The organism is Candidatus Zixiibacteriota bacterium, from assembly GCA_035380245.1.
Taxonomy (GTDB): Bacteria; Zixibacteria; MSB-5A5; order GN15; family FEB-12; genus DAOSXA01.
In genome coordinates this window covers 519,043-576,713 of sequence record DAOSXA010000003.1, presented here as the reverse complement: position 1 = coordinate 576,713, position 57,671 = coordinate 519,043, and the positions used below count along the sequence as shown (strand labels likewise).

Annotated in this window: 45 protein-coding genes (2 of these 45 only partly in view); 30 read left to right on the top strand and 15 right to left on the bottom strand. The window is 52.8% G+C overall.

What is annotated here, in order from left to right:
• On the bottom strand, nt 1–506 hold the 5' portion of the coding sequence (locus tag PLF13_12720; protein HOP08144.1) for a pitrilysin family protein. The gene continues 901 nt to the left of window position 1, outside the view; 506 of the gene's 1,407 nt are visible here — the first part of the coding sequence; the start codon lies at nt 504–506; its stop codon lies off the left edge, out of view.
• Complete coding sequence (locus tag PLF13_12715; protein HOP08143.1) at nt 503–2,035, bottom strand: pitrilysin family protein; 1,533 nt, start codon at nt 2,033–2,035, stop codon at nt 503–505. Before PLF13_12715 ends, PLF13_12720 begins: the two co-directional genes overlap by 4 nt.
• A 223-nt stretch (nt 2,036–2,258) precedes the next feature.
• Here PLF13_12715 and PLF13_12710 point away from each other — a divergent pair, with 223 nt between their 5' ends.
• Nucleotides 2,259–3,440, top strand: a complete 1,182-nt coding sequence (locus PLF13_12710; protein ID HOP08142.1) for a hypothetical protein — start codon at nt 2,259–2,261, stop codon at nt 3,438–3,440.
• Between the two features lie 2 nt (nt 3,441–3,442).
• Here PLF13_12710 and PLF13_12705 read toward each other — a convergent pair whose 3' ends face one another.
• Together PLF13_12705 and PLF13_12700 are read right to left on the bottom strand one after the other, a co-directional pair.
• Nucleotides 3,443–5,569, bottom strand: coding sequence for a T9SS type A sorting domain-containing protein (locus PLF13_12705; protein HOP08141.1), 2,127 nt, complete (start codon nt 5,567–5,569; stop codon nt 3,443–3,445).
• Nucleotides 5,566–9,255: a S8 family serine peptidase gene (locus PLF13_12700; protein ID HOP08140.1), complete on the bottom strand. Its 3,690-nt coding sequence runs from the start codon at nt 9,253–9,255 to the stop codon at nt 5,566–5,568. Before PLF13_12700 ends, PLF13_12705 begins: the two co-directional genes overlap by 4 nt.
• 486 nt (nt 9,256–9,741) lie before the next feature.
• Here PLF13_12700 and PLF13_12695 point away from each other — a divergent pair, with 486 nt between their 5' ends.
• The 9 genes from PLF13_12695 (at nt 9,742) to PLF13_12655 (ending at nt 24,962) form a co-directional block, all read left to right on the top strand.
• Nucleotides 9,742–11,247, top strand: a complete 1,506-nt coding sequence (locus PLF13_12695; protein HOP08139.1) for a polysaccharide biosynthesis C-terminal domain-containing protein — start codon at nt 9,742–9,744, stop codon at nt 11,245–11,247.
• Nucleotides 11,248–11,300: 53 nt separating this feature from the next.
• A complete protein-coding gene (locus tag PLF13_12690) occupies nt 11,301–12,734 on the top strand; it encodes an O-antigen ligase family protein (GenBank protein ID HOP08138.1) in 1,434 nt (477 codons plus the stop codon).
• A gap of 54 nt (nt 12,735–12,788) precedes the next feature.
• Nucleotides 12,789–14,753 (top strand): hypothetical protein, encoded by a 1,965-nt coding sequence (locus PLF13_12685; GenBank protein HOP08137.1) that lies wholly within the window; start codon nt 12,789–12,791, stop codon nt 14,751–14,753.
• Nucleotides 14,754–14,766: 13 nt separating this feature from the next.
• Nucleotides 14,767–16,119 carry a phenylacetate--CoA ligase family protein gene (locus PLF13_12680; protein ID HOP08136.1) on the top strand — a complete coding sequence of 451 codons (1,353 nt, stop codon included), beginning with the start codon at nt 14,767–14,769 and terminating at the stop codon, nt 16,117–16,119.
• Nucleotides 16,116–17,306, top strand: a complete 1,191-nt coding sequence (locus PLF13_12675) for a glycosyltransferase family 2 protein (GenBank protein HOP08135.1) — start codon at nt 16,116–16,118, stop codon at nt 17,304–17,306. Before PLF13_12680 ends, PLF13_12675 begins: the two co-directional genes overlap by 4 nt.
• On the top strand, nt 17,299–18,414 hold the full coding sequence (locus tag PLF13_12670) for a glycosyltransferase (GenBank protein HOP08134.1): 1,116 nt from the start codon (nt 17,299–17,301) through the stop codon (nt 18,412–18,414). Before PLF13_12675 ends, PLF13_12670 begins: the two co-directional genes overlap by 8 nt.
• Nucleotides 18,411–19,538 (top strand): glycosyltransferase, encoded by a 1,128-nt coding sequence (locus tag PLF13_12665; protein HOP08133.1) that lies wholly within the window; start codon nt 18,411–18,413, stop codon nt 19,536–19,538. The genes PLF13_12670 and PLF13_12665 overlap by 4 nt, the downstream gene beginning before the upstream one ends.
• 404 nt (nt 19,539–19,942) lie before the next feature.
• On the top strand, nt 19,943–23,470 hold the full coding sequence (locus PLF13_12660; protein HOP08132.1) for a hypothetical protein: 3,528 nt from the start codon (nt 19,943–19,945) through the stop codon (nt 23,468–23,470).
• 136 nt (nt 23,471–23,606) lie between these two features.
• Nucleotides 23,607–24,962 (top strand): replication-associated recombination protein A, encoded by a 1,356-nt coding sequence (locus PLF13_12655; GenBank protein ID HOP08131.1) that lies wholly within the window; start codon nt 23,607–23,609, stop codon nt 24,960–24,962.
• A gap of 89 nt (nt 24,963–25,051) precedes the next feature.
• Here PLF13_12655 and PLF13_12650 read toward each other — a convergent pair whose 3' ends face one another.
• From PLF13_12650 to PLF13_12615, 8 genes are all read right to left on the bottom strand, one after another.
• A complete protein-coding gene (locus PLF13_12650; protein ID HOP08130.1) occupies nt 25,052–25,813 on the bottom strand; it encodes a GDSL-type esterase/lipase family protein in 762 nt (253 codons plus the stop codon).
• Between the two features lie 36 nt (nt 25,814–25,849).
• A complete protein-coding gene (locus tag PLF13_12645) occupies nt 25,850–26,404 on the bottom strand; it encodes an acyltransferase (protein HOP08129.1) in 555 nt (184 codons plus the stop codon).
• Between the two features lie 155 nt (nt 26,405–26,559).
• On the bottom strand, nt 26,560–26,805 hold the full coding sequence (locus PLF13_12640; protein ID HOP08128.1) for an acyl carrier protein: 246 nt from the start codon (nt 26,803–26,805) through the stop codon (nt 26,560–26,562).
• 135 nt (nt 26,806–26,940) lie between these two features.
• Nucleotides 26,941–28,923 (bottom strand): asparagine synthase (glutamine-hydrolyzing), encoded by a 1,983-nt coding sequence (asnB, locus tag PLF13_12635; GenBank protein HOP08127.1) that lies wholly within the window; start codon nt 28,921–28,923, stop codon nt 26,941–26,943.
• Nucleotides 28,924–28,988: 65 nt separating this feature from the next.
• Complete coding sequence (gene nadE, locus PLF13_12630) at nt 28,989–29,954, bottom strand: NAD(+) synthase (GenBank protein HOP08126.1); 966 nt, start codon at nt 29,952–29,954, stop codon at nt 28,989–28,991.
• Nucleotides 29,955–30,191: 237 nt separating this feature from the next.
• A complete protein-coding gene (locus tag PLF13_12625) occupies nt 30,192–31,076 on the bottom strand; it encodes a homocysteine S-methyltransferase family protein (protein HOP08125.1) in 885 nt (294 codons plus the stop codon).
• A 24-nt stretch (nt 31,077–31,100) separates the two neighbouring features.
• The gene (locus PLF13_12620) at nt 31,101–31,946 is read right to left on the bottom strand and encodes a hypothetical protein (protein ID HOP08124.1); all 846 of its coding nucleotides are present in this window, start codon (nt 31,944–31,946) and stop codon (nt 31,101–31,103) included.
• The gene (locus PLF13_12615; protein HOP08123.1) at nt 31,943–33,112 is read right to left on the bottom strand and encodes a Xaa-Pro peptidase family protein; all 1,170 of its coding nucleotides are present in this window, start codon (nt 33,110–33,112) and stop codon (nt 31,943–31,945) included. The genes PLF13_12620 and PLF13_12615 overlap by 4 nt, the downstream gene beginning before the upstream one ends.
• A gap of 165 nt (nt 33,113–33,277) precedes the next feature.
• Between PLF13_12615 and PLF13_12610 the strand changes: the two genes are divergently transcribed.
• Nucleotides 33,278–33,703, top strand: coding sequence for a DUF5684 domain-containing protein (locus PLF13_12610; protein ID HOP08122.1), 426 nt, complete (start codon nt 33,278–33,280; stop codon nt 33,701–33,703).
• 59 nt (nt 33,704–33,762) lie between these two features.
• Here the strand turns inward: PLF13_12610 and PLF13_12605 are convergent, their stop codons facing one another.
• Both PLF13_12605 and PLF13_12600 read right to left on the bottom strand, forming a co-directional pair.
• Complete coding sequence (locus PLF13_12605; protein HOP08121.1) at nt 33,763–34,527, bottom strand: citryl-CoA lyase; 765 nt, start codon at nt 34,525–34,527, stop codon at nt 33,763–33,765.
• Between the two features lie 23 nt (nt 34,528–34,550).
• Nucleotides 34,551–35,360, bottom strand: coding sequence for a hypothetical protein (locus PLF13_12600; GenBank protein HOP08120.1), 810 nt, complete (start codon nt 35,358–35,360; stop codon nt 34,551–34,553).
• A 268-nt stretch (nt 35,361–35,628) separates the two neighbouring features.
• Here PLF13_12600 and PLF13_12595 point away from each other — a divergent pair, with 268 nt between their 5' ends.
• The 19 genes from PLF13_12595 (at nt 35,629) to PLF13_12505 (ending at nt 56,862) form a co-directional block, all read left to right on the top strand.
• Nucleotides 35,629–36,363, top strand: coding sequence for a cobalamin biosynthesis protein CbiA (locus PLF13_12595; GenBank protein HOP08119.1), 735 nt, complete (start codon nt 35,629–35,631; stop codon nt 36,361–36,363).
• Between the two features lie 23 nt (nt 36,364–36,386).
• Nucleotides 36,387–36,620, top strand: a complete 234-nt coding sequence (locus PLF13_12590; protein HOP08118.1) for a 4Fe-4S binding protein — start codon at nt 36,387–36,389, stop codon at nt 36,618–36,620.
• A 25-nt stretch (nt 36,621–36,645) separates the two neighbouring features.
• Nucleotides 36,646–37,743, top strand: a complete 1,098-nt coding sequence (gene vorB / locus PLF13_12585; GenBank protein HOP08117.1) for a 3-methyl-2-oxobutanoate dehydrogenase subunit VorB — start codon at nt 36,646–36,648, stop codon at nt 37,741–37,743.
• A 7-nt stretch (nt 37,744–37,750) separates the two neighbouring features.
• Entirely contained in the window at nt 37,751–38,518 is a 768-nt protein-coding gene (locus PLF13_12580; GenBank protein HOP08116.1) for a thiamine pyrophosphate-dependent enzyme, read from the top strand.
• Nucleotides 38,515–39,078 carry a 2-oxoacid:acceptor oxidoreductase family protein gene (locus PLF13_12575; protein ID HOP08115.1) on the top strand — a complete coding sequence of 188 codons (564 nt, stop codon included), beginning with the start codon at nt 38,515–38,517 and terminating at the stop codon, nt 39,076–39,078. The genes PLF13_12580 and PLF13_12575 overlap by 4 nt, the downstream gene beginning before the upstream one ends.
• A complete protein-coding gene (nuoE, locus tag PLF13_12570; GenBank protein HOP08114.1) occupies nt 39,075–39,539 on the top strand; it encodes an NADH-quinone oxidoreductase subunit NuoE in 465 nt (154 codons plus the stop codon). The genes PLF13_12575 and nuoE overlap by 4 nt, the downstream gene beginning before the upstream one ends.
• A 58-nt stretch (nt 39,540–39,597) precedes the next feature.
• Nucleotides 39,598–41,397, top strand: coding sequence for an NADH-ubiquinone oxidoreductase-F iron-sulfur binding region domain-containing protein (locus PLF13_12565; protein ID HOP08113.1), 1,800 nt, complete (start codon nt 39,598–39,600; stop codon nt 41,395–41,397).
• 10 nt (nt 41,398–41,407) lie between these two features.
• Complete coding sequence (locus PLF13_12560) at nt 41,408–42,184, top strand: 2Fe-2S iron-sulfur cluster-binding protein (protein HOP08112.1); 777 nt, start codon at nt 41,408–41,410, stop codon at nt 42,182–42,184.
• Nucleotides 42,181–42,618, top strand: a complete 438-nt coding sequence (locus PLF13_12555) for a 4Fe-4S dicluster domain-containing protein (protein HOP08111.1) — start codon at nt 42,181–42,183, stop codon at nt 42,616–42,618. The genes PLF13_12560 and PLF13_12555 overlap by 4 nt, the downstream gene beginning before the upstream one ends.
• Before the next feature lie 287 nt (nt 42,619–42,905).
• On the top strand, nt 42,906–43,244 hold the full coding sequence (locus tag PLF13_12550) for an STAS domain-containing protein (protein ID HOP08110.1): 339 nt from the start codon (nt 42,906–42,908) through the stop codon (nt 43,242–43,244).
• A gap of 81 nt (nt 43,245–43,325) precedes the next feature.
• Nucleotides 43,326–43,748 carry an ATP-binding protein gene (locus tag PLF13_12545; GenBank protein HOP08109.1) on the top strand — a complete coding sequence of 141 codons (423 nt, stop codon included), beginning with the start codon at nt 43,326–43,328 and terminating at the stop codon, nt 43,746–43,748.
• A 26-nt stretch (nt 43,749–43,774) separates the two neighbouring features.
• On the top strand, nt 43,775–46,030 hold the full coding sequence (locus PLF13_12540) for a SpoIIE family protein phosphatase (protein ID HOP08108.1): 2,256 nt from the start codon (nt 43,775–43,777) through the stop codon (nt 46,028–46,030).
• Nucleotides 46,023–46,598 carry an NUDIX domain-containing protein gene (locus PLF13_12535; protein ID HOP08107.1) on the top strand — a complete coding sequence of 192 codons (576 nt, stop codon included), beginning with the start codon at nt 46,023–46,025 and terminating at the stop codon, nt 46,596–46,598. The genes PLF13_12540 and PLF13_12535 overlap by 8 nt, the downstream gene beginning before the upstream one ends.
• Nucleotides 46,595–48,037, top strand: a complete 1,443-nt coding sequence (locus PLF13_12530; GenBank protein ID HOP08106.1) for an ATP-binding protein — start codon at nt 46,595–46,597, stop codon at nt 48,035–48,037. The genes PLF13_12535 and PLF13_12530 overlap by 4 nt, the downstream gene beginning before the upstream one ends.
• Entirely contained in the window at nt 48,030–49,373 is a 1,344-nt protein-coding gene (locus tag PLF13_12525; protein ID HOP08105.1) for a sigma-54 dependent transcriptional regulator, read from the top strand. The genes PLF13_12530 and PLF13_12525 overlap by 8 nt, the downstream gene beginning before the upstream one ends.
• Nucleotides 49,374–49,503: 130 nt before the next feature.
• Complete coding sequence (locus PLF13_12520; protein ID HOP08104.1) at nt 49,504–51,291, top strand: BamA/TamA family outer membrane protein; 1,788 nt, start codon at nt 49,504–49,506, stop codon at nt 51,289–51,291.
• 14 nt (nt 51,292–51,305) lie between these two features.
• Nucleotides 51,306–51,956: a DUF4390 domain-containing protein gene (locus PLF13_12515; protein ID HOP08103.1), complete on the top strand. Its 651-nt coding sequence runs from the start codon at nt 51,306–51,308 to the stop codon at nt 51,954–51,956.
• Nucleotides 51,957–52,062: 106 nt separating this feature from the next.
• A complete protein-coding gene (locus PLF13_12510; protein ID HOP08102.1) occupies nt 52,063–53,871 on the top strand; it encodes an ATP-binding protein in 1,809 nt (602 codons plus the stop codon).
• A 9-nt stretch (nt 53,872–53,880) separates the two neighbouring features.
• A complete protein-coding gene (locus PLF13_12505) occupies nt 53,881–56,862 on the top strand; it encodes a tetratricopeptide repeat protein (protein ID HOP08101.1) in 2,982 nt (993 codons plus the stop codon).
• Between the two features lie 394 nt (nt 56,863–57,256).
• Here the strand turns inward: PLF13_12505 and PLF13_12500 are convergent, their stop codons facing one another.
• Nucleotides 57,257–57,671, bottom strand: the 3' end of a protein-coding gene (locus PLF13_12500) for an efflux RND transporter periplasmic adaptor subunit (GenBank protein HOP08100.1). The gene runs 1,895 nt beyond the window's last position; 415 of the gene's 2,310 nt are visible here — the last part of the coding sequence; its start codon lies beyond the right edge, outside the window; the stop codon is at nt 57,257–57,259.

The window sequence follows — 57,671 nt, the reverse complement described above, 5'->3', positions numbered from 1 at the left end:
TGGCGAAGAATTTCATTCTCCAGATTCGACAATTCCATGGCGGTCTTGGTCGAATCGAAATCAGGTTTCATAAGAACGTCGGCGAACAAGACGGAGACCGAATCAATATCTTCTATCAGACAACGCATACCGAAACTCAGGCGATCCGATGATGCGTTGGCGCTGATATCGGCAGCGACAAAATCGAGCGCCTCATCGATTGCGTCAGGAGTACGACCGCCGGCGCCGCCAGAGCGCATGGCACTGGTCATAACTTCAGAAAGACCTGCCCGGTCGCTTGGATCATAGATCGTGCCGCCGTGAAAAAGGGCGCGGGCTGTAAAAATCGGGATCTCATCGTTAGGGAGAAAGAAAACGACCAAACCGTTATCAAGCTCCCAGCGCTCCGGTTGAGGAGGAGTGAATTCCTGCGGTTCGAACTTCATATCACGCGGATCGACCGCCTGAACCGCCATGCACAACAGCAACGAAGCGGTGAAAATTAATAGAATAGTCAAGCGTTTCATAGCTCACCCCCTTCGCTTACGGGGATCAATACCGCTACCGTGCGATTCTCCCTGGTCAGATACTTGGAAGCAACCGCCATGATATCCTCCGGAGTAACCTGTCCCATCCGCTCCAGCAACCGTTCGGCATAATGATAATCGTGCGCCAGATTCTGGGCGCTGCCAAGTTGCATGGCCAGACCGAGATTGGAATATGCGGACCAGATTTCTTCGGCCCGCAAACGATTTTTGATCTTCTGAAGCTCGTGCTCGGAAACCGGTTCACGACTCAGCCGGTCGGTCTCCTCGTAGAGCGCCGCCTCTACCTCATCGCTGGTAATGCCGTCCTTGGGAACAGCATAGAGGCAAAATAGCGGTGCATATTTGTCACCCAAAGGTGCGCCGGGGAAAACCTCGTAGGCGACATCCAGACATAACTGTTTATCGAGAACGAGTGACTTATAGAGCCGGGAGGTGCGACCATCGGCCAAAATCGACTGCATTACCCGGAACGCCGGTTCATCGGGATCATCGAAAGCAGTCGCATGATAACCTATATATAGTTCAGGATTGGCTTCGTATTCCACTTCCACACGCCGTTCACCGGTCTGGATCGGTTCACGAGTGTGAATCGGCTCCGGTTGTCGACCGGCGGGGATATCGCCAAAGTATTGATTGGCCAGCCTCTTAACCTCGTCCAGTGACACATCACCGACAATTACCGCCGTAAGACGCTGGGGAATGTAATAGGTATGGAAAAAATCTCTGAGGTCGGAGCGGGTCAGGGCGCCTGTTTCTTCGGGCCATTCCCAGAATATCTGATATGGATGGGCAATGAAGGCGGTGCCGATCAATTGCTCGAACAACTTGACTTCGGCCGAGTTTTCGACCGACAGGCGACGTTCCTCGATAACGACCGCGCGTTCCGGGAAAAACTCTCTTAAAGCCAGATGTTTAAGCCGATCCGACTCCATGTTGAACCACAGTTCTAGGCGATTGGCTGGTAACGATACGAAATACGATGTGACATCGTAACCGGTAGTGGCGTTGAAATCGGCTGCACCGTTGGCGGTGTAGACACGGTCGAATTCATTCTGGATAACATAAGCGGAACTGAGCTGCGTGACCGAATCCAAAGCCGCCTGCAAGGTCGCGATTTTCTCTTGTAACACCGGCAAATTCTCGGGATTGTTGGCCCTGATGTACGGTTCCTCGCAATTGGCTTGCTCAATGAGCGCCCAAATCGAATCCTCCTGTGCCATCAAAACAGCCTCGGCAGCGTAGTTCGAAGTCCCCACCGTTTCCGATCCCTTGAACATCATGTGTTCCAGGAGATGAGCACTGCCGATATTGCCGGTTTTTTCATAAGCGGAACCGACTTCAGCACAAATGAATCCGGAAAAGACCGGAGCGGTGGAGCGTGTCACCACCAGAAAAGTCATGCCGTTATCCAGCTTGAAATGCTGGACATCGACGGCGAATTCAGCGGCTTGAACCGACACGAAACAAGCGGTTATCGAAGCCGCGAGAACAAGCATCCATTTACTCATGCAAATCCTCTCTGATCATAGGTGGCGGCCTGGGCGGCAGTCAGGCCGTCAGGTCGTTGCTTTCATACATCTATCAACGAAAGCACCGAAAGATAGATTCAATAGTCGGTCAACGAAATTGAAATGTTGCCGGTAACGGGAAGTCTTGCAAAAAAACGGGATGTTGCCGATATTGAGGGTGTATCGCATCAAAAAGGTCAAATATGGAAAGAAATGTCCTGATATGATCAACAAGCTGCTTTTAACATGTCTACTTGTAACTGTCATAGCCGGCACAACCGCGGCTGCGCCTGTCGTTATTAATTTTCAGGGTCGATTGACCGACGATGCCGGGGATGCCCTGCCTGACGACTCCTACAACGTCGTGTTCGGTATCTACGAGGACTCCGTCGGCGGCGCCCCCCTCTGGTCGGAAAATACCGAAGTGATTTCACACCAGGGATTGTTCGCCCATCTCCTGGGTTCGGTCAATCCCTTTCCGGACGGGCTTTTTGCCGAATATGACCGGCTATATGTACAAATAACAGCGGAGTCGATCATTCTGGAACCGCGAAGCCCGATCACGGCCGTACCGTATGCAACCGTTGCGGGCGACCTGGCCGCTCGTTACGACAATGATTCGATTTTCATTGCCCTAAATCCTGACGCTCACAAAGTCAACCTGTACGCCGAAGACGGTCACGAGCGGGCGATCATGAAAGCCAACGACATCGGCGGGCAGTTGCTCCTGATGAAACCTGAAGACGAAATCGGCATCGGTCTCCATGCCGGATTAACCGGCAACCAGGCAGTGATCCTGCCGGATTCTTCGGTCAGTTCCGAAGAGACATTCAATGAGCCGGGGCTGACGGTCGACCTCGAGGTCACACCGGTCACACTAATCACGATGGAAATGACCGATTTGGCGGTAGTAGAGATCGAAATTCCCGAGGAGGGGTATATCGTTCTCGAAGGGAAATGCTATGTCGAACTCAGTGGAACCACGGGACCGAATGTGGCACTGATTCAGATTGACGAATACGAGGGCGGCAGTTCTCAATTCCCATACTATGCCCTGGCAGGTTTGGGCGGCTATGTCAACACCGCCATTAACTATTTCCCTATTTATGTTACCCGAGTTTACTACAAAGATGCCGGTCAATATGAGTTCCGTCTGGAAGGACGAGCGAACTACGCCGCACCGGCCCTGGCGCGATCCTGGGATCATGTTCTGACCGCTCGCTATTATGCAACCGATTACGGCCCGGTTAACAAAATCACAGAAAACCCTGCCGAAGCAAACGGGACATCGGGAATCGAAGTCATAGACCCACAGAATCCATCAGTCACGAAAACCGTCTATAAAATTGACCTCAGGGATCAGGCAAAAGCTGAAAAGCAGAGTCCGACCATCGACAACGACTGAGATTATTTGAGCAGCATCATCTTGCGGGACTGGACATAATCCCCGGCCTGCATGCGATAAATATAAACCCCACTGGCGAGCGGATCCCCCCGGACGGCGGAGGCATCCCAATAAACGGTCTGACGTCCCGCACTCATCTTATTATGCAGGATAACCGCGACTCGCTGCCCAAGCAGGTTGAACACTTCTATTTTTACAATAGCGGCTTCCTGCAACTCGAAGTCGATTGCCGTGATCGGATTAAACGGATTGGGGTAGTTTTGCGAGAGATAGAACCGATCCGGCAACTCAGGCGGTGGTGAGACCGAATCCTCTTTATTCAAGTAATAAACATGTACCGAACTGCCTGACGAGGTGACGACCACATTGGAATCGGCTGCGATATATGAACCGGCGCGACCGCCGTACGTGACTAATTCCGGATAGTTTCCCTCCAGCTCATAAATCGCAAAGCCGTTCCGGCCGACAGTCAACAGCCGGTCGTTGTCGATAACCGACCGCGTCACCGGCAGTTTGAGCTGCACGACTGTGTCTCGTGACAACTGTCCGGTTTCGCTGCAGGAGAGATAGTTCATTTTATCGTCATCGAAATATACAACCTGCCCTCCTATTTTCACCAGATCGGTTGCCGGCACCGCCAGAGTAACCTGGCCGGCATACTGAACATCCTCGCCGTCAAGAATGCGATAGGCAACAATAGTCCGTTTCTCGGTCGAGACAATCAGGAACGAATCGATTACGGTAGCATCGAATATCCCCTGATACATCGACCAGGCGGCATCGAACATCACTGCCGAAGAATCGATCAAGGCATAGGTGGAGACATCGCGTCGACTGGTTACCACCACCGCCGATGAGGAGTCGTTCCAGTGATCACGGAATTCTATCGACAGCGGATCAGGATGTCGCAATGAGATTGAATTTTCCAAGTAGTATTCATCACGGGAAACGGCATTCGATATTATTCCGAGCTTGTTGGGGCCATCGAACAGAGCCAGCAGACTGTCACCGTTGTGATCCATGGAGGCAATCCCGCCCAGGCCGTCGAAAAGAGTAAATTCGTATACGGGGCCGTCGCAGAGATCAAAGGAGAACACATCGATCGGATTGTCGGTGCCGCCCGTGAAGAGCTTACCGTCGATTATCTCCAAGCCGGTGATCGGTCCCGGACGATACATCACCTTCTCCACCATGGCGCTGTCTAGATTGATTGAGACCAGTCCGCCATAACGATCCGGCGTCACATAATGGCGATTACCGACCAGGCTAATAATATCACCGTCGGCTTTGATTTCATCGAGTGCGATATCAACCACATCGGTGGAGTCAGAACGATTAACCAGTCTGATGTTACGCTCGTCGACAATCACGAACAGGTCGTAGGTGCACCTCAGGTCCACCGCACTAACGGTATCGGTTACCCATTGGGTAATCCCGGAGCCGGCTCGGCCGAACTCCCCGATCCAGATTCCACCGTTAGTCTCCGACAACAGCACCTCTCCCTCAAACGGTCGAAAGCAGTTCAGGCGGAAAGGCGTATATAGATAATCGCGTTCACCGGTAAAACCGTTTTCATCGACCACTTCGCGATAAATACCATTGTACTCGTCCAGCGCCATGAGCGTATCGCCTACCATTTCTAATTGGGACACCAGAATCGGTTTCATGGTGGAATCGACGAAATGGTACGAATTAAACGACGATCCGGAATAACGCCAGATACCCTCGAACCAGTTCGAAGTATAAATCGAACCCAGAGAGTATTCGAAATCATCGAAAGTCCAGTCGGTATGAAATGCCCCGATTCGCGAGAGTTCGGGCAACTCCGCCAGGTTCAGCACAATGAGGCTGTCACCGGTCGTACGGACAATAAGGGTATCTCCATAAACCTTCATTTTTGAGGGGGACTGATCGAGGAATAACTCATTGATATGCACGAACTGATCCAACCCGACATTGTACTCCAGCACCGCGACACCATCAGTGGAAATAGCCAGCACATAGGATCCGACTGATCGTACGGCTTTAAAGTTATTCCATAACAAGGTATAGTCAGGAGTTGTCCCGATCTGCGCTGAAGCAGAAACCGTCAGCGCCAGCAGTAATATGATAAGCATCAGGCGCTTCATTTCAGCAACATCATCTTCCTGCTCATAATCGAGCTGTCTGTCAGGAGTCGATAAAGATAAATTCCTGAAGCCAATTCCCCGCCGTCAAAGACAGCTTCATGCTGTCCGGCCGGAAGTTTTTCATCGATCAATGTCGCGACTTTTTGTCCGAGGATATTGAACACTTCCAGCCGTACTTCCGATCCTCGGTCGAGATTGAAACGGATCGTCGTACTCGGATTGAACGGATTCGGATAATTCTGCGCCAGAGAAAGTTTCCGGGGCAATGTCGAAGGAGCATCGTCGACATCCGTCCCCGGTCCCAGGAGTCGCAGAATTCCGGAATTGACATTATCTACCAGCAGCTTGGTGCGATTGCGTCCCTCATCGTAAGAGGCATCGAAATCCCACACCAGCATCTGCTGTCCATCGGAAACGAGCATCAACTCCACCAGACCATCCCCGTCCAGATCATCGACTACGGGCGAATAACGCGATGAAAACACCTCGCCGGGTCGGGCCGGTGTGGTAACCGGCCAGTCCGGTAATAAATTGACTTCATGGTCAAAAATATAAACTCTCTCCTGACCGGTACTGGGGAGAATATAGCCGGACCTGAAAATAATCTCGGGATATTCATCACCGGTAAGATTGGCTACCATTGGCGTGGCAAAGGTGACATCATCGTAGAACACTTCACCGTAAGGACGACCGTCACGAGTGAGATATGCGGTGCCGTCGGCGTTGAATATATACATGGAGCCGATGTCGTATTCAAAGAAGGTACAGAGAATTTCCGGGACACCATCGAGATTCAAATCGGCAACCACCGGATAAGAGGCGATCCATGACGCTACATCCGGCAGTGCTATCGGGAAACCGGGGACATCGATTATGCCGTTAGTCTTGGCATAGATATGCGGAACGCCGGTGGTATCGCTACCCAGAATGATTATTTCCGGTAATTGATCGCCGTTAAGATCAGCCAGCGCCGTTCCGTGAACATCGACCACTTTCTGTTGAATAGGCGACAAAGCATCAAATGCCGGTTGACCGGTGCGACCGTCGAATATAGCCATTCCCGAATAAGGATATGGAGAAGTGTATGAAGCAATCAATTCCTGAAGTCCGTCGCCGGTAAGATCACAAGCGCTGACAAACGGCGATGCGAAACCGCCCAGGGAGTAATAGTCGGAAGCTCGCGGATCAAGTGAGGCAAACAGGCCACCTAAGGAGAAGAAATAGCTGGAACCGTCGAACTCATAAGCAAGTACCTGTCCGATACGATTGATAATGACAATAGCCGAGTCCTCATCAACACCAAGCCGGGTAATGGTCGGGTTCGGGAAACCATAACCGTAAGGAATGCGACCGGTGTAGCAGAGAACGGGCCAACCCTCGACCGTGGAACCGTCGGGATTATAGGCGTGAATACCGTCGGCCGATGTGAACACGATCTCTTTTTTACCATCGCGGTCAATATCATAAACGACCGGCACACAGCGAACATTCTCACCAGCGAGGACAGGGAATCCCGCCCGTACCTCACCGTTGGCCTCGAACACCATCAGACCGCGTGAAGTGGCAATGATCAGTTCCCGGATTCCATCTCCGTCCAGATCGTCACACACGGGACTGACTGCGCCCAGACCGGCCAGGTCACGGGGCCAACCCTGAGCGAATGCCGAAGAAACCAGGATACCGACGGAATCGGTCAGGATATCCTCTCCAAAATATCCGTTCAGGTAGATATCGAAGTTTCCGGTGTCCACACCACTGACCGCCCATTCAACGAACAGAGAGTCGAAATACTCACCGGTGGAGGTCATAAGCGTTTTAAGTGTTTCACCCTGTTTCCGGTATTGAACCTTGACCGAATCATAGTCGGGGCCATAGGCATCGCCGATGATGGAAACACTGTACTGCATTTCATAACCCTCGATGGGACTGGATAAAACCAGTCCTCGACCACGGACGTGGATACAATTGGTTACTACGACCGAACCGAATTTATCGGTCAGACGGAACTTAATGTACCCTTGCAGTGAGGGATCGTTGAAAGTGTATATGAGTGAATCGACCGGCAATTCATCGCCGGTGGCCAGAAACTGCCAGTCATCGGAATCGAGACCAATAGTATAATCAAGTTGCCACGAGCCGGTGTAACCGACAACCGGGGCGATTTTCACCGGAATATCACCGGTGTATCGATTCCTCAGAACGGGAGAAGTAAAATGAAGGCCTCCTCCCTGTACCAAAGACAACGATTGTGCCACATTCAAATAACCGTAACCGCTGATCGTGTCGGGACCATACAAAGTATCGCCGACATTCCAGGGATCAACCAGATCATCGGCTCCATAGCGAAGCGCCTCTTCGATCGCATCGAGCGTAAGACCGGGATGTATACCGAGCATAAGCGCCGCTGCCCCGACCACCACCGGTGTTGCCATGGAGGTGCCGTCGGCCAGGTAATAAATGTGATCCACGATGCGGACGCCGGGTTCATAAGCTTCAGCGTACATATCGGTCCCGGAAGCCCGAAGTGAGAGAATGTCCCGGCCCGGAGCGACCACGTCAATATGAGCGCCGTAAGTTGACCAGGTCTCCTGATAACCGTCGGAGTTACCGGCCGCTACGACGAAAGCTGAATCGTAAGCCGCCGGATAGTATCGCTCGTTGTCGCCGGTGTTGCCCGGAGCGATACCGACAAAAACACCGTTACGACGGGCAAACGAAATCGCTTCACGCAACACCGCCGATTCGAACGGCGTTCCCCAACTGATATTGATTGCCTGGGCTCCGGCGTTAACGGCATATACAATTCCGGCCGCTCCCACCGAAGTGGTGGCATTGGGTCGAATTTTAACCGGCATTATCACAGCAAATGGGGCAATACCAACCACCCCGGTGCCGTTGGCGTTGGCGGCGATAATCCCCGCAATATGAGTGCCGTGACCGTGAGTATCGGTCGGGTCGTTGTCGCCCACCGGATCGAATAGTGAGGTCACATCGCCCGATATATCATAACCGCAGGTATCATCGATAAAACCGTTGTGGTCGTCATCCACGCCGTTGTTGGGAATTTCGTCCGGATTTATCCAGATGCGTCCCTCCAGTTCGGGATGCTCAAGATCGGTGCCCGAATCCACCACCGCCACCACCACCCTGGTAGTTTCAGCGGGCGGATCGTCATATACCGGACGCAGGTTGATATCCGCCCCCGGAGTACCGGCTTTGATTACCTGGACATCATTGTATTCGCCATCGTTACGTTCGATTCCGAGATAAGGCTGCCCCTCGTTATTGAGATACCATTGATCGGGGAAAAGATCATCGGTGGGCAGATCGAAAAACTCGAGATAATAATCAGGTTCAACCGACTCAACCCTGTCCGCCCCGATTAACTCGGCGACTTCTGAAGCGTTGAGACTGAGATCGGGCGACTGGAACTGATAAAAACGCTCGAATACCTCAGCTCCGTCCAGAGTCGGCTGGACTTTCAGACGGCTTAACGGGCTGAGTTTCTCGCCGGCGGACAACGCCATACGGGAAGGATCGACTTTGACACCCGGTTTGAACTTGATGATAAACTTCCCCGGCACCGGTCCGACCGGATCAGCCGCCTGGGACATAGTTATCGGTAAACACACCAACACGGCCGGAATTACAATGGCAATGAGTAGTCGTCCGAAAACGGTTGGCATAAATCCTCTATTTATATTCGCAGGAAAACCTGCCCGGCGATCAAAGGGTTCCCTCCCGGTTCCAATACAGAGACGATCAAAGGTGACGGTTGTGTAATCGTCTCTATCAATTAAGATACTATAGGGCAAAAAGTTGTCAAGGCTCAACCAATTGCGGATGGGGGATTGTTGACAAACCTCAATCGCGGCGGAGACAAGCCCCGCCGCTACGCGTTCAAGAGCCCTAACCTCACATAGCGGGCGGCCTTGTGTCGTCCGTATTACAGTTGTTTTTGCTGAATATCCGAGCGTATGACTTTTTCAACACTCCCATTGGTCGGGGGCAAGAAACGGGGTGTCGAACAAGTTGTTCCATACGGCGTTGTTGGAATCAAATGGGGTAATTCCAGCAATCTTTAGCTTTTCAAAGGTGGACTAAGTCTGTTTCTTGGCCGCATGATCCCGACGAAGCTTCCGATACTATAAACAGTTGGGAATCTTCATTATATGAGTACAGTTGTTAAGCAATTAATCAGAAACGTGTTCACCTCCTGGGCCGGCATGGCGGTAACGCTGGCTATTACGTTTCTTTTTACACCGTACCTGATCGACCAACTGGGTAAAAGCCAGTACGGGATTTGGTCGTTGGTATTTTCTCTCATCGCCTATATGAAGCTGGCTGATGCCGGGATGAACCAGGCTGTCGCCAAATATATCCCCCAATACTATGCCACCGGTGATTATGACCAACTCAACCAGGTGGTCAGTTCGGCAGCACGAATCTACACCGTTATCTCATTGCTGATCGTAGCGTTGTCGGTCGGGCTGGCGTTTGGCGTGCTTCAGTTTTTCCAAATCGAGCCCCGGTACCTTGAAGTGGCTCGGATTACCCTGATATTGATTGGGACCAACCAGGCTGTCACCTATATCTTTATCCCGTTTGCCTCACTGCTGCCTTTTCACCGAGCCGACATCGTTAACTACTTCGAAATCGGCGGTATGTTGATTCAAACGCTGTTAATCGTAGTAATGCTCGAACTGGGATTGGGACTGACAGCGATGGCCGGGGTGGTTCTGGTGGTAAATATCATTTCGCATTGTTGGCGTTATCAGATTCGTCGAAAGAAATTCCCGATGGTTAAGTTCTCGCGAGCGGCTATTACCGGCGAGAAAACCCGGGCATTGCTGACATACGGCTCCTATTCGCTGTTGATCGTGGCAGCCTGGATCGTAATCTTCCAGACCGACAACATCGTTATTGGGAAGTTTCTCTCGATGGAAGCAGTTGCGGTTTATGCAGTCCCGGCGGCTATTGTGACACAGTTGCGGAATACGATCAATGCTATTGCCGTACCGATTGTGCCGACCATCAGCCATATCAATGCCCAACAAGATGACCGCCAGGTAATGGAAATATATCTGCGCTCAACCCGGTATCTTTATTATCTCTCGGCTTTGATCTGTGTCGGAGCGCTGATTTTTGGCGGACCGTTCATTCTTCTCTGGGTTAAGGATGGTTTCACGGAATCGATCACCGTCCTGCAAATTTTAATTGTCCCGGCCGCCATTTATCTGCCCCAGATGATTGCCAACTCGGTCCTGTTCGGGGTCAGTCGACACAAGGTCCTGTTTTATATCCTTACTGCCGAGGGCGTTTCCAATATCGCCTTGTCCTTGATTCTGGTGGGGCATTACGGAATCATAGGAGTCGCGTTGGGAACCGCGATACCACAGTTCCTGATATACCTGTTCATTTATCCCAAGGTATTCTACCGGACCATGAACAGCCCGGTAACACCGTTTTACTTGACCGCGCTCAAGTCGGTTGTAATATCGACCGTGATTGCCCTGCCGGTCTCCCTGGGCATGCGTGCTCTGTTACGACCGGAGCATTGGGCTTCGCTGTTTGCCGATGTAGGGATCGTGCTGCTCGTAGCGGTGATCGGATTTTTCGGTCTGATTCTGGAAACCGAAGACCGTGATCGGATTCTGAAAAAGCTGCGGCTGAGGTAATGGTGTGTACAAGAACCGTATGAACATGTCAGGTGAATCGGACCGGGTGTATCATGGGTGAGATCGGACGCCAATACGTTACCAGTAAAGGGCTGTTGATAACAGCTCTGGTTCTGATCTGTGTAATAGGCGGTCTCGGGGTGATTTTCCCCCCGCACATTTACCCCCTCGCAGTGGTCTTCGGGGCCATGGCGGTGTTTTTCATGATGTACAGCCCGATGTCGGCGCTGTTGATCTATTTAATCTTCTTCCTGGCCTGGCCTCAGGAATGGGCTCCTTATTTCAGCTATTTACCCGGTTTTACCGAGCGGATTATCGGTTTCATGGCCATCGGCAGTATGGCCCTCTCGTTCATGTTTCGCCAGCGATCCACTTTTCACCTGGGCTTGCCCGGTTATGGCATCCTGGTCTTTTTTGCCGCCATGGTCCTGACGATGATCTCCTCGTACTATATGACCGCCACCAAGGACGCGCTGGTGGATCTCTTAAGGTTGATAGTTGTATTTATCCTCGTCGTGAATATCGTGGAGACTCCGAAGCAATTACGCTGGGTAGCCCACTTGTATTTCTTCCTGATCATCGTGATGGCAGCCATGTCGATTAACAACTACTACCACGGCGGCTATCAATATCGTATGGGAATCATGCGTGCGATCGGTCTTGGAGGATCGTATGCCGATCCGAACGCTCATGCTGCGACTCTGACCTATGCCGCGCCCCTCATTTTCTACTTCATGAAGGATGCGGCCAATCGCTGGCAAAGACTGCTGCTTGCGGGCGGGTCGGTAATTATTCTGGCCAATATCGTGCTGACCGGATCACGTACGGCCATGGTAGGAGTGCTGTTTCTGGCAGCCGTGGTCATTGCTCGCTCCAAACGTAAGTTCGCCTACACCGCCGTAGCAGTAGTCGGTCTGATGATCGCCGTAATGCTCATGCCCGATCAATATGTCGGGCGTTTCGAATCGACTACTGATTTATCGTCGGAAACCAGTTCGGCCGAATCGGCTCGTGGGCGGATCGAGGGATTGGAACATGGTTTCAAATTGTTCCTGATGCATCCCATTACCGGGGTGGGAGCAGGCTGTTATCTCATTGCACGCGGAACGGAATTCGGAGTCTGGTTCCAGTCACACAATATGCTCGGTGAACTTATCGCCGAAGGCGGCATTGTCGGGTTTTCGGCCTTTTGCTTTTTCACCTATGCCCTGCTGATAACGATCCGGCGCTGCCGAAAACGGCTCAAACGTCTGGAGAAAACCGACGACAACCGTTTCATGTCGTCAATGGTGGAAGGAATCCTGGTTTCCCTCTGGTTGTTGTTCCTGTTCGGTCTGGCCGGACACAACCTCTATCGCTACAACTGGTTCTTTTTTGCAGCGTTCGTGGTAGTGATCGACCGGGAACTGGATCGACAGGAGGCTGCAGCGGAAAAACAAGTTGAACCGGCGCCGTCCGACAACGATCTTCATCCACAAGTCGAATAGATTAGTATCGCACGGATGCGGGTCAGGATTACATAAAGGGAGTTTATCCGATTCATGGGAGATGTTGTCTCCTCGATATTCTTTTTTATCTTTCACTTCACCGCCGTCAGTCCCGGTCTGGTGTTCGCCTGGGTGCAATTTCGCACCGGTAAGATCGAAAATCCGGCTGCCGCGCTGGTGTTGGGATATGCGGTCGGATATGCGTTTGAGATTCTGATCCTGACCCTGTTCATGTATCTGAATTTTCCGGTCTGGATTCCGTCTCTGATAGGAGTATTAAGCTGGACAGCGCTGTTGATCGGACGAAAAAGCGGTGGCCGAACAGCTTTCTCTCCGGGGGACAACCGTGTCGGGTACTTATTCGGTCTGGCCGGTGTGTTGTTGACAGTGATTGTTCTCAGCCGGGTTGGCCGAATCGAGGATGGATATCATATCTACACGACCCTGTTCGTCAACGATTACTTCAACCACATGGCAGTTCCGGCGGCACTGGCTAAGCAGGTCCCCCCGACCAACATCTATTATAACGGTCCCACCGCACACTATTACTGGTTTTTCCATATCGTACCGGCGGCCTTTCACCGCCTGACCGGGTTGAACAGCGACATTCGCCTTATTTTGGGTATCCTGGCAAGCTGCAACATCATCATGCTTTTTGCCGCTTTGCAGCAATTGTTAACCGCAAGTAAAGTGTCTCGCCGAGCCGTCAACTGGACTTTGGCGTTGGTGTTTATCGGCTACAGCTATATGGATTTGTTCATTATCGGGCGGGCGTTCGGCAACATGATCGGCATTACCGATTTGATCCCGGCCACAGGCAAATTCTGGCCAAAAATTGAGGCGTTTTCCGGTCTGTCGCACAGTTATGTCAGAGACTTTTTCGTCGAGCCCCATGCTGTTGCGGCCACTTTACTGGGAATCGGTACTATCCTGGTATATCTGGGTGCTCTGGGAAAAAGATCGCGTCTGATCGACGGCGCCCTGATCGGCTTGTTGGCCCTGACTTGTTTCGGCTGTGACTCGTTCATGGGGACAATTGTCGTGCTGTGGCTGATCGTAGTGAATCTGCTGGATCTCATCCGCCATCGGGATTGGAACGGCAAGTTGAAACTGGTGGCCGGGGTAGGAATCATAGCGATAGCTGGATACTTCTTCGTGTTCGGCCTGCACATGATCGGCGGTCAGGGAGGCATGTTGTCGTTCCAGCCGATGTTGGCCGTGATAGCTACCCTGCCTTTCTACCTCGCCCTCGATTATGGTCCGCTCTTTCTTTTCGGACTGGCCGGCTGGTGGCGTGTCTGGCGAGAGCGACTGAGTTTCCCGACCGTACATCTGTGGATTCTGGCCGGGATCGCGTTATTATTCGGTTTGTTCATTCGCCATGCGGTCGAACCGGATATCCTGCTGCGGAAATCGGGCAAACCGCTGCAACTGGCTTTATTGGTCGGAGCGGCGGTTTTGTTGGAAAAAGTTCTTAAGAAAAAAGGGCGGGGACGCAAGATTGTTATCGTTATGTTGATTTTCTCCGCCCCGACTCTGCTGCTCGATCTTCAGGCTTTCGGTGGATTTTTCGGCAGTCGAGGGCTTGAAAACCGTATTGCCGCCACCGACTATACCGCCCTGCGCTGGGTACGAAAAAACACTGAACCGAACGCCGTAGTGCAGGGAACACCGGGCTATCCGGGAGACTACCTTTATGATATCAATCCCGTCCCGGCTCTCGCGGAACAACCGGTCGGCGTCGGTACATTCATGTTGGCCGCCCTGTGGGGAGTAGGCAACGGACCGGCTATTGACAGAATCAAACAAGTCGAAGAAATGTTCAATGCCGACTCGATTTTACAGGTTGTGCCGGTACTCGACAGCCTCAACATCGGTTATCTCTATCTCGGACCAAAAGAAACCGAGCGATATATCCTTCGCCCGGAGTTATTCACGGCGAATGATTCATTGTTCGAAAAGGTATACGATTTTGACTCGGTGACGATCTTACGATACAGAGGCAGCACCAAACACTGAAGCCGGATACGTTATGGACCTGATCAAGACCATTGCACAAAAGATATTTATTCCGCTTTCCTGGCATCGAGAGGGATTCGCGATAAAACCGACCTGGGCGGCTCTGGAAGAATCCCAGTATTGGCCCAAAGAGAAACTGCTGGAATTACAATGGAAGCGTCTTGCCCATATCATAGACGAAGCATATCGGTATGTTCCTTACTACCGTGAGAAATTCGACGAGCACGGCATCCGTCCCGAGGATATCAAGTCTCCCGACGATATCAAGAAACTCCCGATTCTGACCAAACAGGATATTCGAGAGAATATCGACCGGATGATTTCCGAACGGTTCCGGGGAGAACGTCTGATCCCCAAAAAAACCGGCGGTTCCACCGGGGTGCCGCTCAAACTGTTTTGGAGTGTCGCGGCGACCACGGCTAAGAAAGCGGCTACGATGCGCCACGATGCCTGGACCGGTTATCGTTTAGGCGAGAAGCTGGCCATTCTCTGGGGAGCCGAGGCCGAGGATGCCACTCTCCGCTTCAAGATATACAACAAGTTGACCTCGCGGCGCATTGCTCTCGATACGTTACAAATGGATGAAACCACCACGATGGCCTTCATCAACCGGTTGCGGAAATTCGGCGCCAAGTTCTTATTCGGACATGCCCATTCCCTTTATATTTTTGCCCTGTTCGTAAAGGAACACGGCCTGACCGATCTACCGACCGAGAGCATTCTGTCAACGGCGGAGGTCCTCACCGAAAACGAACGAGCGGAAATAGAACGGGTTCTGCAAGCACCGTTGTTCGACCGTTACGGCTGCGAGGAATTATCCATTGTGGCCTCGGAGTGTGAAGCGCATGAGGGTATGCACCTCCATGCCGAGGGACTCTGGGTTGAGACCGACGGCGCCGATGAAACCACTCCGGCCGACCTGATTATCACCGACCTGACCAACGAAGCGATGCCGCTTATTCGTTATCGGCTGGAGGACATGGCCACGGTTTTGAAGGGTGACTGTCCTTGCGGACGAACTCTCCCCCGGCTTGGGAAACTTTACGGCCGACACACCGATTTCCTTTACACCCCGGACGGAAGAATGCTCTCCGGAATTTCGATCATGGTTAACCTGGCAATAGAAATCCCCGGTATCTGGCAGGTTCAGGTAGTGCAGGACAAACTCGACCACCTGCTTTTCCGGATCGTTAAAACCGACAAGTTCGGTGAGTACAGCCTGAAGCAACTGGCCGAAGCTGTCCCACAGTTTTTCGGCCGGGGAATGACCTATGACGTGGAATATGTCCCGGAGTTATCGCGCACGCCACGGGGGAAATACCAATTTTCGATCTGTCAGATCGATAAACCGGGTCGTATGATATGATTTTCCTGACCTGGTTGATAATTGCTTTAACGGCCCTTCTGATTGCAGGGGTGGTTTATCTGTGGTTATTGGCGCTCGTGGGCTGTACCTCCGTACGACATCCGGAGAAATCCGAGAAAACATACCGTTTTCTGACCATCGTACCGGCATACAACGAAGGTGAACACCTGATTCCGACGCTGAAGAGTCTGGCTCAAATACAATCATCACACAGCAATCGGGTCGTGGTCGTTGCCGACAACTGTACCGACAACACGGCCGAGATTGCCGCCGGTCATGGCGTGGAGGTATACGAACGCCACGACCTCGACAGACGCGGTAAAGGCTATGCCATCGAATGGATCATCGAACAAGTCGGCCTGGAAAACTCGGACTTTGTCCTGATCGTGGATGCCGACACCATCGTCGATCAAAATATCCTGGAGGTCCTCGCCGTAACCTTCGAGAAAGGCGCAGCGGCAGTACAGACGGGTTATTACTTCGTACCCGATAAAAAAGCCTCGCCCCTGGCTCTACTGCAATATATGGCCAGCCTGGTGGAAAATCGTCTTTTCTACGAAGCCCGCTCACGACTCGGCTTTCACGGGCTGTTGCGAGGAACAGGCATGGCGCTTCGCTCGAAGATGCTGGCCCGCCTGCCGTGGGATTCTCATTCCATAACCGAAGATGTCGATTATGCGGTCAAGATCATTCTGGCCGGACAACAAGTAGCTTTTACCGCGGCCACTTCGGTCTACAGCACCGCCACTGTCGACTACGATCAAGCAGCGACCCAGAAAAAGCGCTGGGCCTCAGGAACGTTCGCTCTCATTGCCGACCATTTCCCGGCGCTGTTCCTGCGAGGGTTGGCCTTCCGCCCCAAACTTATCGAACTGGCCGGAGCATTACTGCTGCTTAGCCGCCCCCTCATGATCTATCTAGCTTTTGTTTTGATGCTGTTGTCACTGGTCTTAACGAAACCCCTCGGATGGCTCCTCGCCGGGATCAATCTGGCTGCTATGATAGCCTTGATAGTGTATCTGTTGCTTGGGGCATTTCTTATGGAAGACCGCTCACGGGCCTTGCGGGCAATCGCCGCAGCACCCGCTTACGGCTTCTGGTTCATCGGCGTGCAATTAAAATCGCTGCTGGGATTACGCAAATCATCCTGGGAGCGCACGGAAAGGAAATCCGACGCCGATGACTAAACACCGGGTTCTGCATCTGCGTGCGGGGAGTTTCTTCGGCGGACCGGAACGGCAGTTGCGACAGCACGCCCAAAGCATGGCTGACTCCGATTTCGAATTGACCGTGGCGGCTTTTTCCGAGGCAGGACAACGACCGGCGTTCCTCGATGAATTAGCCGGAGCGGGGATAAAAGTTGCCCATCTGCCGACCTCGAGTTCTTACGATATTAGCGCCTTTGGTCTTCTGCGCCGATTCGTGGATGAAAACAATTTTGACATCGTCTGTACCCACGACTACAGGACACGTTTCATCACCCGTTTTGCCCGGTTACGACCGGGAGTGCGTTGGCTTGCGGTTTCACGCGGCGGGACTTCCGAAAATCTGAAGGTCTCTTTCTTCAACGCCATCGATCGTAAACTGATTCGCGCTGCCGATAAAATCGTGGCGGTGTCGCATGATCTGAAGGAGCAGATGCTTCGGTCGGGTATCCCCGAAAACAAAATAGTCGTGATCCAAAACGCCATAGATGCCGAATTCCATGCTTCCCAGCAACCGGTCGATCTCCGGAAGCGGTTCAACCTGAGCGACGACTCCATAATCGCCGTCGCCGCCGGTCGCTTCAGTTCCGAAAAGGGGCAAAGATATCTGATTGAAGAAGCCGTAACCGCATGTCACACCGTGCCTCACCTGCATCTGATTCTTTTCGGTAACGGCCCCGATCTCCAGGAAATGAAAGACTTATCCCTGCAATTGGGCATTGCCGGGAGGATCACTTTCCCCGGCTTTGAGAAGAATTTCACCCCTTGCCTTAAGGGCGCCGATATTCTGGTCAATCCTTCCCGCTCCGAAGGACTCCCTAACATTGTCATGGAAGCAATGGCGGTAGGTCTTCCGGTCATAGCAACGGCTGTCGGAGATGTACCGAAATTGATTCTTCCGGATCAAACCGGTATCCTGATCGAATACGGTCAACCGGAGGTGCTGAGTCGAGCCTTGATTAAACTGGCTGAGGACAAACGGCTGCGTACTGATCTGGCCAAAGCGGCCGGCAAGTATATTCGCGAGCGGTTTTCAGTCGAAAGACAAACAGCCGAATGGACAGCTCTGTACCGGGAGATGCTTCAATGATAAAGATCGCTTACGTCATTGACACAATCGTCTCACCGCGAGCCGGCAGTGAAAATCAACTGCTCAAAATCCTGGCTCATCTGGATCGCGCCGAATTCGAGCCACACCTGATCACCTTACGTGAAAGCGAATGGCTTAACCGGAATAAACTTCCCTGCGCCTATTTCAACGTGGGGATCAGCTCTATCGTTTCGCCCGGCTTCATTCGCGCCCGAAACCGCTTTGCCGAATACTGCCGGAATAACCGGATCGACCTGCTCCAGTCATTTTTTATCGACAGCAATATGTTCGCGGCTCTCTGCAGCAGGAAGGCCGGAGTAAAAGCAACCATAGCAGGACGGCGGAGTGTCGGAGCCGGGTATTGGCACAGTCCCAAAATGGTGCGGATATTCAGGTGGCTGAGCAAGCGTACCACCCATTACGTCGCCAACTCCCGGGCCGTAGCCGAGGAAACGATCAGGGTCGAGCGGGTTGCCCCGAACCGGGTCAGCGTTGTGCCCAACGCAATCGATATCGAACGTTTTTCACCTCCATCGCCGGAGCAAATCACAACTATACGTCGGAAATGGGGTGTCCCAGTCAACGCCATCGTTATCGGCGCTGTGGCCAATCTCAGGCCGGTGAAAAATATCCCTTTCCTGATCGAAGCGGCGGAACCGTTGATCAAAAAACACGATGATCTTTATTTCGTGGTGTTAGGCGAAGGAGATCTCCGACCAGACCTGGAACAGATGATCCAGGTGAAAAACCTCAGCGGAAGATTCCTGTTGCCCGGTTCCTCAACTGCGGTCGAACGCGACCTGTATGCCTTCGATATTGCCGTTCTCTGTTCTCACGGCGAAAGTCTTTCGAATTCATTGATGGAATATATGACTTGCGCTCGGCCATCGATTGCCTCGAACGTCGGCGGCAACCGGGAATTGCTCACCTCCGATTCGTTGGGCTTCCTTTACGAACCGGGTCACCACGAGCAGTTCGGTGCCATTGCCGAACGACTTATCACCAACCCTGACCTTCGTAAACAGGTGGGAGCAACAGCTCGGGCAAGCGCCTGCGAGCGATTTTCATTGCAGCCCGTTATGGCTCAGTGGGAAAACCTCTATCGGCGACTGATTGATCCTTAGTATTGCCTGTAAACAGTAAGTGCCATGAACTTCATATAGAGGGAGTAACTCTCCTGGAGAATCAGGGAATGCTTGCCTTGATCCTGCACAATTCGAACGACATCAAGCCAAACTTTAATCATGCCACATATCAGCATGACATACATCGCCTTACGAGCGACACCTCATCGAACAATACAACTCTGATCGTTTCTTGAACAACCGGGCCAATAACCGGCTTCCGTGGCGAATCTCTAATGAGTTGACCAATGGCCGGTTAGCGGTAAAGTGCCGATATAAGCCGAAAGGTATGGTTTTTGTTGTATTGCAGAGGCCAACAAGGTATAAAACAGGGGTATGTGAAGGATCGATATATATGAGGGGACCCTTCACAGCCATAAAATAGTAATCTGTGGGGACTGATAATGATCAGCACTAAAATTAGAATCAGGACCAGACCTGCCCGATATTGGCAATCATTTCTTATCGCGGCAGTCTTGACCTTAACAGCGGCCTTCTCTGCATCAGCCGATCCGGACCTGACTCCGAGTGTGAACTATTTCAACTTCGATTATGGTTCAACCGCTATGTCCGATGAATTGGACTCGATCATTGCCGGACGGTATGAAGTCCTGGTGGCCGATCTGTCCTATGGCTGGCAGTATGCGGAGAAATACAACGACCTGTACGCGCACGATCAGGATATGGAGTTCTATGTTTACCTGAACTTCAACGATCCTTACGCCGCTTCAGCCCTGTTGGATCCGGTGAATGAATTCGTCGGGCCGCTTATGGAAGCCGATGGACATGACTCCACGGCTATGTACTGGCATTCTTATGACTACACCACTACCGATTTCGGTTCCTATCAGCCCTACAGTTCAAGCGAATTCGGATCACGTCTTCTGACCTACAGCGGTACCCGGGCGTTGATAAACAACACCGATCTTAATTTCATTCACCATTTCACCACCTATGCCGACAGTATCCGCAGCAAACACACAGGTACACGTAATTACGAGATTGCCGGACTCTGGTTCGACAATATGTCGGTTCCTCAGACCTGTGGTGTGACAACCAGTACCTCGGGTCGCCATATTTACGAGGCGGCGCTGGGTGGCCCGGACGCCCAATACGGCGGCTGGACCATCTCCGCCTGGCAGCGAGCTTTTCGTGACACCGTGCTGGTGAAATACATGGCGATCCTCGGCGACAGCCTCGAGAATCGTCTTGGTCTGAAGGTCTGTATCAACGCCTTGACGTGGGCTTACGGCGATGAAGATGACTATGCCGCCGGTCTCCAATGGGCATATTTCGACGGCAGCCTGGTAAAACCGGTCCATCGTGAGTATGAGTTCGGGGTGTCTCCTCACGACCACAACCAACAGCTTCTCTACCCCGGTCCGAACAATTCGGCCACCTCGATCAATCCCGCAGTGGACGGCGCATCATACAATCCGGTTTCAATTTATGCCGGTCAGGTTGATTGCTCCCGTGAAGGTGTGGAGAACTGGTTCAATCCCGGTCATGGTTTTCTCGAATACAGTTTCCGTGAGTACTGGTACGACTGCCTGGTGACTTATTTCCTCTGGCGTTCAGCCACCAGCTTCGTGAGTTTTGCCAATGTACCGGAAACCCGCCTCGGTGTCCTGAACTGGCTCGACGGTGGAGCTTCGGACGGTAAATGTGTCGCCGCCGGTATGCCCGGCGACAGTTGTTATTGGATCGGTGCCCTCGGTGTTCGAATCGGGCGTGACGGCGCTGATCCGGCCTGGGACAACGACGTCATCGACTGGTATGCCGCATCGGTTGAATGCGATGAATGCACGATCACAGCCGGTCAGGGTAAGGACGATGTTAGCCAGAACTGGGTGGTCTTTCGCCGTACCTGGAACGGCGACGACGGCTACCGCTATATGATCCTCATGCGCCCGGCAGGTCGCTGGCAAACGACTTTTGCCGGTTCGCACAGCCCGGACATCCCACTTCTGGACGGTCCCTGGCAGCAGTTGAGTCCTGACGGTGAATGGGGTTCGGCGGTATCGAGCGTATCGTTTCAAAACGGCTGCGGCGGGATATTTCGTGCCTCCGCCGATGACTGCGCCAATCCGCCCTCGGTCCCGACCCTATCTTCACCTAATGATGGATCCGCGGTCAGCACCCTGCATCCGCAGTTGTGTATAAACAACTCAACTCCGGCCGATGGCTGCAGTGATGCACACACATATACTTATGAGATCTATTACGACCTGACGCTCACGGCCCCGGTCGACAATCCGGTTACGACCAGTGAAGGTACTGAAACATCGTGTTACACTCCGATGACAGCCCTTCCTTCCGGACATTGTCTCTGGTGGCGAGTGCGATGCAGCAACGGTACGGCCAGTTCTAATTGGGCCGGTCCGTTTTCGTTCCTGACGCCCAACTCAGCACCTCCGGCGCCGACACCGGTATCTCCGGCTAATGAGGATACTCTGTCCGCTTATCAGCCGAACCTCGTAGTCAACGCTGTGACCGATCCGGATGGGACCGACGTCGTCTATCAGTTCGAGATATCGAAATTCTCCGACTTCTCGGCGCTGGCCGGATCCGGAGTAGTAACAGATTCCGATGGCCAGGCGACCTGGCAAGTCGGAACAGCTCTGGACAATAACTCCATTTATTACTGGCGGGCTCGCGCTTACGACGGCATCGATTACTCGGCTTACAGCTCTCCCCGCTGGTTTTATGTCGAGGTCGGCGGTAATACGCCCCCCTCTCCCCCAACCGGATACAGCCCGGCCAATGGAGAAACCACCGCGGTTACATCACCTACTCTGACCGTAAACAACGGCTCGGATCAGGATGGCAATTCTCTCACTTATGGCTTCGAACTATATGCGGCCGATTCCACTACGATGCTCTGGAACACCAGCGGTGTTGCCGAGGGTTCTTTGCGGACATCTACTACCGTATCACTGACTCTGGTAACCGGTCTGGATTATGTCTGGCGCGCCAACTGCCATGACGGCATCATTGCCTCGGACTGGTCCAATTGGTATCGATTCAGCCTCAGTGAAACTGCCCCGCCTGATGAGCCGCCGGGAACTCCGGTGAACAGACTTCCGACCAACGGCGCCATCGTGTCCGGAGAACCGATCCAGCTTGAAATCGACAACTCTCTGGATCCGGACGGCGACCCGGTTTTCTACGACTTCAGGATATATTATGACGCCGCTTTGACAATCGTATCGGAAGAGATCGAGAATATCGCTGAAGGCAATGATGGAACATCCGCCATTTGTTCATTTGTTCCGGAGCACAACCACACCTATTACTGGCGGGTGCTGGCCCACGATGAAGACGGCTGGTCGCCGCCCTCGAATCAGACCAACTTCAAATACGTGTCGTTGTCGGTTAATGTCGACGAGGACGCCGCGAGTCCTTCGAGCCCGCCCAGCGGTGCGGTAATTCACACGGACCGGCCGATTCTCAAGGTGAACAACGTCCAGAATGAAATCGACAATCTGTATTATTTCGATATCTCCACGGATTCTTCGTTCGTTACACCGGTCATTTCCTCGGAGGCGGTGCCGGAGCAACTCGGCGATGTTACCGAGTGGCAGGTCCCCGAGCGTCTCGAAGCCCAGCAGCTTTATTACTGGCGGGCAAAAGCGGATGAAATGGCTTACGGTCCGCTGGCAACATTTACGATTACCGATGTCATATTCGCCTCACCGATTCCGGTGCATTTTGCCCAGGGCGAAGTCCTGACTTTCCATCTTCCGGCCGAGCCGGTCGAACTTCTTATTACTACCGCCCTGTCCGGCGAGACAGTCGAGCATCGCAATGGGTTGACCGGTGAATGGGTTTGGGACGGCACCAACCAATCCGGTCACAAGGTCGCCAGCGGCGTTTACCTTTGGACCATTGTCGGCACCGATTACGAGGGCAAAATAGTCGTTAAGCCCTGACCCTCTCGTCCTGATCATATAATATCGTTATAGAAGATTATTGGCGGGTGTCGTATGTGCGGCACCCGCTTTTTCGTGCTTCAGCGGCGGTCTGATTGTGATTGTCGGAGACGTTTCGATTAGCTATTATGGGGCAATGGATTTCTTTTCCGGACATGAAGAGTCAGTCGCCGGGGAACGACCCACAACCAAGCCCCTGGCGGACCGGATGCGCCCGCATAATTTCGACGAATTCGCCGGACAACAGAAAATTGTCGGCCCCGGGACACCGTTGCGAAGGTCGATCGACGAGGATCGAGTCGGATCATCGATCTTCTGGGGACCGCCGGGTTCGGGCAAAACCACTCTAGCGACTTTGATAGCTCACGCCACCCGGGGGCAATTCGTACCGTTCTCGGCCGTGACAGCCTCGATTAAAGAGGTCAAGCAGTTGATCTCCAAAGCCGGCGACTATTACAAGCTGTCCGGTCGACGGACCTATGTGTTTGTCGATGAGATCCATCGCTTTAACAAAGCTCAACAGGACGCCTTCCTTCCCTACGTCGAATCGGGCGACATCATATTGATCGGCGCTACCACGGAGAATCCCTCATTCGAGGTCAACTCAGCGCTGTTGTCGCGAATGCGCGTCTACGTTCTCCAGAGACTGCAACCCGAGGATCTGGCCGATCTCGTGCGCCGGGCGTTACTTGATGAAGATCGCGGTCTGGGTGCCATGAATTTGACTGCCGATGACGATGCGATCGCATTCCTCGCAGAAGCCGGAGACGGCGATGCCCGACGCGCGCTTTCGCTGCTGGAGGCAACCGCCGCCTATGTTGGAAACGGAGGACAACTGACCCTCGAGGTTTTACGCGAAGTACATCAGAAAGGATCGGCCGTCTACGACAAAAGCGGTGAGGAACATTACAACCTCATATCGGCCCTTCATAAAACGATTCGAGGCGGTGACCCGGATGCGGCGCTGTACTGGCTGGCGAGAATGCTCGAGGGAGGTGAAGACCCGATGTATATCCTGCGGCGCTTGATCCGATTCGCAACCGAGGATATCGGGCTGGCCGATCCGTACGCGCTTACTCTCGCTCTTAACGCTCGGGATACTTACCATTTTCTCGGATCACCCGAGGGTGAACTGGCTATCGCTGAACTCAGCGTTTATATGGCCTGTGCGCCTAAATCCAATGCGATCTATATCGCCTTCGGACAAGCTCGGAAGGATGCTTCGGAAAAGGGCTCTTTGCCGGTGCCGTTGAGCCTTCGCAATGCCCCCACCTCACTGATGAAAGAACTAGGGTACGGCGACGGTTACCAGTATGCCCACGACTACCAGGACGCTATCACAAGCCAGGAATACATGCCGGATAATCTTCAGGGAAGACAGTATTACCGGCCAACTGATCTGGGCCGGGAGAAGAAAATTGCTGAGTACCTGGAGCGTTTTCGCTCTTATCGACATGAGATAATGAATCAAAAGAAAAATCCGTCGGATTGATCCAACGGATTTTATATCCCTTCAGCCGGCAGACGTTTAGCCTGTTTGCATAGCGGACAGATCAGAAAACAGTAATTCCCGATAAAAAACTACTCTTCGTAGCCAAGAACTCGGCGCAGAACCGGTCTGGCCGCCTCCGAGAGGATCTCGTATCCTTTATCGTTCAGGTGTACCGCATCGACCGAGCAATCACGCGGCAGGAAGCCGTCTTCATCGGCGATCGCAGCGGCAAAATCGAGTAATGGATACCCCTTTTCCTTCGCATACTGCCTGGCCCAGTCGTTAAACTTTCCCAGAGAATCGACCACACTGAAATCGCCGATATGTGCTTCCGGCTTCCCGGCCGGAATGATGGTGCTGATTATCGGCGTGATCCCCCTGGCTTCGGCCAGTTCAGACATCATAGTCATGCCGTCTTCGAGTGTCTTCAGCGACAACTCCGGTCTGATGTTGATACTACAGAACTTGATAATGACCGCTTTGGGCTGTAGTTCGAGAACGTCGCGGTTAAACCGAGTCAGAATCTGCGGAACGAGCTGACCGCCGACACCTCGATTGATAATCGGGAATTCAGGCAAGTATTTTTTTAGATCCCAACGCTGAGTTATGGAAGCACCCAGGAAAACTACCCTGTCGGCTACGGCGCTGCCGTCGGCGATAGCTTCCTTGAGGGCGGCGTTTTCCTCGGCATAAGGAACTCCCGGCGCCGAGACATGAGTTTGCCCGGTTAACTTACGCTTGATCTCACCCAGGGGATTGCCGCCGTATTTTACATAGCTGAAATAACCCCAGACTGCAATGATGTTGATAATTATCGAGCCAAGTAAAACTAATTTCCAGAAGTTCGACATCGGTTCACTCGTTCTTTGGTGTTAACAATATCAAGATTATAAACTGACTTTGCGAGCCGGATTGCCCATGTACGTTGCGTTGTCGACCGTATCTCTTAAAACCACCGAACCGGCCCCAACCGTGCAATTCTCGCCGACATTCGCCAATACTACCGCCTGCTCCCCGATCCAGGAACCACGACCGACATGAATTCTCTGATAGGTATCGTTGGTAGTCTGGCCGTTGGCACGCTCTTCGGGAGTGCCGTGTTGATATTTACCTGACAGAAGAGATACCCGGGAACCGATCAAGACATTTTCTTCAATATCGGCACAACCCACAATCGAGTACGCCCCGACAACCGTATGGGCGCCTATGGTTGTAGCTCTATGAGCAACCATCGATCCGAGCAGAAAGCTGACATCCGGTGAGATTCTTTCGCAAACGACATAATAAAACCCGAGCCGAAGGTATTGCCCCACGATGGTCGGCACCGTTGCCACCAGCTCCTTACATTGGCTGTAGATTCGCTCACCCTTGCCGCGACACAACAGGGTTTCGAGCCAACATAATAGAATAAGCGGTGATGTTGCCAGGATTCCCAGCCCCAATAGAATTCTCTTGCAAATGATTCCCATCTTAGTCCAGGACGGTCCCTAATGTCAGATTCTCTTTCAACGCCGGAAACTACCGCTTCCACCGTTCAGACACAACCAGAAATTGGACCGGATCAACGATGCGAACCCACAGCCGGGTTTCAAAGGTGTCAGGAGGCCTTGGATTGAACGAATTTAATAAGGTTGCTGATGGAATCGAGATTGTCCGGCACGAGTTCTTCATCATTGATCTGCATGCCAAACCGCTCTTCCAGAAATCCAACCAATTCCAGAACTCCGGTCGAGTCGATTATTCCCAGTTCCAGCAACGATCCATCGTCGGTTAACTCTTCCGGGTTTTTACCCAGCATGAAGTTTCCGGCAATGAAATCTCTAAGTTCAGCGCGTATGTCCAAAAAGTCCTCCGGTCATCTGGTAGTCTCTGCTGCACTACTGTCGGCTATATTACGACAGTCAGTATAATCTATCGGCACTCTTGCGGGTTATGTCAAGCCTCCCGCGAAGTCATTTTACGATAACGCTTAAGCCATTCACGAAGTTTCATCTAACCATACCCTGTAATCCTTTCGGTCGACAGGATCAGAGGGTGTAAAATTATCAATGTACTGACTCCAAAGAAGCTGGGTCGAAAGCACCCCGATAAACGACATATTGTCCTTAAAGGACAAATGGGCATGCGATAACTTTACGCATTTGGCCCGAAGCATCTCAACCGCGTCAGGGGCAAAAATCCCCGCCTGAGCGACTTTCTCCGCACTAAGCAAAGTGTCAACATATTCCGGCGTACCCGGCCGGAAAAAGCTGTTTGAATCCGGCGCCATGTAGGGTTGCTTCACCCGCTCGATAATTTCACGCGGCAATTCGCGGCTCATAGCCTTTTTTAGCACCATCTTTTCCTTGAGACCCATCAGTTTATACCAGGGCGGTATTTTCGAGGCGAATTCCGCTACGCGGTGGTCAAGAAACGGATAACGGCCTTCCACGGCATGGGCGGCCGATACCCGGTCTCCCTGTGATGAAAGCAGGTATCCCGCCAGCAACGACCTAGCTTCGAGATATTGGGCTCGACAAAGATGATGCCAGCCAGGAAACTCCTCCGGTAAATCTATCCCGAACGCATCTACGGCATGCGATTCCCCCACCCGATTTCGGAACTCATCACAGAACAGGTCCTTGATGCGTTGGGTGGTATTGATCCGTTGCTGATGAGAATAGTAGTACCGGTTAATATCCGTCAAGCCCTTCTTGTAGAAGGTCTCCAGGTAGAACCTTGCCCTGGCCGGCGACAACGGCAGTGTGGGATAGAGCCGGCGCAACAACAGCGGTCGCCAGCTCGAATCGGGATTTCGCGCCCAAAAGCGACGGATCATGGTTTCCTTGAAAATATCGTAACCGCCGAGCATTTCATCGGAGCCTTCACCGGTCAATACTACCTTGAAGTTGTTCTGCCGAACGAGCGCCGACAGCATCAACAACGGCGTCGGAGCCGTGCGCACGATCGGGCGCTCAGCATGCCAGATCGCTTTGGGGAAGTTGGCGGCGATATCACCGTAGTCACATTGAATCTGATGATGTCTGGTTCCGAGATATTCGGCCATCTGCTTCTGATAACCGGATTCATCGTAGGCCTGATCGTGGAAAGCTATCGAGAATGTCTCCACCGGGGTATCGGTGAAATGTTTGATCAGAGCGGTCGTAGCGGACGAATCCAGCCCGCCCGATAAATATGCTCCGACAGGGACATCAGCCCGCAAACGCAGGCGAACGGAGTCAATCAGAAGCTCCTGTAGTTCCTCGGCCCAGGATGACAGCGACCGGTCAAAATCGAACTCGGTCGGAAAACTTTGTGACCAATACGAGCTTACTCGGATTTTACCGTCGGAGATAGTCAGATACTGCCCGGCCGCCAACTCGTTTATCCCCTTGAACGCCGTACGCGGGGGGGCAGTGGTCCACCAGGTGAAAATTTGATCGAGCCCGATCGGATCGATCTCCCGCGTCAATGCCGACCGGCAAAAAATCGATTTGATTTCCGAGGCAAAATAGAAAACACCATCCTTGTCGGCATAAAAAAGAGGCCGAATGCCAAGCCGGTCACGGGCGGCAAAAATCTGCTGCTTTCGGGAGTCGTAGATTACAAAGGCAAACTGACCGTTGAAACGATCGAGACACCCGGTCCCCCACTCTTCATAGGCATGAACGATAACTTCGGTATCGGACTGCGTACGGAAACGATGCCCGGCCGCGACTAATTCCCCTCGCAGTTCGAGGTAGTTGAATATCTCACCGTTGAAAGTGATCCAGAGAGTGTTGTCCTCGTTGGCAAGCGGTTGCGAGCCTCCGGCAAGATCGATAATCGAAAGCCGGGCCTGACCAAGACCGCAACGATCGCTGAAATAAGCACCGAACTCGTCCGGTCCCCGATGCCGGATCGCCCCAACCATACGCTGGATTAAGGCATGATCGGGAGGGCCTGGTTCAACCAGACGGAAATAGCCGGCAATCCCGCACATGACTCCCTATCCTCTGTTACTCCATGAAAAGCCGGAAAACTGGTGGATTATAAAAAGATTTCCGCTCACACTACCTCCAGCGGGGGCATGCGAAGATATTCCGTGGCGGTAATTTTCCGCTGGATATTCTGATAACCGCGTTCAACCTGCTCTTCGGTCAAGCCGAGTACCGGTGCGACTTCCGAGGGAGCGATATCGTTCTCCATCGCATACCAGAGCATGTCCATGTGATAAAAATCCAACCCGAAGAAAAATTCTTCCTGGGTAACTTCGGCGCTGTAAGTGTCGGTGGTCGGCTGACGCTCGATAATCTCCTGCGGAACGCCAAGATATTCGGCCAACTGATAGACCTGAACTTTGAACAAGTGAGCGATCGGTTTCAGATCGGCCCCGCCGTCGCCGTATTTGACAAAAAATCCCTGCTCGTGTTCATCCTTGTTACCTGTCCCCACTACCGCCCAGTTGCGCTTTTCGGCATGGTAGTAAAGAGTGGTCATACGCAGTCGCTGTTTCAGGTTGGAAGCAGCCACAACCTGAAGATAGGCCTTAAGCGGCATCCGCTTGACTTGTTGCTTGCCCTGGGGATCTTCGATACTGACCTGGAAGAAATTATAAGACCGCTTATCGGTGATGCTTCCCGGATTGATGATTTTCATTTTGTACGAGGAATCGTATTCCGGGAAAATCGTCCTGATAGCCTCATCGCGCCGTCGATAACAACCCATTCCGTCGAGTCCGTCGGTGATGCATTCGGTCACGGTCTCGAACCCGAATTTGTCGGCCAGCATACCGGCCAGTTGGGCCGACTCCGGCGAAGAATCCTTTTCAGGCATCATAATGCCAATGACTCGTTCCGGTCCGAGAGCACGAGCACAAAGGGCGGCGCAGACCGAAGAATCTATTCCCCCCGAAATACCGATCACGGCGCCTGTTTTTTTAAGCTTATCACTGATCTGTGAGACTACCGTCCGACTGAGTTCCTCGAACATCCGGGCAGCGTCAATCTTGAGAGCATCTTTGCTAAAGGCCAAAAGTTTATCCCCTGATATTACTAATTCCAATGGTCAAGCTAAACGTGAGTCAATCTTTCATTTAGGTCAACAAATAGTTATGCTGCATTATTCTATGAATATCGGCATTTGTAACATATGTCATTAGACTCCCCGGCCCGATGAGATTATTTATCCGGCCGAGAAGAACTCTATCATTAGACATGTAAGTTGTTTGCATTGCAGATGGGGGTATTTTAAACTTACTTAGAAAGTAAGTTACCGGTTTAGCGCTGTCGACAGAGCTCGAATATGGTCAGGCGATGCCCCGCAGCAACCGCCGACCCACGTTGCTCCGGCAGCGCGCAGACCCAGGCCATCATTAGCAAACTGCTCGGGACTGACAGGATAGTGCGCAACACCGTCTATTACCTCAGGTAATCCCGCGGAGGGCTTGGCGATAAGCGGCAGGTCACCGCTTGCTCGAAACCGCCGGATGATCTCAATCATTTTCTCCCCGGTAGGCGTACAGTTACAACCGACAGCATCGGCGCCTTCCTCGCTCAAAATGGAAAAAACCTCCTCCGGGTCGGCCTGGTCAAGCGTAACGAGATCATCACCGAACACCAGACAAACAGCTATGGGGACAGACATACCCAGGATATCAATCGCTTTTCGACAACCGCGAAGGGCGGCCTGGGCTTCACCCAACGAAACCATCGTTTCGATAAACAGAAGGTCGACTCCGGAAGTGATAAGAGCTTCCGCTTGTTCCTGAAATGCCTTTGAAACGGCCACGAAACCGTCATCGGCCATGGTCTCATACCGTTCGCCCGTAGGGCCGATATCTCCCGCTATTACGGTGTCGGTTGTTTTCGCCGATTGCAAGGCTACTTCAGCCAATTGCCGATTACAGACAGCCACCTGATCGGACTGACCATAAGCACCAAGGCGGAATCTATTAGCACCGAACGTACAGGTCAGGAGCACTCCGGCGCCGGCTTCGATAAAACCTCGTTGCACCTCGGTGACGATACCGGTATGATCGATTGCCCAGCTTTCGAGGCAGGAACCGATTGTCCAGCCTCGACGGGTCAGTTCCGTCCCGGTGCCGCCGTCGAGGATCATGGGTGTATTGAAATCGACTTCGAGTCGTTGTCGCATTAAACCTTCTCCCCCGGCATGAAACTAAAACACGGGCAGTTCACGGGACGGCGTAAAAGCATAAAACAGCTTGATACGACGCTCCTTGCCCGATCCGCTTATATCCAGAACTTTCACCAGGGCGTTGTTGCCTTCGCCGGTGACGATCCAGACCCATTGATTCACCTTGACCTCAATACGGTCATCTACCGGGCGGGAACTGATCTTTGGCAGACGTTCGGTCACTTGATCGAGGTCGCCGCCTTCGCCGACCGATTTCAGTTTGCTGTAACTGAGAAAAGCATCGAGATGGCTGGGAGAGGCAAGATAATCATGGCCGTCCTTGCTGAAGAAATACAGGTCGTTGTCAACATCACCGGCCGGGATATAAGTATTTGACTCGAATGAAAAACCGTCATGCTCACCGGCATAGCGAATGGACAACTCGATTTCTCCCTGGGGTCCACAGATCACTCGTTTTTCTTTCGTCGGTTTGGAAACCGAACGATCCGGGAAAACGATTCGAACCGAAACGTAGTAAGGCTTGCCGTTTTCGAGACCGGCGGCTTCAAAATGTTCGACACTGTCGGAGGGATCGGTATCACCGGCATAAACGGTATGATTGAACGGCTTAATCAACGACGGTAAATCGGTCCCGGGATAATTGGCGGCTACCGGATCATCGCTGATATAGATGTTGTATCCGCTGATGTTGCGATTATACTGAGATCTCCACATCACGGTAATGCTGCCGTCGTTGACCGCCGTTTGGAGATCGTACGGGTAGCAGGCAGCGTAGGGGCTGACCTCCTCCGCAGATTGAGGCGGACCGCAATGCCACAGGCCAAGAGACACGATCGACAGTATTGATAAAACGATAATCTTCTTCATAGCACATGCAACTCCATCTGTCGCGGGCAAAGGAACCTCCCTCCGGTCTCTTCAACGACGACATCCTCTTCAAGGCCGACACAGCCAATGCCGGGCAAAATGATTTCCAATTCCAGCGTGAATACGTTACCTGATTCCAGCGGAACGAGCGGTGCTTCGCCGTATCTCTCCCACATCGGACCGATCAATCCCCCGCCGTCGTGAACCGAACGACCCAGTTGATGGCCCAGGGCATGCTGGTATTCCTCGTAACCGTTATCGCTGAGCATACGACGGGCGACATCGTCGATCTCAAAGCCCTTGATACCGGGACGACACAACCGAGCGGTTTCGGTAATAATATCACGCACCTGATTGAAGGCCTCGATCAACTCAGGCGGAGGTGTCGCTTCGTTGGAACGACGAAAATAGACCAGCCGCTGAAGATCGCTGCAATAGTCGTTCAGGCGCACACCGAAATCAACGTGTAACAGGTCTCCGCCCGACAGTCGGGCATCGGTCGGCAAACCGTGACCGGGAGCACTCTTGTCGCCGGCGTTGACGATAGTCGGGAAAGAATTGCATCCGCCTGACTCAGAAATCAGACCATCGAGCATCGCTCCCACTTCCCGCTCGCTTTGACCGGTCCTCAGACGGTGACACAACCGATTCCAGGCCTCAAGGGAAAGGTCGGCGGCCTTGACGATACGAGCAATTTCTTCGGGCAATTTACGGGAGCGCAACTTGCCACAGAGCTTCTCAGCCGATACGAAACGATCAACGTAAGGTGTCGCTCCGAGATATCGATGCAACTGAAGAAACATGCCGTGAGTGAGACCATCGGCGCTGGGATCGTCGGGTGAATAGTTCAACGCGATCTGTGTCGGGTCGATTTCTCGGAGCAACCGACGAAGGTCTTCGCCGACTCCGGCCGTGTAAGCGCGGACATCGTCGAAGCCTTCATGTCGCTTGAGGTTTTCGACGTCGAAGTTGCCGACCAGGGCCACGTTATGGCCATTACGACAAAAAGCAAAAAACGATTCCCAGGTCAACTGGCAACCTATCACCAGGGGAATGACCGGATCAGCCATGACCGGCGTTTCTCTCACCGCCACCAGCCAAAGATCCAGATCCAGTTCCTCCAGAAGGCCCCGGACCTGTTCCGTTTTTGCACAAGTCAACGCCATGGGGCCATGATATCGCTCCCCATAAGGCAAAACAAGGTTTATCAGGCGTTGAAAAACAAACCGAAGAATGTCCCAAGATAGGACATAGGTTTAGCCTCATCTCGACCGATCTAGATGTCAGATACGGGCTACATTGCGCCCGGTTTTACCCCCAAGGAGGATAAGATGTACGAGACTGCTTATAACAGCGGCGGCATAGGTGCTTTTTTCTGGCTGTTTTGCCTCGGCCTCTATTTGTACTTCGCCTTCACCCAATATAAAATAGCTCAGAAGGTCGGCTGCAAAGAGAAAGCCTGGTGGTCGTTCGTTCCCGTGCTGCAATGGGTTCTGATGGTCGAAATGGCCGGCAAAGAATGGTGGTGGCTGGTGCTCACCTTAATCCCGATCATCAATATCGCCGCTTATGCCATCATCTGGATGGAAATAGCTCGGGCCGCCGGATACAGCAATGTCTGGGGCTTGCTGGTATTGGTCCCCTTCCTGAATTTAGTCGCTTTAGGAGTGATGGCTTTCTCGGGTAATGCCTCGTCAATCGATATCCCGACCTCGGGACAAATCGACCTGACTCGTCGGAAAACTACGGCAGTGTAGCAGACAAAAAGGGCGAGTCCCGGACTCGCCCTTATTGTTTCTTTTCGATCTCGAAACGGCTATAACTCGCGTTCGCCGGGACCATCGTATTCGTACGGTAACGGCCCGAGTTTGCGCATCGGCTTCTCGCGGGTCATTTCTTCATAGGCATGCGCCAGTAAACCGGGTACTCGTGAGATAATGAAAAATCCCTTGCCCAGTCGCCAGTCAAAGCCCATATCGGAAATAACCGCAGCGATAGCACCGTCGACATTGATCGGGAGTTCTTTCCCCGTTTTCTCAGCGAGAGCTTTTTCGATTGCTTTGCAGAGATCAATATGACGGCCGTGATAACCATAACGCTCGGCAATCTCGAACAGCTTCCCGGTACGCGGGTCGACCTTGTGCAGACGATGACCGAAACCGGGCATGCGTCGCTTGCTTTCTTTGAGCCAGTCGACAATCTGTCCGGCTAAAGCGGTTGGATCGCCTTCTTTGGCGGCCCATTCCTGCATAATGCGGGCCGACTGTTCGATCGCTCCGCCATGAGTATCGCCGATGACGAGTACGCCCCCGGCAATCGCCGCGTTGAGTGAATTGCCGCCGGACATCACCGTGCGCGTGCCCAGCACCGACGGCGGTGACGCCCCATGATCGATCGAGGCCACCAGAATCGCATTCATAAGAGCCGCCTCGGCCTCGGACGGACGTTCACCCTTTAGAATCAAATAAACAGCTTCGGCGTAGGACAAATGCTCCATGATATCGGTTATGGAGTAGCCCTTGACGCGGATCTTGCCGGGTCCGATATCGGTTATCCCGGTCTTCCATTTCTCGTCAGCCATTGCTTACGTTCCCGAAAATAAGGTTAGTTACCATCGGTCGAATCGGAACTTGGGAGCTGATATTGCCCGCTCACGACTTTTTTGACAAAGTTGAGCCAGTTGGTTTGAAGGCTGTCAAGTTCGATCTCCAGGACACCGGGCACGACTATCTCGATCGGCGATTCGGCGCGATAGAGCAAACCAAGCCCCTTGGGTCCATATTGAACGAGCATAAAGTCAACAAACGAGGCTCCCTCAGCAGTCTGTTTGCGTTCCAGATTCGAGTCGACCGTGGAATCAACGGCCAGTTCCGCCAAAGACTCCAGTTCCCCTTTCTGATAGAGGTCCCAGGTCATCTGATGGTAGTTCTGACCGGAAGCATCAAGCATGGCCAATAGACCATGTTTGAGAAATTTGTACTGCGGTTCCTTGTTGATCCAATGCTGCAGAACGTACTGCATGACGGTGGTGCCGCGATAGCTCGGTAGCCAGAAGTGAATAACCGTATCCTCTGCGTATGGATATTCATGTCCGGTCATCTCTCGCCCCTGACCGAATCCGGTGTAATGATAAACCACCAGCGTCTCGGCCGGTATCGGCAATGTCAGCACCTGGCAGTCCATTTCAACCTGCCGACGATACAAACGAGCGTACTCCTGCATCTTGTCGGCATGAAGATGACCGGGCGGATAGATCACCTTGACATTCTCATAAGAAGCGGTTTTCCAGCCGTCGTATTTGTTGTTTTCAACCCCCTCGCCGGCGTTATTCGAACCGGAGCAACCGGCAAATACCAACACCATCAACGATAGGAGGCAAAACAGAGCGATAATCAGGATTCTACGATTTAGCAAAAATACCCAACATAGGTTTGCGGAACTATCACAGTCCCGTCGTTTGATCGCCATAAATCAATATCGGGTCACAATATAGTCAATCGAACAGGAGCCGTCAAACCGAATATAAACGTTATTATTTTCACATAGATACTTGACTTCAGGGTACGCGGTTACGATATTCTAACAGGACTGGTTTTGTAGGATTTTACAGACCGGAACACTCCACATTACGGTATCCTAATCCGTTGATACCGTTTGTAATAGGAGTCGGGAGCAAGCACAGATGTCATCGGACCGTACCAACCGCAAATATCGTATGCCCGCATTCACACGGCCGATTCTGATCATTGTCGGCGGTTACGGCAGCGGTAAATCGGAAGTCTCGGTGAATCTGGCTGCTTTCCTGGCTCGCAGTCAATCGAAGCCGGTAGCCATCGCCGATCTTGATATTGTAAATCCCTACTTCCGATCCCGAGAAGCCACCAAACAATTAGAGGCGCTGGGAGTTCGTTCGATCAATCCGACCGGTGAGCAGTTTCACTCGGAACTGCCGATTATTCTTCCGGAAGTAAAGGGATCGATACAAAAACACGAAGGCTACCTCATTCTGGATGTGGGTGGTGACGATGTCGGAGCACGCGTTCTCAGTTCGCTGAACGATGCTTTCACTCCCGGCAGTTATGAGATGCTGCTGGTGCTTAACGCCAACCGCCCGTTCACATCCGACCTTCGTTCTTCCCTGCAAATGATCGCCAAAATTGAAGCCTCCTCCAAACTCCGTTTCACCGGGATTATTTCAAACACTCATCTGCTCGAACAGACCGACGCCGAAATGATTGAACGCGGATATCGCCTCTCGATCGAAGTCGCCCGTGAGGCCGGAGTCGAGGTTAGTTTTATTGCTGCTTTGGCAAATGTACTTAAGAAAATAAACACTGAAGCTTTTGACACGGCTGTTCTGCCGCTTGAGCGCCAACTGCTCAAGCCTTGGGAGCAATCCACACGGAACAGCACTTAGCTAAATAGATAGAGGTGCCGTTAATGCCGGGAATAACCATAGACAAGAACCATTGCAAAGGTTGTGAGTTATGCGTAAAAGCCTGCCCTCAGAAAATTATCTCGATGTCCAAAGAGATAACGGTGCGGGGTTACTTTTACGCCAAAGTTCATGATCCATCGCGATGCATCGGCTGTCGTATCTGCGCCCTGACCTGCCCCGATGTGGCAATCACGGTGCACAGCAACGGCCTGGTTTACGAACTCTACGAGTACTAGCCGGTACGGAACAGGGATTGAAGATATGGCAAAAATACTTATGAAAGGAAACGAAGCGATTGCCGAGGCTGCCATCCGGGCCGGCGCGACCAACTACTTCTGCTATCCGATTACGCCTCAGACGGAGGTAGCGGAATACCTGGCGCGGCGGATGCCCGAGGTCGGCGGCGTGTTTCTGCAGGGCGAAAGCGAGTTGGCCGTGGCCAACATGCTTTTCGGCGCTGCGTCGACCGGCAAACGCTGTTTCACTACTTCCTCCAGCCCGGGCATCAGCCTGATGCAGGAGGCAATCTCTTACATGGCGGGAGCATCTCTCCCGGTCGTGATCGTCAACATCATGCGCGGCGGTCCCGGCCTGGGCGGTATCCTCCCGGCTCAGTCTGACTACAATCAGGCGGTCAAGGGCGGCGGACACGGTGATTATCGTGTGCTCGTCCTGGCGCCGTCATCGATTCAGGAAGCGGTCGACCTGATGATGTTGTCCTTCCATCTGGCGGATAAATACCGCAATCCGGTCATGATGATCGGCGACGGTATGATCGGCCAGATGATGGAAGCGGTAGAATTCCCCGAGAATTACACCGAACCGGAGTTGCCCTCAACGGACGAATGGGCCGCGACCGGTTGTGCCGGACGTAATCCGAGAATTATCAAATCGCTCTTCCTCGACCCGGTCGGCCTGGAGAAAAATAGCTGGATGCTTCAGGACAAGTACCGGCAAATGGCCCGAGAAGAAATCAGATTCGAAAAATACCGTGTCTCGGACAAAAACCAGGTGCTGATCATTTCCTACGGGACAATGGCCCGTATTTGCCAGACCGCTATCGATGAACTGGCCGACGAAGGAATTTCCGTCGGGTTGCTTCGTCCCATCACCCTCTTCCCCCTTTGTGAGGAACAGATATACAACGAAGTCGCCAAGAAAAACATCAAGGCCGCGCTGGTGGTCGAGATGAGCACGGCGCAGATGTACGAGGATGTGGTCCGGTCGGTGGTCGGCAAGAAGAAAGTTCATTTCTACGGCCGCACCGGCGGTATCGTTCCTTCACCGGAAGAGGTCAAAGAACAGATTCATCAGATCGTCGGCACGAAGAAAACGACGACCCGAAAGAAGAAAGCCTGAGGTTGATATGAAAACAGATAATACAATACTGTTCGATCGGCCCGAGGCAATGTATGACAATGTCACCCACTACTGCCCCGGTTGTACCCACGGTGTGATTCATCGTCTGGTGGCCGAAGCTATCGATGAAATCGGCGAACGAGAAAATACCTGCGGTGTCGCCCCGGTGGGCTGCTCGGTGCTCTGCTACAATTATCTCAAAACCGATTTCCTGGAAGCCCCGCACGGCCGCGCTCCGGCACTGGCGACCGGGTTCAAACGCATCCGACCGGACATGATCGTTTTCACCTATCAGGGCGACGGCGATCTGGCCTCGATCGGTATGGGCGAAATCGTTCACGCCGCCAATCGCGGGGAGAAGTTCACTACGATCTTCGTCAATAACGCTATTTACGGCATGACCGGAGGACAGATGGCTCCGACCACGCTGAGCGGTCAGGTTACCACGACCTGTCCGTTCGGACGTAACAACGCCCTGGTGGGATGGCCGATTCGCATGTCGGAATTGTTGTCGTCGCTCCAAACCCCCGCCTACATCGAGCGGGTATCGGTACACGATCCCAAACATATCGTTCAAGCCAAACGAGCCATCAAGAAGGCTTTTACACTGCAAAAAGCCGGGAAGTGCTTCACCCTGGTCGAAGTCCTCTCGACATGTCCGACCAACTGGGGATTGACCCCGAGCGCGGCACAGGAATGGCTTAAGAACAACATGCTCGCCTACTATCCGCTGGGTTGTTACAAGGACTACGTCGAGGATGGAGGCGGCCAATGAAACAGTATGAAGTTCTCTTTGCCGGTTTCGGCGGCCAGGGCATCATGACCGCCGGACAATTGCTGGCTTACGCCGGTATCGCCGAAGGAAAACAGGTAGCCTGGATTCCCTCGTACGGCCCGGAGATGCGTGGCGGCACCGCCTATTGCATGGTGGTTATTTCAGACACCCGGATCGGTTCGCCGATCATCAGCAACCCCCGTTGTGCGGTGGTGTTCAATCGTCCCTCATTCGATAAGTTTGTCCCGAGGATCAAACCGCAGGGTCTTTCGATCGTCAACAGCTCCCTGATCGACGTTACCACCGATCGTGACGATATTACCGAACTGCTCGTTCCGGCCAACGATATCGCCATGAAAATCGGTAATCCCAAAGCGGCCAATATCGCCGTACTGGGTGCGTTTATCGGCGCCACTGAGGTGGTCGGATACGACACCATCAAGGATACGATCAAGTTGAAGCTGGGCAAAAAGAAAGAAGCCCTGCCGGTCAACATGAAAGCTCTCGAAGAGGGATACAAACTGTCCCGGGAAGTTCTCGGTCGGAAGGTAAAGGCATGAAACACGATTTCTCTAAACTTCCGGAGATTTTTGACCGCTACCCGAGTGCTCCGGAATCATTAATAGCCGTTCTGCAGGATATCCAGAAGGAGTACAATTTTCTCCCCTGCCACGCGCTCGAGGAGACAGCCAAACGTCTGGGTGTTCCGCTTTCGAAGGTATTCTCGGTTTCTACCTTCTATAACGCCTTTAGCCTGAATCCTAAAGGTGAGAAGGTTATTCGCATATGCGTCGGCACCACCTGCCATATTCGCGGCTCCAAGCAAATTCAGCAACAACTTGAGAATCTGCTCAAGATCAAAGCTGGAGAGACCACCGAAGACGGGAAATTCTCGATCGAGGTGGTCGCATGCGTCGGCGCCTGCGCCATGGCTCCGGTGGTGGCGGTCAACGATGAGTTCCACGGCGGCGTGACCGTCGCAAACGTCAAGCGACTGGTCAAGACAAACAAGAAGGACTGATATGCGAATCGAGACCATTAGTCAGCTTAAGGATCTCCGGAAGACAAATCTGGAGAGGATGAACAAGCACCCTCGAACGGTGCTGATATGCTGCGGTCCGGGATGTCTGGCCAACGGCGCTAAGAAGATCAGCGACGAATTCCATAAGGTCATCAAGGATAAAAAGATCAAGGGATTCTCGGTCGAGGCTCTCAAGGAAACCGGTTGTCATGGTTTCTGCGAGCAGGGACCGTTGGTTATTATCGAACCGGACGGCGTGTTCTACACGAAAGTGAAAGTCAGGGATGTCGAGGAGATCATAGAAACCTCGATTAAAAAGAAAGAGATTGTCGAGCGGTTGCTCTATACCAATGCCGCCGACGGCAAGACCTACACCGACTACAAAGAAATCCCGTTCTACAAACTGCAGAACCGGATCGCCCTGCGGAACATCGGCAAGATTCGCCAGTGCGACATCGACGAGTACATCGCCATCGGCGGTTACGAAGCGATGGCGAAGGCGCTTTCGAAGATGAAACCGCAGGAAGTGATCGACGAGGTTATCGCCTCCGGTCTGCGTGGTCGCGGCGGCGGCGGTTTCCCGACCGGACGCAAGTGGGCTACTTGCGCGAAGATCGACGATGAACCCCGTTACGTGATCTGCAACGGCGACGAGGGCGACCCCGGCGCGTTCATGGATCGCGCCATTATGGAAGGCGATCCGCATTCGGTGATCGAAGGGATGATTATCGCCGCCTGGGCGGTCGGCTCCCACAACGGGTACATTTACGTCCGCGAGGAGTATCCCCTGGCGGTTGTCAACCTGCAGAAAGCTATCGAACAAGCGCAGGCCCTGGGACTGCTGGGAGAAAACATTCTTGGAACCGGCTTCGATTTCGACATCCATGTCAGTCGCGGCGGCGGTGCTTTCGTTTGCGGCGAGTCTTCGGCTCTCATGCTGTCGGTGGCGGGTGAGGTCGGCGAACCGCGAGCCAAATATATCCGTTCGGTTCAAAAGGGTTTGTTCGACAAACCGACCGTGCTGAACAATGTCGAGAGCTATGCCAACGTCCCGGTGATCATCGCCAAAGGCGGCAAGTGGTTCTCCTCGATCGGTACGGCCAAATCTACCGGAACCAAGGCTTTCTCACTCGTCGGCAAGGTGCGCAACACCGGGTTGATCGAAGTGCCGATGGGCACCACCCTGAAACAGATCATCTACGATATCGGTGGTGGTGTAATCAAAGACCGGCCGTTCAAAGCGGTCCAGACCGGCGGCCCCTCGGGCGGTTGTTTGCCGGAAGAGAAACTCGATTTGTCGGTCGATTTCGACACCCTGACTCAGGCTGGTTCGATGATGGGCTCCGGCGGAATGATCGTGATGGACGACCGCACCTGCGTGGTCGATGTCGCGAAATACTTCCTCCAATTCCTCATCGATGAATCCTGCGGTAAGTGTGTCCCCTGCCGCGAAGGTTTGTACCAGTTGCACGCCCTGGCGGTAGCGGTGAGCGAAGGCCGCGCGACCGAGGAAGATCTCGACAAAATGGAGAAACTCTCGGAAAATATCGTGATCGGTTCGCTTTGCGGACTGGGGAAATCCGGCCCGAATCCGTTCCTGTCGACAATTCGTTATTTCCGCGATGAATACCTGGCGCACATCCGCGACAAGCGGTGTCCGGCCGGTGTTTGTCGGGCGCTTATTACCTATAAAATCGATCCGGAGATCTGTAACGGCTGCATGGCCTGTATTTCTGCCTGCGCCCATGAAGCGATCACCGGTAAGAAAAAGGAACCTCATTTCATCAATCAGGACAAGTGTGACAAATGCGGCGCCTGCTACGCCGTCTGTCAGCACAATGCCATCGAGGTTGTTTAGGAGATACTGAATGGTAAGTCTGACTATAAACGGAAGAGTGGTCCAGGCCGAAGAAGGTGAGATGCTTCTGGCGGTAATTCGCCGCATGGGGATAGACATCCCCGCCCTTTGCCATCATGAGGCGGTCGAACCGTTCGGAGCCTGCAGGCTTTGCACGGTCGAGATCACCAAAGAGTCCTGGAACGGTTGGAAGAACTACGTTACTTCCTGCCTGTACCCGGTCGAGCAGGACCTCATTGTCCATACGCATTCGGCTAAAGTGATCGAGCTGCGTAAAACCTTGATCGATCTGCTGCTGGCTCGATGCCCCGGCTCGCCGGAAATTAGAGAAATGGCCGCTCAGTACGGCGTCAATGAAACCAGCTACGAACCGGTGGTCAACGGCGACAATTGCATTCTCTGTGGTTTGTGCACCAGAATCTGTTCGCGGTTGGGGTTCAACGCCATTTCTACCGTCGGTCGCGGCCATACCAAAGAAGTCGCCCCACCGATGAAGGAAGCCCCCCCGGATTGTGTCGGGTGCCTTAGCTGTGCGCTCAACTGCCCGACTCATGTGATTAAATTCACCGACGTCAACGGCAAACGGACCATCTGGGGCAAAACGTTCGAGCTGCTCACCTGCAAAGAGTGCGGCGCAACCACGATAACACGTGAGTTTGCCGAGGCTCTGAGCGAGCGTCGCGGCATACCGATGGAATACTTCGAGAAGTGCGATGCCTGTCACCGCAAGGAGCTTTCCTTGACGATGGGAGCGGTGGTCGGCTGGGCACGGGAGGAGCAGTCATGAAATCTCGCCTGGTAGTAGTACCGGACCTGTGCACCGGCTGCCGCACCTGTGAAATGGCCTGTGCCTTCGCTCATTCGATCAACGGTAAACCCGGCCGCAGCCGTATCTATCCCCTGCCGGCAGGCAAACCGGACCTGTTTACACCGGTTGTTTGTCTGCATTGTGACGATCCGGCCTGCGTTAAGAGTTGCCTGGTCGAAGCCCTCACTCTCAACGAGGAGACCGGGGCCATCGAGTTGAATCAGGAGAAATGCGTCAAGTGCGGCGCTTGCGTAGCGGCTTGTCCGTTCGGCGCTTCGCTTCACGATACACAGCACGACATGATCGTAAAATGCGACCTTTGCGGCGGCGATCCGGTCTGTGCTCATTTCTGCCCGACTAAAGCACTCAGCTTCCGGCCGATTAAAGCTCGTAAGCATAAGACGGCCGTCTAATAACGAACGTCTTTGAGAATACACGGTAAAGAGGCGATCATCCTGGTCGCCTCTTTTTTTAGCTATTGCCACAAGGCAAGTAGCTATCAATCAAGTAATTACAAGGGGCGGACGGTCAAAAACCTTGACTTGTTGGAGGCGAATGGCTACTTAGTAGTTTGGTTTGGAATATCTCCGCCGTTGGCGTCGGTTTCGTTCCGACGGCAGCGACGGAACAAGTGTTGAAACAACAACGTAATAGAACTGTCCTTTATATATAACGCCCATGTGGCGGAGGAATCGGATTCATGAAACTTACAGCTCGCGAAGAAGGCAGTGTGGTCATCCTCGAGCCGAAAGGTAAGATAATGGGTGGTCCGGACGCCAGCCTGCTTCATGATAAACTCTATGAGTGTATCCAGGGAGATAAGAAAAAAGTCGTCATCGATCTTGCCGGTGTTGAGTGGATGAATTCAACCGGCCTGGGAATTTTGATCCAGGGTTTCACGACACTGCGCAACAGCGATGGTCAACTCAAACTAGCCCGTGTGACCGAAAAAATCCGTTCGCTGCTCAAAATAACGAAGCTGGCGTCGGTTTTCGAGGCTTATGAAACGGTCGACGAGGCGGTTCAATCGTTCCAATAACAGCGGATGATTATTCATTGAGATCATGAAGGCAGGTTGGCTGCGAGCAGCCTGCCGCTTTTGTTAGGAGACGCACATATAATGCAGAAACCCAAGATCGTGGGAAACACGATTGTCATCCCTTCCGACCACCAGTTTCTCAGCGATGTCGATATGTTCGTAGAGGGCCTGTTGCGCGGCTGGAACGCTGATGAATCCTTCATTGCCGATGTCGCCATATCAGTTTCCGAGCTGGTCAACAACGCCATCACTCACGGGAATAAGCTCTCGGTGGATCTTTCGGTAACGGTTAAAGTCGTTAAATCGGGTGATGAAGTCTCGATCGAAGTGAGCGACCAGGGCCGCGGATTCAACCCGGACGGCATCGCTAATCCGATCAGTGATGAGAACCTGCTTAAGGATGTCGGTCGCGGGATATTCATTGTTCGCTCCCTGATGGATAAGGTCGATGTTAATCCTTCTTCCAGGGGAACGCGAGTCACCATTACCAAGAAATTGAGTTGAACGTTATTCTATAGCAGCCACGAACCATGAGTTTCGAGCTTGCAAAAACAATCTGCTACCTTCTGACGGGCGGATTCCTTGTCTTCCTGGCGGTTACGATTACTCGTGACAATTTCGCCAACCGGTTGAATCGCGCCACGGGAGCTATGTTGTTCTTTGCGGGACTCGGGCCGATTTTCATGGGTTTGGCGGCGATCAGTCATCAATCTCTCTCTGGCAATCTCGAAGGTTCTACTCTTTTCGGTCTGCGCCATCTCTGGGAGTTGTTTTTCCCGAGCCTGCTTTATTTTGTCTGGCTCTTCCCGGCCGATGTTACTTCCGGCAGCCGGATATCGCGACTGCGCTGGCTGGTATTCCTTCCGCAGATCATGCACGTTGTCATCGTGCTGTTTTTCGCGGATATCGTGAGTGGTCTTGATGTCTTCTCCGGAGGACCGGAGCGAACCGGCCTGACGGCGCTAATCGTCACTCCCCTGGCCAGATTCTTCTCATGGTTGCGACTTTTGATCGGAGCCCTTCACGGATACGAAGAAATCGTGTTCGGAGCGATCAACCTCCTCTATGTCTTCATAGCGATCTTTTTCCTCGAAACCAGCGCTCGCCGCGTAACCAATCCGCGTCTGCAAACTCAGACCAGGTGGGTCCAATGGGGAATCCGAGGCTCGATGCTGGTGTTCGTTGTAGTGCAGATCGCCGCGTTTTTCCCCCGGGGCGGTCTTTCGCAGGGGCTATCTTCAAGCCTGTTGATAGCCGGCATGCTGTTCGGTGCGGCGATGCTCGTCGTTGCCACGATCCGTCACCAGTTCCTCGACGTGCAAATGGTCTTCAAACAAAGTTTTGTAACGACCATTACCTCCGCGGCGCTGGTGGGTTTGTATGTCCTGGCCGTGGTACGCGCCGAACGAATCCTGACGCCCATGTTCGGCGACCAGGCCGAAATGGTCAGTTACGGTTTTATTATCCTGATCCTGTTGTTTTTCCAGCCGATCAACAACTGGATCGACAACGGCGTCAAGGCGATGTTCATGCGCGTGCGAACGGACCATCGCAACGTCATCGAACGATTTTCACGACAGGTAATTTCTAGTTTCGATCCGAAGCAGTTGAGAAAGGTAATTGAGGAAACGCTTAAAACGGCGCTTCTGGTGGATCAGGTTTATTTCGATTTGTACGACGATGAGATCAAGGAATACACCATTCTGCCGAGCGACCGTTATCCGAGAAGGATTGTCACCGACCGTGAGGACCTGATGTTGCGCGGCATCAATCTGCTCGAAGCACCCACTTATTATCATTCGTTGTCCGAGTACCGCGCAGGCTCCGAACTCGCAGCCATTCTGGAGAGTCGCGGGGTACGTATGATTCTGCCGCTGAAAGATGCCGACCACATGCTGGGATTCGTCGCCCTGACCGGTAAAGCCGCCGGGTACCGATATTCCTCGGAGGATTTCAATCTCCTCGGGGTGCTTTCCAATCAAATGGTTTCCGCCCTGACCAACGCCCGGCTCTACGTTGAATCTCTCGAACGTTTGCGTCTCCAGGAAGAGATCAACATGGCCCGGCAGATCCAGGTCGACCTGCTCCCGTCGGAACCGCCTCGTACGCCCTGCTCGGAAATCAGCGCCACCTCTACCCCGTCACGTACGGTTGGAGGAGACTTTTATGATTTCATTAAGAAATCCGATCATGAAGTAGGGATCGTAATCGCCGACGCCTCGGGCAAGGGCATGCCGGCGGCGTTGATGATCGCCCAGACCCAGGCGATGATTCGCAGTGAAGTGCGCAACGGCACCCCGATCGCAACTATGCTTAGAAATATCAATCAGCAAATGGCGGAGAATACGTCCGCCGAAAAATATGTGACTCTGTTCTACGGTGAACTGGACACCGATAACTTGACATTACGGTATTGCAATGCCGGACATAATTACCCGATTCTGGCTCGATCCGACGGGAACGTAGAACATCTGTCAACGGGTGGTCCGATTATCGGGGCATTTCCGTTCATGGATTATGAGTCGGCCTCGGTGCAATTGAACCGGGACGATCTGTTGTTCCTGTTCACGGACGGTTTGTCGGAGGCTATGGATGACAACGGGAAAGAATACGGTGAGGACCGCGTCTGCAATATGGTAACGGAAAACCGCCGCGTGAATCCAGGCGATCTTATTCAGACGATTCTGGCCGATGTCCACAAACACGATCCGAGTTCACCACCGCGCGACGATACTACCCTGGTAGCGCTGAAGATAATCGAAAGGCAGCAACAGACTAATGAGTGAGCAACATTCTGATTTCGATCCCGAACGACTAAACGACCTGAAAGACAATCACATGGGTTATCGCTGGTGCCCACGCTGTCGTACCGAGATGGTGGAGCGCGAGTTGGACGGCAACCGTCGCATGGCCTGCCCGAATAAAGACTGTGGATTCGTTTATTATCAGAATCCGATCCCGGCAGCGGGCGCGATTATCGTCGAAAACAACCGTGTCCTGCTGGTAAAACGAGCCCATCCCCCGCACATCGGCTGGTGGTGTCTGCCCGCCGGTTATATGGAATGGTCCGAATCGCCGCGTGAGTGCACCGTCCGGGAATTGAAGGAAGAAACCTCGCTGGACGTGAAACTGACGGAGTTATTCGATGTATACTCCGGCGATGACGACCCCCGTACCAATGCCGTCTTGATCCTGTTTCTGGCCGACATTGCCGGCGGCACCGCCAAGGCGGGCGACGATGCGATGGAGGTGCGATTCTTCCCGTTCGATGCCCTGCCGGATAAAATCGCCTTTGAGGCTCACATTCAGGCCCTGGCCGATTATCGGACCAGGTATCTAAACGAATCGCAATGAAATCGGCATTCGGCTCAAGACTGTTTCGGCTCTTTCTGCTCTTCTCGATAATTCCCTCCGTTCTGATAGCGTTGTTGGGCTATTATATCGCCTCCGAAACCACCGATCTCCTCAGCAGCGATAAATCCGGTGAACATCGGCAGGTACGCTTGCTGCATCAGCGACTTAACATGGTGCTTGAAAACGTTATTCTGGAAGCCGGCGACCATGCTGTGAATTTACCCTTGGCCGCTGACTTCTTGTACATTGAGAGTACGACCACCACACAACCGGGAACGCTGTACAGTCTCGTTGCCAATGATGATCTGAGTTCATTCTGCAAGGGTCATGCCCGAGACAATGAGGTCGGCTTGTTGCGACTGGATACGCTGACGATCCAATATGTAGCACGCACCTTGGGAGAGAAGCGTTATTTAGCCGGTTTCTTACATTCGGCTGATTACATGCAAAAATTGCAGGAGTCAGAGCATGGATCGGTAAACCAGTCCGGAGAAATCAAATCGTATTACACGCTGTTCATCGGACTTCTGCTTCTTGCCGTGCTGGCGATCACCAGCCTGCTGGCCTGGTTTTTCTCGCGACGCATGGCGGGCGGTCTTGCTCGTCCCATCGCCGAACTGGACATCGCAGCAGGACGAATCACCAACGGGCAGTTTGGAGAACAGTTATCCGTCGACGCCGAAGGCGAACTGGCTACTTTAGTAGAGAGTTTCAATCGAATGTCAGCCCGCCTGCAGGAGACCACACAGAGACTGGCTCAGACAGAACGCGTCGCCGCCTGGCGCACCGTAGCTCGACGTTTCGCACATGAGTTGAAAAATCCGTTACAACCGATCCTGATTTCGCTCCATCGGATCCAGAAACTCAGTGCGGAATCGGATTTGAACGCTCAACTCAGCGAACCGTTAAGAGCGGCATCGGAAGAAGTGAGTCATTTGCAACAACTGGCGGACCGGTTCAGTCAGTTGGCCAAAATGCCCGATCCCAAACCGACCGCTTGCAACTTGAACCAACTGGTTACCTCGATGGCGGAGTTGTATCGCGACCAGATGACCGATCGTGATTTTCGTGTCACCTGTACCGCGTCTTCTTTGCCGGTGAATCTGGATGAAACCTATTTTCGCGAGGTCATTCACAATCTGCTGAGAAATGCGCTTGATGCCACCGGTATAAGCGACCTTATCGAGATATCTGCCGCAGACAAGGGTGACACCATCCATTTGTGCGTCCGTGACAGCGGTCGGGGAATGAACCCGGAAACCGTCGAATCGGCGCGATTGCCGTATTTCAGCACCAAACAACAAGGCCACGGTCTGGGACTGGCCATCGTTGAAAAGATCGTGACCGATGCGGGCGGAACTTTGACAATCCAATCAGAGCCTGACCTCGGCACACAAATCACGATCAGCCTTCCTCGGGCAGGAGTAGAAAATGACTGAGAAAATTCTCATCGTCGACGACGAACCCAACATTGTCTCATCGTTCGCTTCCCTGCTCCAGGATGAAGGTTATGTCTGCATTCCTGCGAACGACTCCGAAGAAGCCCTGCGAGCTATGGAACGATCCGCAATCGATCTGATCCTGCTCGATTTGAATCTTCCCGGTCGCTCCGGCATAGCCCTGCTCGAAGAATTACAAAAGAAACAACACTCCCCCCGCGTACTGGTGGTTTCGGGACAATCGGAGATATCGGTGGCGCTTGAAGCGGTCCGACTCGGAGCGGTGGATTATCTCGAAAAGCCGGTCGCACCGGATCGACTGGTTGCTTCGGTTCGGGCGGCGATGATGCTGGTGCGAGTCGACCGCCAGCGATCGGTGATGGCGGACGAGGTGGACCGGGAGTCGCCGATGATCGGCCGGTCGCGCCTGATGGAGCGCCTCAACCGACAGATTGCACAGGCGGCTCCGAGCGATGCCACCGTCCTGATCACCGGGGCCAACGGCACCGGCAAGGAACTGGTGGCGACACGCCTTCATTTGGCTTCGCCTCGACGCAATAAACCGTTGATCAAGGTCAACTGTCCGGGCATCCCGGAAACACTGTTCGAATCGGAGTTGTTCGGCCATATCAAGGGATCATTCACAGGAGCGGTCAAAGACTATCCCGGCAAGTTCGCCCTGGCGGATGAAGGAACGATTTTTCTCGACGAGATTGGCGATCTGCCTCTTCCCTGTCAGGCCAAACTTCTGCGGGTTTTAGAAACCGGTGAGATCGAGACTATCGGCGCGGTCGAAAAACGGGTGGTCGATATTCGCGTGCTTTGCGCTACTAATCGCAACCTTCCCGAACTCGTTCAAGAGCGATTGTTTCGCGAGGACCTGTTTTATCGTATAAGCGTCCTTTCGGTCGAAGTCCCGTTGCTTCGAGATCGACCCGATGATATCCCTCTTCTGGTCGGAGAATTTTTGCGAAAACTGGCACCTGACGGTCAGACCGCCCTGAGCGCCGAGGCTATTTCCTTCCTGACCACTCTCGACTGGCCGGGCAACGTACGCCAGTTACGGAACCTGATCGAACGCCTTGCGATTGTTTATCCGGGACGAGCGATCGGATTGAACGAGCTTCGTGAACAACTAGGCGCAGGAAGCAGCCGAAATGCCGACTCCGATGAAATCGGTTTAAATGCGAGTATGGCTCGGTTCGAACGCAGTCTTATCGCCGAAACGCTTGCGAAATGCGACGGCAACATCGCTGAAGCTGCTCGCCGCCTTAAAATCGACCGGGCTAACCTTTCGCGTAAAATTCGTGACTATGCCATAAAGGCGGAACAGTGAACAGATTTTGTTACCAACCATGTTAAATTGCCACGGTCGGGCTTGTTCGCATCGGTAAATTCAACGTATTTCCAACGTTGACTTGTTGGCATGCGATTTGTTGTATAGCTATAGAAAAACGGAGGCAGCAATGCTAAATAGATTCGATATGAAATATCTGCTGACAACAATTCTCATGGTTACGGTTCTGACGGTCGGTTCTTCTTCAGGAGCTGACGACGGAGATTATAAAACCTACGAACCGCGAACCACCTTTGACACCTTATTCACGATTTCGTTTCTCAAAAACGATGTAACGATCGCTTTTTCCGACGATCAGGGAACCGGCCATCGGGTCAACTTCGAACGCAACGATCTTAATATCGAAACAAACCGGGTTTCAATAAAGGACCAGGTGTTGTTCAGTGACGCCGGACTGACTATCGACGGCGTTACCCGATCACTGGATGATATTCATGATATTCATATACGATATGAAAACGATACCTGCTACATTACCGCTCTTTCACGCTCGGCATCATCGACTCGATTGTCCCAATTGCGACGTGGAAACAGAATCGAATTCGAGCGGGCAGTAATTATTGACGAAGAGGAATTCGTCCGGGGTGCCGTATTCAGCATAATTGGCGATGTCGAGGTTTACGGTGAAGTAAACAAGGATGTCGTATCCTTGTTCGGCGATATCTATGTCGGTCCCGAGGCCGTGGTCCGCGGCGATATGGTTGCGGTAACGGGGCAGATCGATGTCGCGCCCGATGCCACCGTATATGGAGAGTCTTATACCGCTCACAAGCGGCGGCGTTCTTATCGAAGCCATTTGGCCACTCATTACGACCGGTTCTCAACACAGGTTAATATGGGATATAACCGGGTCGACGGCTTCTCCGCCTGGTGGGGTCAGAAATACCATGATGATGATATCTCCATTCCGACCTTCTGGGGTAAAGTCGGCTACGCTTTCGCCTCCGAACGCTGGCGTTTCGATCTGGGTATCGAACAGGACCTGTGGCGTAAAATCGACCTCAAAATCGGGGCTCGGTATTATCGCGATCTGGCAGCAGATGATGACTGGGTGATCGGACCGGATGAGAACTCGATAACCTCAATCCTGGCTCGCAAGGACTACAAGGACTGGTGGGAGGCCGAAGGCTCTCAAGTATCCCTGGGCTTTGCTCCATTTAAGGCACTGACGATCACCGCCAGTTACAATAATGTAAAATCGCGCTGGCTGGATGCCCACCACAACCTCTGGGCGTTGTTCGGCGGGGATCCGTTCCAGGAGAATTTCGCCATGGTCGACTCGGCCACCCGAGCGGCGGGGATTGAAACCCTGGATGGCTCTATTGACGGTTTCGTGGCCGTCAACCTGCAACTGGACACACGCAATGAGCGACACATGTTCGAACGCTCCGGCTGGAATATCCAGGCTCGTATGGAATACTCCCATCCCGATCTGGATTCCGACTTCGACTATAAGCGTTATTGGCTGTCGGTAGCCCGCTACCAGCGCCTGGACCGCCACAAGATGCTCCTTTTAAGGGGAGTAACCGGCGACAGCGATGGTGAAGTACCGATGCACAAGCTTTACTATCTGGGTGGTCTCGGAACTCTTCGGGGATACGATCAGAAGGAATTTGTCGGCGATATGTTCATGATGGCAAATGCCGAATTACGTCAGAGCTTCCCGCGAACCGATCTGGCTGTATCGCTTCACTACGATGCCGGGGTGGTGGATGTCGACAACACCGACCCAGCCTTAATGCCTGAGGATGAACAAGTTTATTTTGAGGAACTCAAGCAATCGGTTGGCGTATCTGTCTATCTTGGCAGCGACCTCAGAGTAACGGCGGCAAAACGCCTCGATCGCAGCACCGACAACGACCCGGAGTTATACGTACGCTTTAGCCATAAATTCTAAGCTGTTAATACACAATGGGTCACCGTGCCGGCATATTTTTCAGCCGGGTTCTTTCCGGTCTGTTGCTTTGGTTCTTGATAGCAACCTCGACCGATGCCGAAGAATCCGGTAGTCTTGATTTTGACCTGTACCGAACCGACTCGAATCTGGTGATCTGGATTGATTTCTCCAGCTTGCTGACTTCGCGCCGGGTTGAAGGACTCAGGGAAGGAGTAGATTTACAGGTCGATTACAACGTGCGGCTGGTTCAACCCCGCCGATTGTGGGGGGAGCGAGCGGTAGTTGAGGAATCCGGTTCGTTCGAGCTAAACTATCGCCTGATCACCGACCGGTTCGAGTGGAATCCCTCGGATTCAGCTGATTCACTCTTGCATTCGTTTTCATCGCTAGCCAAACTGCACCGTTTTCTGGCCGATTCAATCCTCATATCAATAGCCTTAAACGATCGGATTAACAACCACAACCGCTACTGCCTGACTCTCAACGCAGCTTGTATTTCAATGACTACCTTTAACTTACCAGAATCAAGCGATCCCGCCTCAAGCGGCTCATCACCGCTCCGTTTCTTGTTTGCATCATTCCTTGAGCTGACCGGCTACGGTCGTAGCGACTTCTCAACCCGCTCAGAACCTTTCAAGATTTCCGATCTTCCAACAAAAGAATAAGCCGGACAAAGTCTTAAGACAATTCTTCAGCGATTTCCGGTTAACTGTTTCTCCCTGTCGGCCGATAAAGAAACAAGATATTACTCAGGAGGAAGTACGGACTTCAATGAGCAAGACTAAAGACTCCAATGCTACCGGACGAATCGTGACCGAACAGTTAGGCGCGACGCCGGACCCTGATGCCAACCAGGCCGCCGATATTTTCGCCGATCTGGAAGCAACACTGGAAGAAGTCGCCGAGGCGAATCCACGCATCGAATTGAGCGACGGTGAATCCTCGAAAGCGGTCGAGGATTTACGAGCACTTCTGGAAGCCTCACTGGCGGTGAACTCTTCACTGGTCGCCGATGACGTCCTTCGTATCGTCATGCAAAAGGCGATCGAACTGATGCAGGCCGAACGCGGACTGATCATGCTGCTCGACGAAGAAGGTGAGCTGAAAGTTCGCATGCGGCATAATCTGGCCAAGGAAGATATCTCCAGCGAAGGATTCCGGATCAGCAGTTCCATCGCCTCGCAGGTTGTCACCAGCGGAAAATCAGTGTACACTTCGGACGCCCTCGCCGATGACCGTTATTCCACTCAGGCATCGGTGCTGGAACTTCATCTGCGTTCGATCATGTGCGTTCCAATCAAGGTCAAGCAACAGATTATCGGCGTGATTTACGTCGACAATTCCAGCCAGACCAAGGTATTCCTGAAATCCGACCTGTATCAGTTCGAATTGTATGCCCAATTGGTAGCCAATGCCCTGTACAACGCCGAGCTCTATAATACCCTCCTGAGCATGAAGCAGTACAATGAGTCGGTTATCAAATTATCACCGGTTGGAATCGTGGTTGTCGACTCCGACGGCCGAATCGCTACCATGAATCCGGTGGCCCTGGAAATTTTCGATATCAACCGCGAGGACATCCGCAGCATGACCGACGCTGAAACCGCCTCGCTGTTTCTGGATATTATCCCCGACGAGGAGCGTCTGCGTTGGCGCAATATCATCGATAATGTCCTCCAGACTCAGCAGGATTTATCGGATTCGCGCTTTTTCTACAACACCAATTACGTAGAGAAGGTCCTCTCCCTCAAGCTGCACCCGATTTCATCGCTGCCTAACGGCCGCGACGGCATCATTCTGGCTCTCGAAGACATCACTGAGAAAGTGGTCATGGAGAAATATCTCATCCTCTCCGAGAAGCTGGCCGCCAAGGGAGAAATGGCTGCCTCCATCGCCCATGAGTTGAATAACCATCTGGCCCTGGCTTCCACCAACGCTGAGTTGCTTTCGCTGAATATCGACCGGGACAACCACGACAAAGCCAAGTTTAACGCCAAGATGATCGTCGACAATATCTTCAAGATCAAACGTTTCGTCGACAATCTGATGGACTTTGCCAAACCGGAGCCGGAATACATAAGTTATGACATCAAACACCTGGTCGAGGACCTCCTGTTCTCGCTCCGGGTGCAGCCGCGTTTCAAGCGGTCTCATTTCACCATTGACCTCGGACACGATCTCCCCAATGTCGAGATGGATGTCGGACAGGTTCAGCAGGTGCTTTTGAACCTGCTTAACAATGCCGCCGATGCCATTGAAGAGCGGGCGATTAAAGAGGAAGAGTCCGGCATGGAATTCAAACGCGAAATCGGCTTGAAAGCTTTTTATCGCGCTGAAGATGAGAAGGTGGTGGTGGAAGTAACCGACAACGGCGTCGGTATGGCCAAAGAAACCCTGGACCGGATCTTCACCCTGCACTTCACGACCAAAAAGGGCGGGCATGGACTCGGTCTGGCCAATTGCCGCAAGATCATCGAGAACCATCACGGTACTATCGAGGCAGAATCGACCCACGGCCTGGGAACATGCTTCCGGGTCATTCTTCCCCGCTTCCAGCCCAAACATTCCAAGCAGACCTAAGGCCGGCCTATGAATATGGCCGGTTTTCGGGTCATCGCTCCGTTAGGCAAGGGAGGTACCGCCGAGGTAGTGCGCGTTTCCTGCCCGGGGCGAAAGCACGAAGCTGCGCTAAAAACGCCTCTACCTGATGCCACTCCTGAAGAAGTAGATTTCGGGCGTCTCGCCGCTCGTGAAAATTACCTTATCGGCGGTCTCAGATTTCCGGGGATCGTTCGCCTGCTTGATTACAGCGAAAATCCTCCCTGGCTCCTTTTAGAGCTCTGCGAGGGCCCCAGCCTCGATCAAATCGGCCGTCTCGACAACACGACTCTGGCGCTAAACATCATTTCAGCCATTGCCGTCGATCTGGAATTTCTCCGGGCACGCTCTCTCATACATGGCGATCTGAAAGTCCATAATGTATTCCTGCCCGAGGATTGGCAGGAAATCGCCGACGGCCGCCTGCACTATATTAAGCTGTCCGATTTCTCCTTAGGACGCCTGGAAACGGAACCGGAGTCGGCCCGCGCCGGAGCCGGAACCGTCGGTTATATGGCTCCAGAAATAATCTCAGGCAAAGGTTCCAGTCACGCTTCGGACTTATTCGCCCTCGGTGTTATTGCCTATCGGCTACTCACCGGTAAGCATCCTTTCTGGAGTGAGTCCGACAGTGATCCGGTGCGTATTAACGGTCGTATAATTGAAGCGGACTACCCGCGACTTGAGGTCGTTAAGCCCGAGCTATCCGGCCCGATATGCACTCTGGTCACATCCCTTCTATCGGTGAATCCCTCGGATCGCCCGGATTCCGCCTGGAACGTTTGTTGCCGTCTGCGTGATTGCGGCGCTACCTATCCATTCGAACAAGTGCTTCGTCCCAAATGGTTGGTCGATCCCTGGGGAGAATTCGACAGCATTTGTGAGAGTCGATTCATTCTCACCTCTCGGCAACGTGTTCATCTCAATAAAATCACCGACCACAACGGCCTCTGTCTGCGACAATTGGCTGAAGTTAATTACAGCCGCCGGACTCTGGTTTACAACGACACTAAATTCCAGTTCTCAGCCGAGGCTTACTGGACCAGCCGACATCGACGGAATCAACTTCAAAGCTTCGCTGAAGCCGACCTGACCGAGAAACGACATTTGATCATCAAGGCCGTCATGGGCCAGGCGGACCGAGTGTCTCCTTCTCAAACGGAAAATCCGGTTGAAGTGGAAAATTATCCGGCCGGTTTGCCGGATCTGTTACTCACGATGCTTCGACCGGCAACCGTTCAAAGGATCTCGCAAAAGCTCGCTCCCGAGGCTGAACACGACTCTCGATACGATCAGGCTACCCGGCTGTACCACCAGGCCGGCAATCTTGAAGCCGCCGAACGTTGCGCTTCTCAGGCGGCAGCTTTGCTTGAAAAAGACCATCGGGCAGACGAGGCGATCTTCCTGTTGAAACGAGTGATTGGTTATGCCCGGACCATCGGTGATCCGTTCTCGGCTCGTAAATTACTGCTGACTGAAGGTGATTTACAAAAGGGGGTTGGTCGCACGACCGCCGCCCAAAACGCCTATAACACGCTGATTGAATTGTACCGGAACCGTCCGGTGGACAAACTGCTGGCAATAGTCTACAAGTCATTGGGTGATTTATTTAAGCTGAAGCAGGACTCGAAGGGTGCGCTTCAGGCTCTCAACGAGGCTCTCAAAATCTACCGTGAGTTGGACGACGAATTAGAGATTTCACATACTTACAACAATCTTGGCAATGCCTATTGGGTGGCTGGTGACTTGAGCGAAGCCCGCCGTTATTATCTCATGGCATTGACTATACAGCGTCGCCTCGGCGCTGACGCCGACGCGGCTTCTTCCTTGAGCAATGTCGGCTCCGTGCACGGCATTACCGGACGATATCGCAAATCCGTGCGACTGCTTGAGATATCACTGAGAATGAAGCGAGAAATTGGCGACCAGGGTGAAATCGCCAGAACGTTGAACAACTTAGGCTACGTCTACCACCTCATGGGGCGTAATGCGGAAGCGGTCGAAAGTCTCGATGAATCGCTGGAATTCAACCGGCGTATCGGTTCAAAAAAGGAAACCCTGTTCAATTTAGAAAATCTGTCTCATCTGTCGGTCACGGCCGGGCAGTTGCAGCGCTCATTGGGATATCTTGAGGAAGGTCTGGCCCTAGGCCGGGAGCTTGAGGATATTCCTCACGTTGCCTCGTTCCATTGCATGCGCGGTACGGTCCTGAAACGTCTTGGCCGGTTCGGTGAAGCTCAGATCGATCTGAATCAAACCGCTGACATGCTGGAAGAGATCGACGACAAGCTTCTCGAAACGATTCACTGGCATGCTTGCGCCGGTCTTCAGCAGTTCATTGGTAATTATGATGAGGCCCTGACCCTGGCAAAGAAATCGGCAGCTCAGGCCGAAGACCAGCAGGACAATCCCAACCTGTTGAATGCCTTGATACTCATATCAAAACTGACCGATGACGACAGTGTGATTAACCGTGGTCTGGAACTAGCCCAAGAACTCAATATGGAGCGGGAGAGAATTCTGATCGAAGCTAACCGCTTAAGCCACTTGTTACCGTCCTCGCCCGATGAAACTCTGTCGCAATTCCAACAAACCATCCAGCCTCACCTCGAAAAAATGCACGAGGATGTCGAGCAAGCAGGACTCCTGGCTCTGGCCGGTCGGATCTACAGCACCAATGGTCTGATAAAAGAGGCCCGGGACCTGGCGCTGCGAGCCGAGTCGGCTGCCAATCGGTGTGGATTGGTGCCGGAACTAGTTGACATTCTGGCGCTTCAGGCTCAAGTAGCGCTCAGCCTCGGTGAATACGAAGAGTCGTTTGCTGCGGCTAAAAAGGGACTGAACGCGGCCAAACAAGTCGCTTTATCGCTGAGCGATGTATCCCGGAGAACATGCTATCAATCACGACCGGAAATAAAGCTGTTGGTGGATCAAATCAACGGACTTAAAACTAAAATTGCCCAAAAAAGATAGGCAGGTATTTAGAAAATACCTGCCTTCTGATGTAACTACGCAGTCGTCACCAGAATCACTGGCCGCCCAATGAGATTCCCATGGGCGCTACGCGAGCCTCAAGAACTTCAACAGTCAGTTCATAGGTCATGGTTAATTCCTCCTGTTTCAGCCATAGGTTGTTTAGAAACGTACGAACCAAGATTCCGTTAAAGGAAGGAAACCTGGGCTCAATTCTAAAAGTAGAGCCAAACTCACAATATGTCAAGGTCAAATGTGGATTATAGTTACACGGATACTGTTAAATTGTAACATCACCACCACTTACGACGCGATAATTTTATCACCCACTCCCACTACACCACACCACATTACAATCACATCTTAAAGTAATGGTTTAGATAAAACGGCGATCTTACCACCAGGACCAGAACTCGACGCGGACAAATGAAGTAATTTTCCTGAGAATTAGTCTGAAAAGAGAGCTGTCTTTTATCTCGATCTTCGCATACCCGCTCATTCCCGGTTTGAGGCGTCCCTCGGGATTATTAACCAAAACACCTACCTGATATACCGAGTGATCACCTATCGAAACCGCTGTAACCGGAATATGAACCACCTGCCCGACAAATACCGTATCGACATAAGTCCGAACCTTAAGCTTAACCCTCTGCCCCGGCTCAACCAGACCAAGATCGAAATCCGAAACCGGTACCAGCAGTTCTATCCGAGAGGCATCGGTAATCTGCAGGATCGACTCTCCTTCACGCGGAAGGCTCACCACTCCCCGGATCTCCGTCGTAACCGACTGGGCCGCTTCCTGTGAATAC

Excerpts from the sequence above, each read along its gene's own strand:
- PLF13_12715 (HOP08143.1), bottom strand. The coding sequence starts at position 2,035 with ATGAGTAAATGGATGCTTGTTCTCGCGGCTTCGATAACCGCTTGTTTC.
- PLF13_12710 (HOP08142.1), top strand. The coding sequence starts at position 2,259 with ATGATCAACAAGCTGCTTTTAACATGTCTACTTGTAACTGTCATAGCC.
- PLF13_12705 (HOP08141.1), bottom strand. The coding sequence starts at position 5,569 with ATGAAGCGCCTGATGCTTATCATATTACTGCTGGCGCTGACGGTTTCT.
- PLF13_12700 (HOP08140.1), bottom strand. The coding sequence starts at position 9,255 with ATGCCAACCGTTTTCGGACGACTACTCATTGCCATTGTAATTCCGGCC.
- PLF13_12695 (HOP08139.1), top strand. The coding sequence starts at position 9,742 with ATGAGTACAGTTGTTAAGCAATTAATCAGAAACGTGTTCACCTCCTGG.
- PLF13_12690 (HOP08138.1), top strand. The coding sequence starts at position 11,301 with ATGGGTGAGATCGGACGCCAATACGTTACCAGTAAAGGGCTGTTGATA.
- PLF13_12685 (HOP08137.1), top strand. The coding sequence starts at position 12,789 with ATGGGAGATGTTGTCTCCTCGATATTCTTTTTTATCTTTCACTTCACC.
- PLF13_12680 (HOP08136.1), top strand. The coding sequence starts at position 14,767 with ATGGACCTGATCAAGACCATTGCACAAAAGATATTTATTCCGCTTTCC.
- PLF13_12675 (HOP08135.1), top strand. The coding sequence starts at position 16,116 with ATGATTTTCCTGACCTGGTTGATAATTGCTTTAACGGCCCTTCTGATT.
- PLF13_12670 (HOP08134.1), top strand. The coding sequence starts at position 17,299 with ATGACTAAACACCGGGTTCTGCATCTGCGTGCGGGGAGTTTCTTCGGC.
- PLF13_12665 (HOP08133.1), top strand. The coding sequence starts at position 18,411 with ATGATAAAGATCGCTTACGTCATTGACACAATCGTCTCACCGCGAGCC.
- PLF13_12660 (HOP08132.1), top strand. The coding sequence starts at position 19,943 with ATGATCAGCACTAAAATTAGAATCAGGACCAGACCTGCCCGATATTGG.
- PLF13_12655 (HOP08131.1), top strand. The coding sequence starts at position 23,607 with ATGGATTTCTTTTCCGGACATGAAGAGTCAGTCGCCGGGGAACGACCC.
- PLF13_12650 (HOP08130.1), bottom strand. The coding sequence starts at position 25,813 with ATGTCGAACTTCTGGAAATTAGTTTTACTTGGCTCGATAATTATCAAC.
- asnB (HOP08127.1), bottom strand. The coding sequence starts at position 28,923 with ATGTGCGGGATTGCCGGCTATTTCCGTCTGGTTGAACCAGGCCCTCCC.
- PLF13_12625 (HOP08125.1), bottom strand. The coding sequence starts at position 31,076 with ATGCGACAACGACTCGAAGTCGATTTCAATACACCCATGATCCTCGAC.
- PLF13_12620 (HOP08124.1), bottom strand. The coding sequence starts at position 31,946 with ATGAAGAAGATTATCGTTTTATCAATACTGTCGATCGTGTCTCTTGGC.
- PLF13_12615 (HOP08123.1), bottom strand. The coding sequence starts at position 33,112 with ATGGCGTTGACTTGTGCAAAAACGGAACAGGTCCGGGGCCTTCTGGAG.
- PLF13_12610 (HOP08122.1), top strand. The coding sequence starts at position 33,278 with ATGTACGAGACTGCTTATAACAGCGGCGGCATAGGTGCTTTTTTCTGG.
- PLF13_12605 (HOP08121.1), bottom strand. The coding sequence starts at position 34,527 with ATGGCTGACGAGAAATGGAAGACCGGGATAACCGATATCGGACCCGGC.
- PLF13_12595 (HOP08119.1), top strand. The coding sequence starts at position 35,629 with ATGTCATCGGACCGTACCAACCGCAAATATCGTATGCCCGCATTCACA.
- PLF13_12590 (HOP08118.1), top strand. The coding sequence starts at position 36,387 with ATGCCGGGAATAACCATAGACAAGAACCATTGCAAAGGTTGTGAGTTA.
- vorB (HOP08117.1), top strand. The coding sequence starts at position 36,646 with ATGGCAAAAATACTTATGAAAGGAAACGAAGCGATTGCCGAGGCTGCC.
- PLF13_12580 (HOP08116.1), top strand. The coding sequence starts at position 37,751 with ATGAAAACAGATAATACAATACTGTTCGATCGGCCCGAGGCAATGTAT.
- PLF13_12575 (HOP08115.1), top strand. The coding sequence starts at position 38,515 with ATGAAACAGTATGAAGTTCTCTTTGCCGGTTTCGGCGGCCAGGGCATC.
- nuoE (HOP08114.1), top strand. The coding sequence starts at position 39,075 with ATGAAACACGATTTCTCTAAACTTCCGGAGATTTTTGACCGCTACCCG.
- PLF13_12565 (HOP08113.1), top strand. The coding sequence starts at position 39,598 with ATGAACAAGCACCCTCGAACGGTGCTGATATGCTGCGGTCCGGGATGT.
- PLF13_12560 (HOP08112.1), top strand. The coding sequence starts at position 41,408 with ATGGTAAGTCTGACTATAAACGGAAGAGTGGTCCAGGCCGAAGAAGGT.
- PLF13_12555 (HOP08111.1), top strand. The coding sequence starts at position 42,181 with ATGAAATCTCGCCTGGTAGTAGTACCGGACCTGTGCACCGGCTGCCGC.
- PLF13_12550 (HOP08110.1), top strand. The coding sequence starts at position 42,906 with ATGAAACTTACAGCTCGCGAAGAAGGCAGTGTGGTCATCCTCGAGCCG.
- PLF13_12545 (HOP08109.1), top strand. The coding sequence starts at position 43,326 with ATGCAGAAACCCAAGATCGTGGGAAACACGATTGTCATCCCTTCCGAC.
- PLF13_12540 (HOP08108.1), top strand. The coding sequence starts at position 43,775 with ATGAGTTTCGAGCTTGCAAAAACAATCTGCTACCTTCTGACGGGCGGA.
- PLF13_12535 (HOP08107.1), top strand. The coding sequence starts at position 46,023 with ATGAGTGAGCAACATTCTGATTTCGATCCCGAACGACTAAACGACCTG.
- PLF13_12530 (HOP08106.1), top strand. The coding sequence starts at position 46,595 with ATGAAATCGGCATTCGGCTCAAGACTGTTTCGGCTCTTTCTGCTCTTC.
- PLF13_12525 (HOP08105.1), top strand. The coding sequence starts at position 48,030 with ATGACTGAGAAAATTCTCATCGTCGACGACGAACCCAACATTGTCTCA.
- PLF13_12520 (HOP08104.1), top strand. The coding sequence starts at position 49,504 with ATGCTAAATAGATTCGATATGAAATATCTGCTGACAACAATTCTCATG.
- PLF13_12515 (HOP08103.1), top strand. The coding sequence starts at position 51,306 with ATGGGTCACCGTGCCGGCATATTTTTCAGCCGGGTTCTTTCCGGTCTG.
- PLF13_12510 (HOP08102.1), top strand. The coding sequence starts at position 52,063 with ATGAGCAAGACTAAAGACTCCAATGCTACCGGACGAATCGTGACCGAA.
- PLF13_12505 (HOP08101.1), top strand. The coding sequence starts at position 53,881 with ATGAATATGGCCGGTTTTCGGGTCATCGCTCCGTTAGGCAAGGGAGGT.